This is a genomic window from Chitinophaga polysaccharea, from assembly GCF_902150045.1.
In the GTDB taxonomy this organism is placed as follows: domain Bacteria; phylum Bacteroidota; class Bacteroidia; order Chitinophagales; family Chitinophagaceae; genus Chitinophaga; species Chitinophaga polysaccharea_A.
In genome coordinates this window covers 1-57,671 of record NZ_CABFVU010000004.1, presented here as the reverse complement: position 1 = coordinate 57,671, position 57,671 = coordinate 1, and the positions used below count along the sequence as shown (strand labels likewise).

The window sequence follows — 57,671 nt, the reverse complement described above, 5'->3', positions numbered from 1 at the left end:
GATGGCACATATCTAAAACATAGGCGGTCAAATTACCTATCGGACGGCCTATATTCAACGGGTTCCCATCCTCGTTGTAGTGGTGTAAAGAAGTACATACCGTTGCTTCTGTCGGACCATAGGCATTGACGATATCTACTCCATGTTCCTTATATGTTACCATTACCTGTGGATTGGTAACATCTCCTGCCACTACCAGCGTTTCCAGTGGCAATATATATTCCCGCGTTAATAATACCGGCGGAATAGTTGCCATACTGATGCTATTCGCTTCGATATAATCTTTTAAGGCTGGTAAATCGGTTTGAAGCGCCTTCTCTAAAATATAGATGCTATGTCCGTGGGTAAGGGATGGATATAGTTCCCAAACATGAGCGTCAAATACATAGTTCGCATACCATAAACAGTTCTTTCGGGCTCCATTTCTGTTTAATCCGAATTCTTCCCCAACCTGGTGGACCAGGTTGGCTACATTCCTGTGCTCGATCATTACTCCTTTAGGTAATCCTGTGGTTCCGCTCGTGAAAATGACGTACGCTAAATTACCGGGAGTGGTCCTGGTAACAGGATTATTAACACCGGAGGTTTCAAGCATGGCTTTAAAGGCAATCTCATCTAACGAAATCACATCTGCTGTTACATTTCCCAGTTTTCCTGCTGTGCTTTCCTGCCCTAATATCAGCCTTGTCCCCGTATCATGAAGGATATGCGCTATCCGGTCTGCCGGATAGGAAGGATCCATCGGAACATAGGCGGCGCCGGCTTTTAATACCGCCAGGATGGCAACAAGCATATCTTCAGAGCGGTCCAGGCACAACGGTACCAGATCATCCGGCTGAAGAGCATAGGTGTTGATCAGATAGTTTGCCAAACGGTTGGAACGTTCATTAAGCTCCCTATACGATAAGCTTACATCCTGATATACGACAGCCGTATGATCCGGCGTTCTTTCAACCTGTAATTCAAATAAGCCGTGAATGGTATTGGCATAAGGGGTTTCAGAGGAACATAATTTTGACAGAGATTGCTGCTGTTCCTGGGAAATAAGGTTCAGCGCTGCTATTTTAAGATCTTGTTTCCATTTGGTGTCCGCTATCTGTTCAAGCATAAACAGATAGGAATTCATCATATTCTCAATCGTTTCCCTGGTGAATAACGACCGGGCATAGTTAAACATCCCGTGAAGGCTATCATTGCCATCGTCTATAATAGTGGTAATATCAAATTTAGCTACTTCATAATCTGTCTTTCCTGTAAAAGGACGCAGGATTGACTGATAATCAGAAAGATTTTCTCCAAAACCCTGAAGGCCAAACATCACCTGGAATACCGGATGGCGGGAAGCATCCTTCTCCACGCCAAGTTCCTCCACCAGTTTCTCGAACGGAAGATCTTGATGAGCCTGGGCTTCGGTTATTGAACCGGCTATCTGCAGGATAAAGTCTTTGATGCTTTGTTCCGGATCAATCGTTTCTCTTAAAGCTAAAGTATTGACAAAGAAGCCTATGATATCTTCCAGCCCCGCATGGTGACGGTTGGCAATAGGACTTCCTAACACAATATCATCCTGCCCCGAATAGGCGGAAAGCACCAGGTAATATCCTCCTAAAAGGACACTGAATAAGCTGACGCCAAGTTCTTTTGAATACGAGCGCAGCCTCCCGCTTTGTTCTTCACTGATACGGAAATAAATGCTGTCGCCCTCATAAGATATTTGTGCTGGTCTCCGGAAATCTGCGGGTAAATTCAGTGTCTGGAAATCAGAGAGCTTATCTTTCCAATAAGTCACTTGTTGATTCAGCACCTCCCCTGTAAGGTAGTTTCTTTGCCACAGGGCGAAGTCTCTATATTGAATTTTCAATTCCGGGAGCTCATGCGGCTCCCCTTTGGCAAACGACTTATAAATAGCCTGAATTTCCTTTAGGAAAACATCTATTGACCAGCCATCAAATGCAATGTGATGGACCACTACTGATAAATAATATTCCTCTTTTAGCTTGAACAGATGAACCTCTATGGGAAGTTCTTCTTCCAGACGGAAAATCTTATTTGAAACTTTGCCAACAGCTTTATTAAGTTCCTCTCTTGTTTCTATATGATGCAAGTGTATTTGCGGAACCATATCAACAACCAGCTGATAACTCTTTCCTTCATTGGTAGACCGGATTAAGCTTCGTAATACTTCGTGACGTGCGACAATAGTCTCAATAACCTTACACAGAATTGATACAGATGTGTATTCTTTGAGACGAACGGTCATCGGAATATTATAAGCATTGCTTCCTCCTTCATAATTCTCTATGAACCATAGTCTTTCCTGGGCAAAAGATAATCTTTGATCTTCAGGAGCGCTTACTTCCACAGCATTAATGATAATATCTTCTGCTATGTAATTTTCCGCTGACAGCACATTGGAAAGTGAAGCAACTGTTTTATGATTAAATATTACGGCAACTCCTACCTGCAAATTCAGTATACGTTTGATGCTGCTGATCAACTTGAGGGCCATGATACTGTTTCCTCCGAGACGGAAGAAATCATCATGAATACCAATACTGGTTGACGCTAATCCCAGCACCTCGCCATAAGCCTGACATAATTTTTCCTGCAACCTGGTACCGGGAGGGGTATATTCCTGGTACCGGCTAAATTCAACTTCAGGAAGGCGGCTCCTGTCAAGCTTGCCATTAATGGTCAACGGCAAAGATTTCAAATGAACAAAAGCATCCGGGACCATATATTCCGGCAGCGCTTCGGAAAGAAATTCAAAGAGCAGATTCGTTTTTATCGGGAAATCGGACACATAATACCCGGCAAGATATTTTATCCCCGCTTCGTTTTCTTTAGCCAGTACAGCTGCCTGACGAATACCAGGGTAATGAAGTAACCTGTTTTCAATTTCACCCAATTCAATTCTGTAACCCCTGATTTTTACCTGAAGGTCATTACGTCCAATGTATTCCAGCTCACCGTTAGCCAACCAACGTACCAGGTCGCCTGTTTTGTACAAACGGGCATTTTCTCCTCCCGGCTTTTGGTCTGTCGCCTGGAAGGGATTGGCTATAAATAGCGCTGCCGTCAACTCAGGACGGTTCAGATAGCCCCGGGCAATGCCGGCCCCTCCTATATACAACTCTCCTACTGCCCCCACAGGGACCATACGGTGGTACCTATCTAAAACATAGGCCGTCAAATTACCTATCGGACGGCCTATATTCAACGGGTTCCCATCCTCGTTGTAATGGTGTAAGGAAGTACACACCGTTGCTTCTGTCGGACCATAGGCATTGACGATATCTACTCCATGTTCCTTATAGGTTACCATGACCTGTGGATGGGTAACATCTCCCGCCACTACAAGCGTTTCCAGTGGCAATATATCTTCCCGCGTTAATAATACCGGCGGAATAGTTGCCATGCTGATGCTATTCGCTTCGATATAATCTTTTAAGGCAGGTAAATCGGTTTGGAGCTCCTTCTCTAAAATATAGATGCTATGTCCGTGGGTAATAGATGGATATAGTTCCCAGACATGAGCGTCAAATACATAGTTCGCATACCATAAACAGTTCTTTCGAACTCCATTTCTGTTTAATCCGAATTCTTCCGCCACCTGGTGGACCAGGTTGGCTACATTCCTGTGCTCAATCATTACTCCTTTAGGTAATCCTGTAGTTCCACTCGTGAAAATGACGTACGCTAAATTACCAGGGGTGGTTCTGGTAACAGGATTATTAACATCGGAGATTTCAAGCATTGCTTTAAAGGCAACCGCATCTAACGAAATCACATCTGCTGTTACATTTCCCAGTTTTCCCGCTGTGCTTTCCTGCCCTAATATCAACCTTGCTCCCGTATCATGAAGGATATGCGCTATCCGGTTTGCCGGATAGGAAGGATCCATCGGAACATAGGCGGCGCCGGCTTTTAATACCGCCAGGATGGCAACAAGCATATTTTCAGAGCGGTCCAGGCACAACGGTACCAGATCATCCGCCTGAAGATCATAGGTTTTGATCAGATAGTTTGCCAAACGGTTGGAACGCTCATTAAGCTCCCTATAGGACAAGCTTACGTCCTGATACACTACAGCCGTATGATCAGGGGTTCTTTGTACCTGATCTTCAAATAACCTGTGAAGTGTTTGTGATTCAAGACAGCTTATTTCGACAATGTTATGATCCTCTATAATTTTTTTATGGTCCTCGGTGGTCGTCCACTGAAGGCCACTGATCTTACAGGCTTCTCCTTTTTGATTTCTAAGGTTCACAATCTGCTCGAGAAGAAGAATATAAGTGTCTTTCATACGCAGAATTGTATCTCTATTGAAAAGAGACACTGCATAATTGAATATTCCACGCATGGTTTCTCCGTTATCATCAATCATGATGGTCAGATCAAACTTCGCCGTCCGGTAATCAATATCACCATCAAAAGGGAGAAATACTGCTTTATCAGCGCCGGAAGTATATATTCCACCGTCCAAGCTCTGAAGAGCAAACATCACCTGAAAAATTGGGTGACGGGACATATCCTGGCCTATTTCCAGTTCTTCCACCAATTTTTCAAATGGAAGGTCCTGATGAGACTGAGCCCCTATGACAGATTGGGAAACCTGTAAAATGAAGTCTTTAAGATCCTGTTCGGGATCAATTTTTTCCCTTAATGCCAGCGTATTAACAAAGAACCCGATGATATCTTCAAGACCTGCAAGATGACGATTGGCAACAGGGCTTCCCACAATAATATCATCCTGTCCGGAATAGGCTGATAACATCAAATAACATCCGCTTAGCATTACGCTGTATAAACTTACTCCTAAATCTTTTGAAAGTTCTCTAAGCGCTGCCACAAGAGCTGCCGGTAAATTACAATATTCCGTGGCCCCATCAAATGAAGTTGATCCTGGTCTTTTAAAGTCCAGTGGAAGATTCAACGTCTGAAACCCTTCAAGCTTATCTTTCCAGTAATTTATTTGTTGATCAAGTATTTCTCCTGTAAGATAATTCCGCTGCCATAAAGCAAAATCTCTGTATTGAACAGGTAAAGCCTTAAGTTCCGGCACTTTTCCTGCTTCAAGACTGCGATAAATACTGCTTACTTCTTTGATAAAAATGTCTGTAGACCAGCCATCAAAAGCAATATGATGAACTACAACGGACAGGTATTGCTGATCTTCCAATGTAAAAAGAACAACATTCAACGGAAGTTCTTCCTCTAAACGGAAGATTTTTTTATTGGCTATATTGATCCTCTCATCCAGTTCTTCTCTTGTCTGAACAGTTTGTACAGAAAGCTGAATACTATGCGCTGTAACTACCTGATACCCTATTCCGTCATCTGTTTCACGGATCGTACTGCGTAGCACTTCATGGCGCTGAATTAATATTTCAAAAGACTGCTGAAGAAACGCTGTCTCAACATTCTTTCCAAGCTTAAATACCATTGGAATATTGTAGGCATTGCTTCCTCCAGCATATCTTTCAATAAACCAGATCCTTTCCTGAGCAAAAGATAAACGTTGTTCTTCAACTGAAGTTACCGGTACAGGTGCTATTTTCTCCTGTCTGTCAATATTATTTTCCCCGCTTAATATCTCAGCCAGAGAAACAACTGTTTTATGGCTGAATACCGTTCTTACATCAGCATTTAACTTCAACTCAAACTGTATTCTGTTGATAAGCTTTATCACCATAATACTGTTTCCTCCCAAACGGAAAAAATCATCATAAATACTAATGGTCTCACTGTTTAACCCCAGTATTTCACCATAGATCTGGCAAAGTCTGCGCTGTAACTCATTCTGCGGAGCTGTATATGCGCTGTTGCCCGCGAATTCAGGCTCAGGAAGCTGTTTTCTGTCAATTTTTCCGTTAATCGTAACAGGAAATGCTGTCAGGTACACAAAAGTATCGGGAATCATATACTCCGGCAGTGAACGGGAAAGAAACACTGCCAGGTCTTCGGCGTCCAATTCATCATCAGCGACATAATATCCGACAAGATATTTCATTCCGGTTTTGCTCTCTTTTACCAGAACTACAGACTGTTTTACACCTGGAAACTGACTAAGTCTGTTTTCTATTTCTTCCGGCTCAACCCTATATCCTCTGATCTTTTCCTGTAAATCATTACGCCCGATATATTCTATATTTCCATCGGGAAGCCAACGCACAAGGTCTCCGGTTTTGTAAAGTCTGCCGGTTTCGCCATGAAGAGGATTTTCTATAAAACGTTCTGTAGTCAGATCGGGTCTGTTAAAATAACCTCTTGCAATACCAGCGCCACCAAGGTAGAGTTCTCCAACAGCCCCTACAGGCAAGGGCTGAAGATACTTATCCAGAATATAAGCCTTCGTATTTCCTACCGGCCGGCCGATAAGATGTACATCTCCATGGTTTACCTGCTTGTATACCGCATATATAGTAGCTTCTGTAGGTCCATAGAGGTTGTAAAGCTTAGTATACTCAGACCAGTACTTTCCTGTTTCATACTCACAAGGCTCACCGGCGTAAAGCAATCCTTTCAGAGATGGATACTCCACCCGGGGTAATACGGAAAGCATTACCGGTGGCAAATAGGCATAAGCTATTTTATTAGAAAGCAAATAGCTGCTGATGGCATCGGCGTCTTTTCTGATCTCCTCATGCAATATATGCAACTCATTACCATACAGCAACGCATTGAAAAACTCGGAGACAGATACATCAAAAACATAAGAAGCGTATGCCGTCATTTTTTCTCCTTTACTATAACCATAGGCTTCCTGTATCTGATCCACCAGATTTACCACATTTTTATGTTCCACCATTACTCCTTTGGGTAACCCCGTAGTTCCGCTGGTGTAGATTATATAAGCCAGATTATCCGGAGCAGTTGGTATATTAAGGTTATCCGGAGAGATTCCTTTAACTGTACTCCGGAAATCGGGATCATCCAGTACAAGTACATCAGGACAGGTTTCCTGTAGTTTCTCTACTGTTGAATGCTGAGCAAGGACTATTTTTGCTCCTGTATCATTAAGCATATAGCTAATCCTGTCTGCAGGATAGGAAGGCTCCATCGGAACATAAGCAGCACCTGCCTTTAATATGGCAAGAATGGCCACCAGCATATTTTCCGAACGTTCCAAACATACAGCAATCAAATCTTCAGATTGAAGATCATAAGTTTGGATAAGATATCTTGCTAAACGATTGGCTCTTTCATTCAGCTCACGGTAAGTAATCCTGATTTGGCCAAATACCAACGCAATACGATCTGGTGTTCGCGCTACCTGATCTTCAAATAACCGGTGAATTGTTCCACTTAAAAATCCTTCTCCTGTATTATTCCAACCCTCAACTACCTTCTGGTACGTTTCTTCATTTAAAAGCTTATAATCAGTTATTAAATTTTCTGTTCTTCCTTCCAGTAAATCCTGCAGGATATCAACAAATAGCCATTGATAAATTTTAGTAAAATTTAAAACCATCTCCTCTACAAGTTCCCGATTATTAAACCGGACCCTGTAATTCAACTGTTCATTTCTAACTTCCTGCTCGAACAATAGTTTTCCCGCCAGATCAACATTCAGATCACTGTTGATAATTACCTCACCGGCTCCTTCATAATGGATCATCACATCTTTAAGGCTGGTTTGTATAAATCCAAATTCTAATATATCTGAAGCAGGTACATAGTTGATCAGTTCTGTAATGGGAAAATATCGGGCTTTGCTTATTTTCAGCTGATTTGTGTATTCAATATTCTGATAAATCAAATCCTGAAGTGAAGTTTCCTTATTGAATCTATATCCTTTTAAAACTGTATTAATATGTGCGCCAAAAATAAAATCCTGGCCTTCCATGATCCCCACAGGGTAATTAATCGCAAGATTATCTACTCCGGAAATTCTATGAAGTAAAACAGCCAGTACCAATTGCCCATAAGTATAAGGTGTAAGTCTGTATTTTGATGTTAATTGTTTTACTTTAGAAAAAGTGGATTTCGGAAAGCTGAAACGAAGCTCACTTACCGGGCTTTTCAGCAGTATCGTATTTTCTTCGGGTTTCGAATCTAAGGATCTGGTCTTTAAAAATTTAAAGCCAATATTTTCTACATCTTTTAAGTTGGTTTTCCAAAAATCAGACATTTCTGATTTTCCATTTGCCAAATTATTTTCAAGCTGGATTCTTAAATTTTCATACAGCTGTGTCTGATCGGTGATACTGATCGGATTTTTGTAATCGGGATCATTATAATAGGCGCCTAACTCAGCGTAAATACCGTTAGCACTCAGTCCATCTACAAGGATATGGGAAATGATATGGATGATTCTATAACCTCCCTTGTTTAGCTTAATGGCATAAGCCCTGGCAAGCAGGTCGTTTTCCAGATCAAAAGGTTGTAATGCCAGTTGCAGGATTTCTTCCGGGCGTGGTTCCTGAGGAATAAATGTTAATATCTGATCATTTTCTGAAAGTAAAGGTCTGCGCTCCCAATAGAGATCTCCAGATTGAGCACTTATATTGCTATTAACCAATAAATGTTCATTTATAAATCTTACTACGCTTTTATTAAGTCTTTGAATGTCTATTAAACCAGACACAGATTGGTCCAATACGATATTATAGTCACTTCGAAAGGGATTAAGCACCCACTCATTAAAAAAAAATGATTGATAGGGAGTTAGCTTCATAAGAATTGCTTCCATAATAGTAGAAAATATCAAATAGATTAATTATGTTTTTTCATTTGATTACCCGGCATACGCTTGCCCTGGGAAGGTAAAAGGGAAATATTATTGATGCACAAAAATTGACCGCTGTCCGGGCCGAACTTACGTTAGATGATAAAACCTCAGATTTGATCTGAGATTTTATCATCTACTTCTGATTATATCCTTGCCTTTAACCTATTTATTGTCAGGATTTGGTTTAGGATTTGGTTTAGGCTTTAGGTTTAGGAGGATCTGGTAAAGGATCAGGATCTTTTACAATGGGTTTGTCATTCCATCCCTCGGGCTTCACATTCTTAGGTGGAGGTGGAGGAGTAACCAGTATATCAGATGCGGGGGTATCATCCTTCACCTTATCAGTAGTTTCTCTGGCTTTACCCATCACTCCTGCGGCCGGATCGACTACTGACGCAGGATCACCCATAGCTTTCTCTACGCTATTGCTGGATAGGTTCATATCAGAAGTGACTGATTGTATGAAGCTAAACACAATGCCGGCTTGTGGGGATGTTTCTCTCACAATTTTCGGATCTTGCAGCAGATTTTCAGGTAAAGGCGTAAACTGTTCGTGAGGAGGAATACTAATTAATTCATTTTTTTCTGTTGGAATGAATCCCAAAATATCTCCTTCTGATTTGCTTCCGGCAGCAGATACACTGCGGGCAAAATTGAATATATCTTTAAATGCCATATTATTGCTTTTTTATTTTAATAAACTATTTTGATTCTATAAATTATGAGGACGCACAACTGCATATATTTTGCTAGTAGGGCTGTCCGAGTCTATTACTTTTTTCCCGAAAATTACATGATTTACATCCAGCGTTGATATTGTTTCCGCTATTCCTATTGGCCTGTATGCCCCTTTTTCATGAAGTTTTAAAGTAGAAATGTGAGCAGGAATCACTTTAGCAGCTTTAATTTTGTTACGATCTTTATCAAATAAATCAGGAATTTCTCTATCACTAGACGACCCATCAAAAGGTTCTACAAAGTCATCATAACTCAATCCAATAACTCCTTCAAACACTATGGGTACTTCATAAGTAAATTGTTTTATCTGACGCCTTTGTGTTGCCAGGGTCTCAACACGGCCATCCTTAGGGAGTCTTCCTGAAACATTAGAAGTTGATTTCCATGATGTTGTCACTGTACCAGAAATCGTACCTTTTAAAGAAAGCTCTAATTCAACTTCTAACTCACCATGACCAGTAGCAGTACCTGTTCCCGTGAAACTCACACTGTTTGAATTGGTGGCAGTAAATTCAGTTGTTGTAGTAACTTCTGCCTCTTCCTCAACTTCAACGTGGTCTTCAGTACCCATCTCGTCTTTATGATTATGTACAATATGTTCTACTTCAACTTCTTTGCTATTCTTTTTCTCTATACCATTAGCCAAACTCTCTTCCAAAATCGTCTCTACGGTTTTGGATATTTCTGCTTGTAATTCCCCGGAAATTTCTCCTTCAAAAGTAGGGGTTCCTGTAGCTGCCAAAGACCAATTGATGGTGTTCTCCATCGTAAACTCAACAGTATCAGAAAACTGACTGTCTTCACCTGATCTATTTTCATAGCTTCTGGTAGATAATACATCCGCAACCGGCGGAATGATATTTGACCTTTCTTCAAACAAGGGAGTGCCAATTTCAAAAAAAGTAATCCATCCCCGCTTTGCAGCATTTGGATCAGGGAAATTACCAACTTTTTTGTCGTTTATGGACAGTCCTACCGGCCGTATTTGCTTATCACCGACCTTGTCTCCTTTTTGATTTAGTTTGTTCTTTGCGAATTCAGGTACTGTATTCAAAAGACCCAGAAGTAATTCATCGGTTATTCCCAGCTCTTCCATGTTTTTAATTGTGAGGATGCGACGTTTTGCGCGGTCCACACTGTAAATTTTCATTTTTTGATCTGCCATGTTTAAATTTTTAAGTTATAAATTAATATATTACATTTGTTTGTAATAAAAATAAAAAGACCATCCTCAAGAGTTCTTCTCTATAAATTGTTTTACCTCCAATAAACTGGACTGATTTCTCGAAGAGTTTTGACGATGTTGAGGCCCCCCAAATCTATAGCAATCAAAAGTAGAATTCCGGAGCGCAGTTACCCGAATGTCTTACGTTTGAGTAATACATCATCGGATTTTCATTTGGTTTCATAGAAAAAAGAAGTCAAGATCGATTCTTTAATCTTTAACGCTCTTTATTTTACCATTTTAAGAACACATCACTTGCCGCCTCGGCAATTTCATGATCATGTTCTGCGCTATCACACTCACTCCGGTGGCGCCGATCAAATAGTTGTCATACAGCAGAAAAATTCCGCCTCCAAAGGGCACAATCTTTCCCCAAGCGTCTCTTCCATCTGGAAGAAAAGCATTTCCCGGTTGTGTATTTCCCCATAAAACTTTTGTGGCCATTGTAGCATGACAGCTGTATAAGCTTTCTTAGAAGCTAATTCAACACTGATAGTCTCAGCGTCGCCTAACTTAAAAAAGCCATAGACAGCCTCAAAGCGCCTGTTCTACAGATCAATACCGAAATTTGGATGAATTCAACTATGTGAACAATGAAAGGTAATACTCGAATAAGCTTTCCGCTTTTAATAGGGCTAACATTTATTACATCTATTATATTTATTATGTTTTTTTATATTCATTGCAGTCATAAATTATGATGACGGTTTATTTTGTCACTAAACCCAGACACTCGCCTTGGCTTCTTTCACCAAGACAATGAACTCCTCCGGACAAATATTATGATACAACCCTCCATCATCTTCTGCTACCTCTAACATTTTATGTAATTAAAATTTTTTCCATTTAATTCTACTTACAAGTATAAATTTCAATAAACTTTTGCTTCGCGGTAATGAATAATTTTCCTCAATTTAGGTCCTATCAAATTAAATTTCATTATACTAGTTTAATTTTTCAAGACTTAAAGGCCATCAACTTCCAGGATTGTAAATCCAACAAATCATTGAGACCTTCCACTAACATAGCTACCAAGTTGAACCCCCTGTAACTGTTGAATATTGCCAGATATTGGGGCCTTAATTGTATAACGCCTTTTTTCTTCGACCAGTTGTACTGCACTAGATTCAATGGTTCTTATTTGCTCCTTGTAGTTTAAGGCTTCGCTTTCCCATACATTCCTCTGCTTCTGGGTCACCATGTTAAGACTGGAAACAGATTGATCATAGCTCAACTTTATATTCTCAAACTCACTTGCGGCAATCACTTTTTCTTGAAATAGCTGCTGACTCCTTTCCATGTCAATTTTAAACTTGCTCACTCTTGTTTTCGCCTCCGAAATCGCTTCCTTATATTGCAGCAAAGAGGCTTTGTAGTAAGGGGTTTTAGGGCTATCATCTCCTGCCAATAAAAGGGAAATATCTGCGAGATAATTTCGATATTCGCTCAGCCGATTGGTGTGAATATCCGCTTGTTTGTCAACGGATCGCTCATCAATTGTCCAAATTATACTATCCTTTCTAACAAGCATATTTTCTCTGAGGTCAATTTTTGTAAGAAACCCATTTACAGGTATGATCACGTCTTGTTTTTCAACCCGAGCCTGAATTTGCCCATTGGCACTGGCACTGACATCTACGTAAATAAATGGAAGCGAAAAGATAATTGCAATTACTGAGCATACAATAGTTATATAGATAATTTGGCTGCGGGTATTGACGACAGGCAGGTAACTTTCCACACTATTTTCCACGGCCTCCGAGGGGAACAACTGTAACATAAAGAATTATAGATTATAGGCTCCAACAGATAATTCACTTGCAGCTGTTTGGTGACAGTTGCTGCCATCACCGCCACTGCGGTGGATTTGTTTCCGGATGGGCATACCTAAACATAATAAAATGTGTTGCTTTTTTTGAATTACTCAGGACTGGCGCACCAGCAATTTATTGGTGAGCGCAAGAAGGTTTTCTTTCCGCTTGAATGGTACGTCCACCATATCCAGGCAATTGAAAGCCATTGCAGTATATTGCGAAACTTTGCCGGTTGCCCATTCGTCTACTTTGCAGTCTTTGTAAATCTCTAATACTGCTGCTACTCTCTCGCCTTCATTTTTCGACATGGCGTTCAGTAATTCTTTTTTTTGTACGGAAGTACTCCTTTCCCAGGCTTTAATCAATAATGCCGTTTTCTTATTTTCCAGGATGTCGCCACCAGGTTGCTTACCGGTTACAGACGGTTCGCCAAAAGCGTCCAGGTAATCATCCTGTATCTGAAAAGCAATACCAAGATTTTTACCAAAGTCGTAGAGATAGGCTTGTTGCTGTAGATCTGCTCCGCCAATGGTTGCTCCTATTTTGATGCTGGCAGCCAGCAAAACAGATGTTTTAAGGATGATCATTTTCAGGTAGCCCGGAAAGCTAATCTGGTCCAGGTCCATTTTTTCAAAATCAACATCCATTTGCTGTCCTTCGCAAATTTGAAGTATGGTTGCAGAGAATAGCGCATGTATTTGCTGTTTGTATTGCTCCTGCACATTACTAATGTGTTGGAAAGCATTGACCAAAAGAACATCTCCTGTCAGTATTGCCGTGGGTATATTATATTTGACATGTATTGTTGGTTTGCCACGCCGTAAGGGAGAATGGTCCATAATATCATCGTGTACCAAAGAACAATTATGAAATAATTCAATGGCGTTGCCTGCATGAAAGCTATCCTGGTGAATGTCCCCAAACAGCTCGTTTCCCAAAAGACATAATACAGGCCGGATTCTTTTTCCACCTCCTTCTAAAAAATAACGGGTGGCGCTATAGAGGTTATGAGGTTCCTCCGGAAAGTTGAGCTGGCTGCACCGTGCGTTATACTGTCCTATCAGGTCATTGAGGGAATTCATATGTTGTTATTTATCAATAGTCCGGTAATAAATGAGACGGCAAAAGCCCCTGTGTTCAGGCGTTTCCCGTCATCACATGTGCTCCGGCGGCCTGGTTTATCAGAGGGGTGCGCCGGCCCAAACCAGGCACAGAATGAGGTGCTTCGTCAGCCGTTTTTAACAGTACAACACGCACCAGGCTATCATTTCAGCTTGTCCTCCCGATTAGCCTGAAAATGCTTGATCTCTACCCTTTCCAGCGTCTCGCCTTTCCCATTTGGCGGCACAGGAAATGCCCCGGGGTCATATCTGCCCGTTCCGCTTTTATAATACCAATCATTTAAACCGCTGATCATTTGTTTTATGTGGTAAATAAAATCTTCTGTCTGTTTTTGGTAGGGGCTAAAATCCGGCAGATGGTTTGATAATGTTACAAATTCGTCTACAAACTCGTCATGGACCCTCATTGCCTCTGTACAGGCTTCATCAAAAGATATTTTATGGTGACGTTGTAATAATATGATGCTGTTAAGAAATTCTGATTCTATCGATAGCTCTTTCCCAATAGTTGCAAAATCGTTCTGAAGCGCAACAATGATTGACTGCAGTAAGACCAGACGCTGGATAATGGTATGATTATAAATATCGTCAGGTAAAGCAAAACCAATCAAAGGACATATCTGGTCAACAAATGGTATCATGCCTATGGAGTTGGCGCGGATCAGATGAAAGAGGGACATTGGGGGAGCCTCCATACTGGCCTTATACTTCGATTCTCCCATGATCCCGTCAATAACAAAGTGGTGCTTATAATTTTTGGCGATCCGTTCAATCCAGAAGTCGGGCATCCCAAACTCAATCCATTCTTTTCTGTTCGTTTGTATTTGACGAAATATTCCTTTTTCACCCGGACGGGGATCGTCTCCCATCATCACTTCAAATATCCGGTCCCCGAAAGCCGCTATCTCCTTTACCGGTAAAAGTTCTGCATAGTCGTCAGTTACTGTCATATAAATTACAAAACGCGCCACAGAGATTACTTTTTTCCGGTCGGTAACAGTAGGCACCATAAAAGCACCAACATCAACCAACCGGTGCCTGTGATAGCTTACCAGCGCCTCTGGTGACAGAAATTGATAGTCCTGATCATACCAATTTCTTTCTTCTTCATAAAGACTTCCGACAAAAGGGCTTTGAGCGGTTGACCAGGGGTATACCGGCATGGGTACATTAAATTGCTTCTTCATGTATTCAATATTTAGTGAAAATTCCTATCCGTTGTTTGTTCACCAATGGCACCTGTCCAAATTAGTTAAGCAGGCTGCAATTCACATGCAGGCAGATTTATAGTTAAGAATATTTTTCTCTGCGAAGGCTTCGCATTACGCATCATTATTTTTGACTTGTTAAATATTTTCATGGTTATGAGCCAACAAATACTTTCCATGTTTCGCTACCCGTTCCCGACGCTGAAGAACCCCTTTGCTGAGGCGCTCCAGGAGCTGACAGAGAATGAGTGGATCGACAATGAGTACCGCTGGCTATACCAGGATGATGAATCCACGAGATTAAAGTATAAGAAAACCAAAACAGCGCACATTGCTTCGCAATGGTTTCCCACTGCAAACTATGAACGGTTAAAGCCTGTTTGCCGGCTTATGCTATGGACACTCTATAACGATGACATGTACGAAGAAGCCACGCCGGAAGAGATAAGCATGGTGCACAAAAATACGGTCGCTATTTTGAAAGGAGAGATAACCGCAGAGGATTCCGGGTTGCCACTTGGCCGGTTATTATCTTCGCTGAGGGCAGAATTGTTAACGCTGCTTACCCCGGAATCATTACACCGTTTTGTGACTGCCCTCAGCGGTTATTTTACAGGCCTTGAGCAGGAAATGATCTATAAGGTAAGGAAGGCTTTTCCGAGTGTAGAAGACTGCCTGGCCATCAGGGAAAGCTCGCTCTGTCTTCGTCCTTTCCTTGAGCTGGCGGACATAGAGACCGGGCAACCACTGCCCGATGAAATACATCATCACCCGGTAATGCAACGGCTCATGTCCCTTGCTATCCGCATGATGGTATGCTTTAATGAAGTACAGTCTGTAGCAAAAGATGAAGCCACGGATGGCGTCTATTACAATTTGGTAAAGGCAATTCAGCATAATCGCAACCTTTCGCTCGAAGATGCCTGTATGGAGAATCTGCGCATACATAGCGAATACCTGCGGGAATTTATTTATCTTCAGTCGTTTCTGCCGGATTTTGGCAATTGGCAGGATGCGGTAGTTAACCGGGTACACTATATAAGCATGACCCTAAGCGGCTGGAAATCCATCTCCTTTAACCTGCCGCGATATAATAGTACAGACGGTTTCCCCGCCGTCAGCGCATTGAAGCAGCATAAATGGATCCATCAATAGCGCAATTTGTTAAGCAAAAGTATGTTTGATCCTTTTTCTTTTGAGTTCGTATGTTTGAAGAACATGGCTTCAAGAATGATGTAACTTTCATTATAGCACCCTTCCAGTAATGACAATAAAACCGTTCCCGGCGCGGGCTCCAATATGTAAGCGGCCGCCACGTCTTTGAGAACGCTAATATTCTCAAGGTCGTTTGGATTGATGTTTGAGATCAGTAGTGTTTCGTTAAGAATAATAGCCATTTCCAGCTTCACCAATACAAATGCGCTGTCCTTACTATCCAGTGCACTGATATCGACAGCTATTCCATTGTCATGCAGATAGCCGGTCCTCTCCGCCCTTTACCTGGGTAGGTAGAAACCGTATCCAACTTAAGGCAGAAGAAGCCCTCTTTATCCGTCGATGTTTGCCTCCGTTCATTCCGGGTGCTATCAGTGATGGTAACAACAGCGTTAGCAATGGGTGTTAATGTTGTCCTATTAACTTACAGAAGCGAATTTTCAGGCGTTAACGATGAGATCAGGTAGCTCGCAGCAATGCTGCCATCCCTGGTAAGCTCAATTCAGCAATGGAGAAAACAAAAATGCGGGATAGTCGGATGACTATCCCGTTTTAGCAAATAAACGAATTATTATCTATTCGAATTTAATAAAACCAGGTTAAATAACGTGGGTAAAAGAACAAGGGATAATGCTTGATACCGGCCTGATAGCTCAAAAAGGGGTGCTACCGCCTCCGCATTCTTAATCAACCGGGAAAAGTTGTGGATTTGATACCACAAATTCCAGCTATTTCCGTGTTTTGTCTGCATAACAACAGACGCGGCGATAGCTGAACTAACGGTCGGGGTAATTCTTCATCCGGTCTTTTTTAATTACTTAATTGTTAATTACAGATAAATTTTGATTCATACTGGGTAAAAAAATGATGTCGATGTATCTAATGTATGAGTAGCATAAATAGACAGATCATAGGCAACAATTTTAACTGGTTTGATCCGGAAGACATGAATTCTCTGTCCTCCCTTATTTAATCTTTTAGGACAATATAGAATAAATAGCGATTTCGCTAATGGCACAGAAAAATGAAAATAGATATGGTTTTAGCTATAAAGCACAGATGGTCTCATCAGTGCTTTGTTCATTTAAATCCACGCTCTGGTAATCACTGCCGCGGTTATTCCTCCTCCTTTATGGCCGTTCCTTTCAGAACCCGGCAGACTGGAGGTCACCAATTAATGCAATTCAATTTATATCGATGTCAGTTGAAAAAAAAGCATTAATAGGCAGGTATTAGGGCTTGTCATCATTTTATTTATATGTGTGAGTACACGCGCTCAAACATTCCGGTCATCAGCAAAATTGACCATCAGTGGCTATATTTTCGATAAAAAAAGTAGTGAGCGGTTGTTTTAGCAAATTACAGCTTTTCTAAGTATAATACTATTAAAATTATATATACGATAAATATATTATATTATAATTGCTATGGTATTATTCTCTTCATAAAGCTGCAAAACAAAATCCGCGTGAAAAAGCGGTTCCAATGAATTCACATTCCCTGCACTTTTGAAGCGGACACTCTAAATTTTGAAAGGCACTGCGAGAGCGATGCTTTTTTACTTATAGTTGAAATCACTGGAACGGGCACACGAAAGTAATATCACGCAGGATATCATAACCTGTTCTTTACAGCTACTCCTATTAAAGAAAAGCTATGGCTAAGTGTTGGATTATGGTCCCTATTATCCCTTATTCCCGAACTACTAACCTCTCTCTCTTTATAAAATTCGTTCTTCACTTCATAGCTTTCAATAAGCTTTTATCGGCAATTACCAAGTCCTGTCAAATGCTGATTTTCAGTTGAAAATAAAATGTCTTATTTTTACAAAAATATTCATTTCCAGCCAACATGGATAAAACAAGACATATAGTTATACTCGTCCCCCCGCAAACCTCATTGTTAGATGTAGCGGGCCCATTGGAAGTTTTTTCCAAAACCTCCGACTATATGACAAGGCACAGAAAGGCAAAAGATAAATGCTATACTACACACCTGGTATCGATGGATAATACGATGGCTGTTCCTACTTCATCCGGAATGCCTGTCATTTGCGAAGGAGGTATTTCAGGGATTCGCTACCCGATAGATACCGTGATCATTGCCGGCAGGGGAGAATACAGGAAGGGAGGACCGGCCCATATACTGAAATGGATTCAAAAAATCAATAAGAGCAAACCCAAAACCCGCATCGCCTCTATTTGTGCAGGAGCTTTTATCCTGGCGGAAACCGGGCTGCTGGATGGCAGGCGCGCCACCACTCACTGGCAGCTGCACGATAAACTGGCCGAGAAATTTCCGTTGGTCAGGGTAGAGAAAGACCCCATCTATATCAAACAGGGAAATATTTACACCTCTGCGGGGATATCCACTGGCATTGATCTTACACTGGCGCTGGTAGAAGAGGATCTGGGAAGGGACGTGGCCATTGAGGTATCCAGGATCCTGGTATTATACCTGAAACGGCCCGGCAACCAGTCGCAGTTCAGCAATATCCTCATGACGCAAAAAACAGATTACAGGCCAGTAAAAGATAGTTTACAGTGGATCCAGGAACACCTGGACGAAGATCTATCTGTTGAACAACTGGCAGCCAGGGCCTCCATGAGCGCCCGGAATTTTTCCCGGGTGTTTTACCGGGAGGCGGGGGTAACGCCCGCCAAGTTCGTTGAAAAAGCCAGGGTGGAAGCTGCTCGCCGCCGCCTGGAAGAAACCCGTTTAAGCCTCGAAGAAATAGCAGCAGAATGCGGAACCGGCGACGCCAACGGCTTAAGGCGGCTTTTTAACCGCCACCTTAATACCACTCCGGCTGCCTACCGGAAAAGCTTTGCCTGATTTATATATTGCCGAAGCTGATCAATAACCTTGTTAACTGGGAAACGAATGACATTTCATTATCGTACCAGGAAACGGTTTTGAGCAGTTGCTTATCCCCTATCCCCGTAATTTTGGTTTGAGTAGCGTCGAACAAGGAACCATAACTCATTCCCACTATATCCTGCGAAACGATAGGATCTTCGTTATAGCCGTACGATTCGTTGGCTGCGCCTTTCATTACCTCGTTTATTTCTTTTTCACTGGTTGTTTTACCCAATAAAGTATATAATTCCACCACTGAACCTGAATGAACGGGAACACGCTGGGAAGCGCCATCCAGTTTTCCGTTCAGCTCAGGTATTACCAGGCCTATGGCTTTGGCAGCACCCGTGGTATAAGGAACAATACTGTCGGCCGCTGCTCTCGATTTACGGAAGCCATTTTTAGGATCAGGTGTATCCATCAGGGGCTGTGAATTAGTATAGGCGTGAATGGTATTCATCTGGCCGGTAATAATGCCGAAACGGTCATTTAATACTTTAGCCATAGGCGCCAGGCAGTTGGTAGTGCATGATGCCGCGCTGATCAATACATCTTCTTTATTCAGCAGCTGGTGGTTAACATTGTATACAATCGTTTTCACATCCTTGTCGGAAGGTGCAGATATGATCACTTTCTTAGCGCCCGCTCTTAAATGCAATGCTGCTTTGTCTTTCGATTCAAAGATCCCCGTACATTCCAGTACCACATCTATCCCCAGTTCTTTCCAGGGCAGGTTCTCAGGATTTCTTTCTGCATATACCGCTACCTCTTTTCCATCAACCGTCAGTGATTTCTCTGTGCTGCTTATGGTATTGGGAAATACGCCATGCACGGAATCATATTTAAGTAAATATGCGAGCATTTCAGGGGTGCTTAAATCGTTTAAAGCTACTACTTCCACTTCGTTATTACCAAACAGTTTCCTGAATGTCATTCTGCCGATTCTTCCGAATCCGTTTATTGCAACTTTTATCATACTATTTGATTTTATACTGTATGACAAAGGTAGCTTTTGTACGGTTTGTCTGAAATGACAAATTTCATTCAATTTATGACAACAGGTAAAAAGCGGACATTGGGATCACTTAACCATTTCTGATAGCTAAGCTAAACAAAACAGCCTCGTATATTTCAATTCCAATATGGAATAAGAGGTAATATTCTTTGCAAATGGAGGAGCTCCCTATGGAGCCAAAGTATAGCTTAATTCAGCCTATCGGGACTTCTTTGAAGATTTCTTTGCAGTAACAACAGTGGTATCTGAAATCTTCTTGGAATTGTTGCGCTTCACTCCGTGGGAATTATACCAAACAGCAAAACAAAATGAAAGCCCGCCTATCACCAATAAGGTCCCTATTATTCTCAGCATTGTTTCAAAAGCAGGAATGATTACAGATTTCCGGTAGGAACTAAAGCGTTGTAATCCACCTTCTCCTCTTCTGTAAAAACGATTTCTGCTGACGTAAATGCGGAACGCCATACCAATAACGATCATCAATATCCCTACAACCAGAACAGTAATTTCACTTTTCGCCATTTGACAGGAGTAATTTAAGTGATCAGAAATAGGAAACTGTAGAACTGGATTAACTTATAGTGTTAATGAATTTAGCAAAAAAAGAGAAAAATTCATCAAAAAAAATCTACCTGGAAAACTTCAGATAAAAAACAACAAAAAAAGGTGCCTCCAAACGAAGACACCCTTTTAAAATCTACAACTCCCTCTTACTGATTCGCCAGCGTAATCATCGCCGACACCTCCGCCACAGCTGCATCATCGCCACCACTAAATCCGGTGAAACGGAACCTGATATTGCCTTTTCCATCAATCACAAACTTGGTTGGAATGCCTTTTACTTTATAGCTGTCTACCACTTTATTCACACCGGTTTCAGGATCTTTCAAATCCATCAGCACTTCAAACGGATAGTTGTTACCTGTAACAAATTTCTTAGCCTTAGCGGTTGCATCTGTTTCTTTTTCCCAGGTGTGCACAAACAGGAATTTCACATTAGGATCGCTCTTATACTTTTCCATTGCTTTCTTCATGGCAGGGAATGATGCTTTACATGGCCCGCACCAGGTGGCCCAGAAATCCAGTACAATTGTTTTCCCTTTGTAATCTGCCAGGGACACAGTGTTACCATCTACATCCTTCAAGGTGAATCCGGGAGCCGGTTCTGTAATGATCTGCTTCGCAAACTCCTCGCGCATTTTCACATCCAACCCACTTTTCAGTGAGTCTATATAACCTTCCAGGTTATTGTTGTTGCGGACTTTGGCATAAGCGGCGGCCAGCAATTCTTTGTTACTGCTGTTCAGTTTTCCCTGTGCTGCAATTTCACTCATGCGGGTGTATGCCCCATTATAATCACCTTTCGCGAGGAGCACCTTTGCATACATTTCGTTTACCTGGGGTCTTACCGGCGTTTCCGCTTGTTCAGCACGTTTAAGGTATACCAGTGCTGAATCGTATTCTTTATCGTTGAACAGCAATTGTGCATAACTGCTTAAATAGCCCGGATAGCCCATAGCGGCAAATGCTGCTCCCATTTCATTCTTACGGGTTGCTTTGAATTCCCACGCGTCATCAATGGCGGCCGCCTGGTACATACCAGGCCAATGACGGGTGTAAAGCAGATCAAATGCAGCCACATCACCTCGCTTCAGCAGACTAATCAGCTCCTGGTCACTATACGAATTGCCGCTTATCAAATTGCTTCTTTTCTTCCGCTAAATTAAAGAAAGCATGGTAGATTGAGAAAACATATGTCATAATCAACATATCTCAACCCACAAAAAAAGCCTTTACCCGGGCAGGTAAAGGCTTTCAACAATTCGTCCTTATAGCTGAGAATGTACTTAATGATTATAAGGCGTTACCACCAGCTTATACTTTCCATCCTTCAACAATTTTCTTTCAAACGTGATCTCTACCCGCTTCTTCTCCCCTTTCAACAATGTAAAATAGTTATCATTCATCACTGCAGGTAACACCCGCTCATTGTTATCCGCTTTTAGCAGTTGCACATGCACAGCAAATGCAGGAGCAGAAGCGGGATTGGTGATAGTAGCAATAATGAGGGTACTATCGCCATGCTGTTCCAATATGGAAGCTGTTTTCAGCTGTACAGGCGGTAGCTTGTCCAGCGCTGTATAATCAGTCATACGGCTGCTTCTCCAGTAGAAGTTCTCCGACTGTAATTTTCCCCGGGCGTCTTTCAGCAACAAGCGGATAAACTGCACATCCGTTAAAGACCTGCTGCGTTTGCCATACACTTCCATATCAAATAAGGAATAGCCCCATGAAGTGGCGCGCCTGCGGCCGAGCATGCGTACATACCGTGCTTTCACCGGTTTAACGGTAATAGTTTCAATGCCTCCTTTACCAGCGTCAGTGGTGTATATATCCTGCCATTGCTTTGCATCATCAGATACCTGTAAGTTATAGGCGCTGGCATATGCATCTTCCCAATGCAGCATCACGCTGCTGATATTTTGCGCAGTACCCAGATCAACGTATACCCATTCATTATCTGTGTAATTACTGCTCCATCTTGAACCGGTACTGCCATCCGCCACGGCGCCTGCACCAGCGCTTTCCGGCGAAGAAGAGGATGCCGCTGCTGGTTTCTTAAACGCCAGGTTATCTACATTGAAGTTTAAATCAAAGCAGGGTGTGGCAGTATTGGAAACAGCATCAATGGTTGCCTTCCTGCCGAATGTTGGGGCCGGTGTTCCATCCATATTGTACACAATCGCTTCTGCCTGTAAGCCCTGATACTGTTCCCGCGTGGTGTTGATCACTTTTACGGAATTATCTGCTGCGCTCCATTGAATATGCAATGGCTCGCAGGCCTTTTTAACGCCCCAGTAAGCACCGGTGAGGTCGTAGTAATAATCATAGGTTTGCCATACCAGGCTCGGGTAAGCGCTTTGGCTCATCCAGGTCATTACGCCGGAAGCATCGTTCCACATATGATGCAGCCAGCCTTCATATAGGGCCTTGTTGGTTTCTATATTTACCAGTTGCGCTTTGCGGCAATAGTCTTCAATGCCGGTAGCTTTCCCGTAACTTTTGTTGATGGCATCGTCGTACCTGTCCGGGCCTGCATTAGCGGCCGAGGGGCCAAAAAAATGAAGATCCCACATTTTATTACGCGGCCACCAGCTGCTGTCCGGCATAAATTTTTTAAAGCTTTCGAAAGATGTGAAAACGGCGGTACCTATTTCAGTACGCATACCCCAACCGGGTGTTCCACCAAAGCCATTGGGATACTTTGTGAAGTACCAGGCCGGCATAAAGTTAGCCCAGGGGCCGCTGCCCGTTAACCCATCAGAATGTGAATTAGCCTGGTAAAGGCGGTCGTTGCCGTCATACGTGGCTACATTCTCCTTTAGCCAGCCATTCAGCGGCGGTAAAGGATAGCCTTCATTATCGCCGCACCATACGGCTATGCTGGGATGGTTGCGCAGTCGTTTGATCTTTTCCACTGCGTTCTTATTAAAGGCAAAAACATCTTTAGGCAGGTTGGGATGCGAGTTCAGCCAGAAGTCGTCCCACACCAGCATACCATATTTATCACAGGCATCATAAAACTCTTCGTCCGTAGTACTGCCTATCCAGTTGCGGATCATGTTAAAGTTCATTTCCTTGTGCAGGCGCACCTTCGTGTTATATTCTTCGCCACGGCAACGCAGCATGTATTCAGACATACCCCAGTTACCGCCTTTTATAAATATGCGTTTACCATTTACGCTGATGTGCAATACACCGCCAAGGGTATCGTAACTATATTGTTTTATGCCAAAAGTTATCTTTTTACTGTCGGAAGTTTCTCCACCGGATACAAACTGTAACTGGCAGGTATACAACGGCTGACTGCCATACCCATTCGGCCACCACAATTGCGGATCTGCTATTTCCGGGTGAAACGATACCTGTTCCGATTGCCCCGCCGGCAATTTTATTTTTTTAGAAAAACGGATATTACCGGGGTGAATAACACCGGATACTTCTCCTTCCTGCACAGCGGTGGAATGATTATCCAGGTCCATGCTGATGCTTAGCTTTGCGCGCGACGAATCCTCCAAAGCTGTGCGTATCCATGGATCAGCAATGGTAACCTGCCCGGAGCTGCTAAGATATACATCGTCTGTAATCCCCATATTAAGACCAGGCACATAAGGCATCCAATCCCAGCTGGCGCTGGAAATATAAGTTGGACTGGAATAATTCACAATAGGGGTGCCCGGCCAGCGCACCAGTAACAGGAGCACATTAGGCTGATCATATCTCAACAGATCCGTTACATCAAATTTACCCCGGTCCATAAAACCATCCATCGCGCCTATACGCCGGCCATTCAGGTATACTTCCGCTTTGCGGTTCACTCCTTCGAAATTCAGCCACTGCTTTTCCGCAGTATTACGTGTAGGCGTAAACGTGGCACGATACCAGAAATCGCGGTCATATTTTTTCTTATCCACCTGGTAAATATTATCACCAAAGTTGGGATCTTTTTCCAGGCCCGCTTCAACAAACGCACCGAATACAGTGCCCGGCACTACCCCGTTTACCCAACTGTTATCGTTATACCCGGGCATATAAATACCTGGCTCCTGCCCCACTTCCGATGCGGCTTTTATTTTCCAGTGCACGGCTGTGTTACTGCTGTTTAAGCTGAATGTCTTTTCCTGTGCTTTTAATGCCAGCCCGGTTATCATCAACAAGGCCAGCAATTTTTTTCCTTTGCTATTGAACATGATTTACTATTTCCAATTGAATACCCGTACGAAATACGGCCGGTACCTGTCTGCACTACCAGGACTGTTAAAGTTGGTAGCAAAATCAGTAGGATTAATGTTATAAGAGATCACCAGTTCTCCCTGCCTGCTTAGCGCATGATGCACAAAGGCGTTGTAGGTGATCATATCTCCTGTGTATTGATCAGGTATGTGATAGATGGTGCGCTTGTTGGTCCAGGGGCCAACAGGCGTACTGGATTCAAGAATATAGATATCGAGCCCGAAAATGATCTGCTGCGACACCAGGTAATACTTTCCATCTTTATAAAATACGTTAGGCTGGCTGATATCATTGCAAACATTATACTTCACGGGGGTATTGCTCCACCCGCTGCCGTTATAATATTCCCAGGCGCCGGTAAGGTCCTGTCCTGCTACACGGGCCACATACATGGAAGAAGTAAGAAAACCATTCTCCGTGCTGTACATATATGTATAGCCGTCCGGCGCCTTCATACTTCCTGCGCTGTAGTTGCTAAGCACATCCTTATCTTTTATTATCTGGCTAAGCTGCATGGAGGGCAAATCGAAAATGGCGAGGTCTGTGCTTGTATGTGCAAAGTCCCAGGTGCCGTTACCTGTTTTCCTGACATGACTCAGCAGCATCTGGAATTTATTATTATGTACCTGCCCGGCTCCTGGCCAGTACCAGTCCTGGTCTTCCGCGGCGTTGCCATATTTGATCCAGGTTTCACTGGCGCTACCGGTGCCGGGGTTCAGCTGGATGAAGCTCTGTAGAGACGTATCCAGCTGCAGGTGTGCAGCATTGCGGCGCATCACGTTGTTGGTGCGGTTACGATCGGTGCTCACCTGCCCGAAAAAGCTGTCCTGGAATGACCATACAATGCGGCCGTCGGGCAGCAGGGCAGAATAGCATCCGTCGCCGCCGTTCCAGTTCTGGTAACGGGTAAGGTAATCGTTATAATCCAGGTCGCTGTATACAGTTACGTTCGGATCCCAACGGCCATTGTTAGGTAGCAGTTGCAACCGCGGACCGGTAGCCTCGTTTGCTTTTTTAAGGATGCGCACATACCAGTATTTCTGTATACCTGCTTCGGAAGTAACGCGGTACGTATACCGGTTACCGTTCGCCGCGAAATCCACTTTCACGCCCGGCGCAGGAAGCACGGTGGCGCTTTTGGAAACGGTTACCAGCGGACTGACCGCACTCAGGTCTACATCATCCTCCACCCATAGGGTAACGGTCGCGGAATCTGTCCCGTTTACAATTTCTGATGCACCTAACTGGCCCTGTGGCAACCGGAAGGAAATAATGGCCCGTTCCTGGCTCTTGTAACCATTGAGCGGGTTTTTCATACAGGAAGAGAAAATACCGCTGGTCATCAACAGCAATAGCAGTTTATTCATGAGGATATTATTTAAAGCCGATTTGAATACCCAGGTTGATCACCCGCTGGTTGATATATGCATCTCCTGCGGAGTTACTGGCCACTTCAGGATCCTGCTGATACTTATCGTAGTTGGTCCAGGTGAACAGGTTATATGCACTCATGTAAAGACGGGCATTGTTTATCCGTGCAGGCAGCCAGCGGCTGGGCAGCTGGTAGCCTAAGTCCACTGTTTTCAGTCGCACGTAACGTGCATCAATCAACCAGAAATCCGACATATATGTGCGTGCGCTGTTGATAGTGGTAGGGTTGCTGGTAAGCCGCGGGAACTGGGCATTCGCCGCATTTTCCGGCGTCCAGCGTTGCTGATGTATAGGTTGGAACTGGCTCTGGAAAGTTTCGATACCGGTGCCCACCACGCTGAAGCTATACCCGAACGATCCCTGGAACAGGAGGTTTACGCTAAAGCCTTTATAACTGGCGCCCAGTGTAAGTCCCAGTACCGTGCTGGCCAGGTTGGGTTTACCAATAGGCCCCTGGTCGTTGTTATCGATCACCCCATCGCCATTGATATCCTTATATTTCAGGTCACCGGCCTGGATGGGATATTCACTGAGCGGAGTAGCGGGTTTATCATGTGTATTGGCCTGGATCTTCTGGATATCTTCCGGTGTATAGTAACCGATAAAAGTGTATCCGAATGGCTGATCGATGGGAAGACCTGTTTGCCGCAGCCATGGATAGGCGGGCTGTGCTTCATCTCTAAACAATACCTTATTTTTAAAATACTGGAATACGAGGCTGGTATTAAAAAATACCTGGCGGATATTACTGCGGTAGTTAATCTGCCCGTCGAAGCCCTGGTTACTGGTTCTGGCCACGTTGGTAGGACTATACCCGATACCTATTATATTTGGTACAGAGCCTTTACGTACCAGTTGATCAAAGCGGATATCGTGAAAATAATCTACCGTGAAAGATAGTTTGTCTTTAAAGAGATTTACGTCGAGCCCTATGTCTGCTTTTTTTGCTTTCTCCCAGGTAACATCCATATTACCGAGATCGCCTTCGTAGATAGAACCATTCTGCGTATCATTTTCACCAAAAGAGTAACCGCCGCCGTTCACATACTCCTGGCGGTACAGGTAACGGTTACCTGAAGTAACATCGGAACCTACCACACCGTATGACCCGCGTATTTTCAGCAGGCTTACAAAGGAGATGTTATTTTTAAAGAAGGGCTCTTCGGAAATGCTCCAGCCTGCGCCCACAGCCGGGAAGAAACCATTCCTCTTTTTTGCCTGGAACCTGTCGGACCCGTTGTATGCGCCGTTGAAATCGAGCAGGTACTTTTGCTTATAGTTGTAACCCACCTTAAAGGAGAAGCCCCTGAAATTAGCAGGGATATCTGCCTTCGACGTATAGCTTTGCCTGTTATACAGCGCCAGCCCGTTAAAAGAATGATCACCGAAAATACGGTTATAGCTGAGGAAAGCCTGTGTATTTACATTCCGGCTGTAGAGATCCGTATTGCCTGTAACCCGGTACTTCTGCAGGCGGTAGTTGCCGCGCGGATCGAGGGTATACGACTGGTCTGCCGGGTTGTAATAGTAAGAAGGCGGCTCCGCTTCGCGGAACAGGTTCCTCGCGTATTGTTCTATACCACCATATGCAATACGGCCGGTAAGCGACAATCCCTTAGTGAGGAAGTCCAGCTGCTGCGTTATATCATACAGCACATCAAAGTCTGTTCTTTTGGTGCGGCTATAACCGCCGTTGGCCAGCCTTGCATTGAGCGTTGGCAGCGCATCCTTTGTATCTGCTGCATAGGCATAGCTGCCGTTGGGGTTCATCATCGGCGCAGAGTAGGGATGTATTTTTTCGAAATTATATACTTCCGATACCACGTTGGCCGATTTGGGCTGGTTAATATCACCGAAGCGGGTAGTGAGATTGAGCCTCATCGTTAACGTTTTGGTAGCGCGCATATCCAGGTTGGAGCGGAAATTATACCTGCGGAAAAAGTAATTGGTGTTCACCTCGTTCCTGGGATCAGAAAAATCTTTCACCAACCCGTTTTGCGTAAGGAAACCCCCGGAGATAAAATACTTCACGGCATCCGTACCACCGGAAACATCCACGTTGGTATTGGCCTGGTATGCATGCTTTTTGAATACCGCATCATACCAGTTTATATCAGGATGACCGTAAGGATCGGCGCCGCTTTTAAACAGTTCAAGATCCTGCGCGGTGAACTTAGGCGCGAGACCATCGTTCTTGTACGCTTCATTTACAAGCGTGGCCGCATCATAGGAGTTCAGGAACTTCGGCGTTTTAACGGGCGATTGCTGGCCGGACTCCACGCGCACATTCACCTGTGGGAGCCCTGCTTTACCACGACGGGTAGCCACTACCAGTACACCATTTGCACCTTTGATACCATAGATCGCTGTAGTAGACGCATCTTTCAGGATGGAAATACTTTCAATCTCGTTTACGTTGATCTGTTGTAACTGGTCGTAGGAATATTCAATATCATCTACAATGATCAGCGGCTTATTGCCATCTGTGTTCAGGGAGCTAACCCCGCGGATGAAGAAGTCGGACGCATCCTTTCCTGGCTGGCCGGAACGCTGCTGGGATACGAACCCCGGCAGTTTTCCCATGAGCGCATTCTGCACATTGGCAGTAGGCACGTTCCGGATTTCCGAACCGGTGATGGCGCTTACCGCACCGGTACTGGTAATACGCTTGGCGGTATTGAAACCTACCACTACCACTTCATCGATGCCCTGTGTGGATGATTGCAGCACTACATCAACAGCATCGCGGCCGGCCACATCCACTTCCCGGGCGGAAAACCCGATGAGCTTTACGATCAGCGTATGGGAAGTACCTTTCAGCGTGAGTTTGAACCGGCCGTTGGCATCGGCTATCACGCCGTTTGCGGGCATGCCCTTTTCCGAAATGGAAGCGCCGGGCAGTACGCCGTTCATATCTTTTACCGTACCGCTTACAATTCTTTGCTGGGCCGTTGCGAGGAACGGTGCAGTGAGCAGCAGCAGGAGAAACAGTATACTATTTTTCATCTTCAGTCAGTTAAATTTCTTGTAAGGGATATGACTTTACCAGCCTGGATTCTGACGCATGTTATCATTCTTCACCACTTCATCATACGGGATCGGGTACAGGTACATCTTTGGCGCAACAAAAACAGGTTTGAATACCTCGGTCACATTATAGTTAAAGCCCGGTCCTTCCTTGATGATGCTCATACCGTGAAGCGCTTTACTGTATACCTGCTGCGCAATTTTCCAGCGGCGGATATCCCAGAAACGGTGCTCTTCAAAAGCCAGTTCTATCCTTCTTTCGTTACGTATTACATTGCGCATCTCATCTGCCGACATATTCTCCCTGAGGCCATACATACCATTATCACCGGGGGCGATGCCAGCACGGGCGCGCAGGTCTTTCAGCACCTGGTATACGGCTGCAGTAGGCCCGCTGTATTCATTCTCTGCTTCGGCAAAATTGAGCAGCACTTCGGTATAACGCAGTATGATCCAGTCGTGGCTGGTATTGCTGTATTGTGTAGCGTTTTCAAAGTTGCCCATGAACTTGCGCAGGTAATACGATGTTTTGGTGCCTGGTTCTGCACCACCTGGCCGGTTCTGCCCTCCTTCAAATGTTTGCAGCTCCGTATTCAGCCAGCGGGCGCCGTTGTAAAGGATGGTCATTGCCAGGCGTGGATCGCGGTTGGCATAAGGATTACCGGGGTTATAACCAGACGCAGGATCTGTTACAGGCACACCGGTATTGGCAGGGAAGGCATCTACCAGTTCCTGGGTGGGATTGGTGCGCCCTCTCGCTACCGCGGCAAAACCTACCGGTCCGTTGGCGCTTTCAATTTCCGTAGTATTTCCCCCCTGGCGGAAGAAGATCACCTCACTGTTGTTTTGGGTAATAAATACGTCTTTGAAATTAGGCAGCAACGAAAAGGTTTTTTCATTGATCAGGTCGCGGGCAGCATCTGCTGCAAGTTTCCACCGTTCTTTATCATAGCTGGCATATCCTGTGAGCGCATTGCCTGCTTCTATATTCTGCCCGTTGAACAATGGGCTGGCTGCGTATAACAGCACACGCGCCTTTAATGCCAGTGCGGCGCCTCTTGTAACACGGTGGCTGTTCAGTTCCGGCGCTACTACAGGATTGGGGCGGAGACTGTCTTTAATAGCATCGCATTCGTTTACAATATAGCTTACGCATTCTGCAAAAGAACTGCGTGGTATCTGTACATCATCTCCCAATTCCCTTACCTTATCTCCCATCAACGGTATACCGCCATAGCGTTTCAGCAGTTCAAAATAAAACAACGCCCTGATGAAACGGGCTTCTGCTTTCCAGGCGTAACGGATGGAAGCGCCGTTGGGCAATTTTTCTTTCACAGGAGATACATCGATGTTGGACACAAAAAGACTGGCAGCACGGATAGCGGCGTAGCAATTGTTCCAGGGCGATTCATCTGCAATAGTAGCATACGAAGTATAAGCGCCCGTTGCCAGCTGCGATACAGAAGAAGTACCTGTGAGACCGGAGATGGCATCATCAGAGGCAGCATCCAGGAGATCGCCCCCTACGCGGTTATAGCCGCCGGGCAGTTTTGAATAAATACTGTTGAGGAATTTATTGGCATAAGTGCCCAGGGAATCATCCTGGTCAAATACATACTCGATAGTCACCTTTTCGAGCGGAATAACTTCGTAATCTTTCCTGCAGCTGATAATAGCAGTCATACAGCCGGCCAGGAAGATCAATATGCGGAAATGTTTCATGATGCTTTGTTTAGAATTTTATGTTGATACCGGTGTTCAATACCCGCTGGATAGGATATGCTCCTACGCCCACTTCGGGATCAACAAAATCATATGCTGCATGTGTAAACAGGTTCTGTGCATTTGCAAACACCTTTACGCTGCCCAGCTTCACACGGCTTGTCCACCTGTAAGGAAGATTATACGCCACGTTTATATTCTTCAACCGGAAGTAATTGCCGTTACGTATCCAAAAAGAAGATGCCACCTTGTTATAGGTATTGTTGGCATCAGCAGTTAAGCGCGGATACGTGGCCGTAGCAGCCGATTCAGGCGTCCAGCGGCCGGTGATCTGCTCGTAAGCCTGGCCGTAAGTGAAATTCATAAACTGGAACCCTGCTTCGGTAGCGCCGTTATCTATATAATTAATCCTGTTGGCCACACCCTGTAATAATGCGCTGGCTTCTATTCCTTTCCAGGAAAATCCAACGTTAACACCATAGTAGATGCGTGGTTTATATGTACCGATAGGCGCTTCATCAAACTGGTTAATGGTGCCGTCGCCATTCAGGTCTTTGTAGCGTATATCGCCGGGCAGCGGTTTGTAGCCGGCGATGGTGGCGCTGCCTGCGGCTTCTTCAGCCGACTGGAAAAATCCGTCCGCAATGTAGCCGAAGCGCATACCTACCGGTTGTCCTGTTCTTTTGTTCCATTCATAATCGCGGCGTTGTTCATCCATAAACACCACTTTGGTGCCTTCTATACTGCCGTTGGCGGTGATGAAGTAATTGAAGTCTTTCACCCTGCCCTGGTAAGTAACAGTAAGCTCTCCGCCCTGGTACAGGTTAACACCTATATTTTCCGGCGGGTAAGCGGCGCCGGAAAGCGCGATGCTTTTTCCACGTATCTGCAAAAGATCCCCGTAACGGTCGTGATAATAATCACCGGTTACCTGCAGCTTGTTACCAAACAGGGAAACATCTATTCCCACATCCATTTTGCGGGCAGTTTCCCAGGAGATATTCACATTGGCCAAACCGTTTTCCTTAAAGCCGGAAGCCGGGGAACGGGCCGTTCCCTGCGAGTATATACCACCTCCTATGCCATTATCTTCGCTAAAATCCTGGCGCCAGAGATAATAGCCGGAGTTATCGATACCATTGCCGGTATATGCATAGGTGGCTCTCAGTTTCAACTGGTTCAGCCAGCTGCTGTTTTCTTTGAGAAAGCTTTCCTGTGCAAGATCCCACCCGATGCCACCGGCGAAGAAAGTACCATACTGTTTGCCGGGCAGGTAGCGGTTGAATCCACTCCTGTTAACAGCGCCTTCTATGAAATATTTATCTGCATAGTTATATGCCACTTTACCGGAGAGATTGGTGGACTTGCCCGGGAGGTCATAGTTAAATATAGTTTGCCTGGTATCTGCCAGCACTATGGCGTTCACACCATGATGGCCAAATTGCCGCTCGTAGTTCAGTGATACCTGACCGAAAAAATACTGTGCATTAAAAACAGAGATGAAATTATTCTGCTGTGCCATGGCATCGCCGTACTTTGCATACAGCGTATCTTCCTGGTCGATGGACACCTTGTATACCAGGTCCCTTTTACTGCGGTCTATTGCATTGGCCGATTGAATAGACAGGTTGCCCTTGCCTTTTACAGAAAGCCCCGGCAGCCAGTCGCCCAGGTTATAGCGCAGGTCCACGTTGGCCATTACATCTTTACTATTGTCCTGGATATAGCCGCTGTTAAATGTTTGCGACAGGAGGTTGGTCGTGAGGTTATTGGTGCCGCCCCAGCTGCCATTGGGATTGTAAATAGGATAAGCACCATTAGGTGTGGACAGCAATCCGCCCAATACATTACCAATACCAGCACCGGGTTGTGTTCCTTCCTGGAGGCGGCCAAAGAGCTGCATGCCTACATTGAAGTTCCTGCTCACATCGATATTTACATCCGTATTGATAAGGTAACGTTTCAGTCCGGCGTTGGTGTTATAATTATTGGCAGAAGAAGTATTAAAGATACCCTGCTGGCCGGTATAGTTCAGCGATACGGAATAGCGCGCGGTATTACTGCCTCCATTGATGTTCAGGTTGTAGCGCGACATGGGCGCGTTATCGCGCAGGACAGCGTCGTACCAGTTCACATCCGGGTGGGTATATGGCTTTGAGTGATCGCGGAAAGCGATAAAATCGGCTTCTTTATATAGAGGTTCCTTTCCATCGTTTTGCAGGGCTTCGTTCAGCAGGTAAGCGTATTGCCAGGAGGGCAATGGCTTTGGCATTGCGAGCGACTGCTGGATACCTGTTTGCGCGGTGAAAGATACGCGTGGCTTACCGGCCCGGGCGCGTTTGGTGGTTACCAGTAATACACCGCGGGAACTGCGCTGCCCCAGCATGATGGTAGATAACCCATCTTTCAGTACAGAAATGGATTCTATATTTTCAGGGTCTATAGAAAAGAGGTCGCGTTGTATGCCGTCTACAATAGTAACCGGTACCTGCCCGCGCAATGATAAATTCATTTCTGTATTATCGCTTGGTTCCGATGCGCCGGGCTTTGGAATGTTCCCGATGAAGATATCCACATCGAAATTATTGGCAGTACCCGGGTTCCGGAACCCGCTTACCTGCTGCGTGTACAGGCCTGCCAAACGGCCTGGCAGCGCATAGGCATACAACGTAGCGGGAGTAGTGGAGAGTTGATTTGTATATACCGTAGCGATAGCGCCTACTGAGCTTTTCGGAGATGCTTCCCCATAAAGCACTGGTATACGTTGCGGCAGGGGGATAAACAGTTCATCCATACGCAGGGTAAGCGTAGTATCCTGCACCTTCTGTTCTATTTCCCTGTAGCCGGGATGACGGAAAACCAGTGTAGTATTCCGTGCAGCGCGTATGGTAAATGCGCCGTTGGCATTGGTGCTGGTACTGTCGCCGGTATTTTTTATGAAGATGGCAACCCCTGCGAGCGGCTGGCCATAATTATCTATCAGCCTGCCGGAGATGGCGCCGGTTTGCTGGGCCTGCGCGTTCCCGCAAAGAGCAAGTACAAAACAGGCAAAGGCTGGGATATATTTTTTGATGTAGCTGTGAGCCATTGTATCAGTTTTATGGAACGGAGGTTATTGACATTTGAATGTATACACGAAAGGAGCAGTGGTGTTGCCAAATCCTACCTTTACGGTGCCGGTGGCATCTGTAAAGAAGTATTCGATCTTCTCCAGTGTTTGTCCTTCCTGCAGGTTGAAGTATGCACGGGGCCAAAAGGTGATGGCGGATTTTTTACCGGTGTATGGTATCAGTTTTGTACCGTCTGTTTGTGTGCATACTTCAAGCACCTGCCCGTTGCTGGTATAGCCTTTTGCGCACAGGTAAATATTACCTACACCATTAAGGGCGGTTTGCACCACATCAGGGTCAAAGCTCACAGTGAGGAAATCGTTGTCCGTAGCAGAACCTGGCATTACTGCCGCTATCTGCGGGTTACAGAAATCGATGAGATCGCCCTGGCCATCTGTAATGGAGAAGCAATCTTTGAACTGGCACTTATATACGTTATTGGAACCGAATACATCGCTAAGCCCGTCGCTGCTGGTGCCCAGGAAGTAACCGGTTTTAAACTGCATATTTTCCGGGCCGGGTTTGATCACCATCGTTACATCGATATTATCTTTTACGCCCTGTGGTACGTTATAGGACTGTTCTGTCCAGAACACTACCCATTCCAGGTCGTCTGTCATGTAGTTGCCGCCCATACCGAACCGGTCTTTCAGTGCGGCAGGCCATGTTTTCCCGTTAACGGTAACCGTTGAGGGCACGGGCACCATTTTACCGTTGCCATATGAATGAGTGGTAAAAGTAATTTTTGAATTGGCGGTGGCTGCCCAGCTTTTAGGTGCGAGGAAACCAACGATCAGCCGTACGCCGGAGCGTCCGCCATCCGCTACATCGATGCGGTTATGCATGGTGATGGTCATTTCCTGGTCTGCCTTCGCAGAGGAGGGCTGGTCCACACCATCAAGGAATACGCAACCGGCCAGCAGGAGCAGGAACAGGACGATACCGTAAGTATATTTTTTCATAACGCGTTGCATTGTGTTGGATCAGGGATTTAATCTTTCAAGAGTGTAGAGGTAGGTATTGGCGGTGCAACCGGGGCTGAACGAAAAGCTCATATTCCGTTTCCCGTTTACCACCGGGTAGGAAAATGTGGTGCTTACCGGTGTGCTGTTACCTGTTTGGTTGAAGCTGATCCGGAATGGATATTTTGGATCATCCAGTGAATAGCTGCCGTTTTTGCTGACCACAAAGGGCAATGGATTTTCGATGGTGTATTGCAGATCGGTGGTGAAGCGGATCCTGAACTTGGTGAAATCGGTGAGGCTGGTGATATCCACACCGTTACGGACTGCCTTAACAATACGCCACTCGCCGGCTATATCTTTTACCGGTTCGGGCACCATTATTTCATTGCGGTGGCAGGAGTTGATGATGAGTACCAGTATCGGCATCAGTAAACATACCAGGAATCTTGATTTCATGTTTGTACTTTTTACCAGGAAGGATTTTGTTTTAGCTCGGGAGATTTGGCTGTTTCACCCTGCGGGATGGCCCACAGGTACATGGCATCGCGGAAATTATGTTTGCGTACAGGAAAGATGGTATAGGTTACGTTAGCGCCGTTGCGTCTTACTTCCATGCCTGTCATTTGTTTATTTTCCGTTTGTGCGGCTATTTTCCATCTTCTCACATCCCAGAAGCGGTGTCCTTCAAAAGCCAGCTCCACTCTTCTTTCCGCGTGAATGGCTTCCCGCATCTGTTCTTTTGTAAGTCCTGCCGGAAGTTCGTAAGGCGACAACCCTGCACGTTTACGCACCAGTGCCACTGCGTTATACACCTCGGCAACCGGGCCGGCGTATTCGTTCTGTGCTTCGGCGTAGTTCAACAATACCTCTGCGTAGCGCATCAGCGGGAAGCAGCGTTGCGAACCATGTATAAAGTTGGCAGCAATATTTTCATCAAGCATTTTGTTGGTATAATAACCGGTAGGCGTTCCCGCGTGTACGGCATCCTGGCTCACGCCCTTGCCATCAGGTCCCAGGAAAATATTCACGGGTTCTTTCAGCCCGGTGTTCTGTATCAGCGGAGTTTGATCACGGATCACGGAGTAAGCCAAACGGGGATCACGGTTGCTGTATGGATTGGCAGGATCATAACCGGAGGAAGGATCTGTAATGGTTTTACCGTTGGCCATACCGAAGGCGTCTACAAAGTCCTGGTATGGAAAGCCGCCCTGGGCACCGTTCCGTGATGGAGGTTGCCAGGCCGATTCCAGTTCACGGTTACCGCCCTGCATTTTAGCGAGGATATATTCTGTATTCACCCTCAGGGTAAATACTTTATAGAAACCATAACCGGGAGCGGTGGTATTGTCTTCGTTCAGGGAATAGGCAGCCGTGTTCATCACCGCGGCAGCGGCATCAGCAGCCAGTTTCCAGCGTTCCGGTACATTGTCGGGATAGCAGGTGGCGGCATCGGCCTTATTAATACCACCGCCGTTGAAGAGCGGGCTGGCGGCGTACAGCAGCACTCTTGCCTTCAGGGCCATAGCAGCGCCTCCACTGGCCCGGCCATAGTCTTCCCTGATCCTTACCAACGGCAATGCTGCAGCAGCGGCATCACACTCTGATACGATATAGTCTACGCATTCTTTATAGGAATTGCGCACGGCAGGGATCTTATCTTCCACTTTATATACCGAGTCGCCTATCAATGGAATACCGCCGTAGTGCTTTAACAAGTCGGCATAATACCAGGCCCTCAGGAAGCGGGCTTCCGCGCTCATCACGGTGCGGATATGCGGCGGGATGGGCGAGCCGGGCAGGTGCTTCAGCAGCTGGTTTACCCGGCGGATATTGGTATAAGGCGTATTCCAGGCATCAGCGCTGATGATGGAAGGATTAACGGTACCCGTGGCAAACTGGACAGAGGTGGTGACTGTAGCAGACTTTTGCGGTTCGGCTTCATCGCAGGAGGCGTCGAGGCCCCCGTTACCAAAACGGGTGGCGCTTTCCGCGAAACCAATGTCGATGTAAATGTTGGTAAGGAAAGCAACTGTACGGGCGCTGTCGGAAAATACCGTTTGCTCGTCCAGGTTAGTTGTTTCCGTCTGGTCCAGGAAGTTCTTTTTACCACAGGAAACCAGGGTAAATATTCCTATGCATAGGCATACAGGAGCAGTGAATGCGAATTTCATTTTCATAACGTTAATACGTGTTTGCATCCGGCTTTGGTGATAAAATTTACATACGTGGCATGCCATCCCCTGTCTGCAGAAGCAGTCTTCTGCAGCAGGGGCGACGCGGGATATTTTCTGATTGGTTACTGTAGTCCCTATGGTAATGACACCTTAGAAAAGCGGTACCGCCATCCTTCCAATAATTTTTTTATTTAATTCCCCAATTCTTCGCGGGCTGGCTACCCATTTCCAGTACCAGGGTTCCGCCGGCGGTAATATCAGCATGATCAATATAGCAGTGAGGGTATGGTTTCCCGTTTAACCAGGCTCGCTGGATATAGCGGTTAACAGGTGAATTATTACGGGTGGTGATCACAAACTGTTTACCTTTTGCGTAAGCAGGATCAAGAGAGATGGCAATGCTGTTGAACACGGGGCTGGTGATCTCATACCGGGGACTTCCGGGGCACAGGGGGTGTAATCCGCTGGCAGCCAGTACATACCAGGCGGACATCTGCCCTACATCTTCATTCCCTACCAGTCCTTCTACGGAATTATGATAAGCGCGGGCGCAGATTTCACGGGTCCATCGCTGGGTAAGCCAGGGTACGCCCAGGCGGTTGAACAGGAAAGGCACATGATGCACCGGCTCATTGGCGTGATTATAATAATCGTTCCACATCATATTTTCCGGTACTTTCTCAAAAAACAACTCCAGGTCGGACAATACTTTTTTCTTTCCGCCCATGAGGGCTACCATACCCGGTACATCCTGCGGTACAAACCAGCCTTGCTGATAGGGGCTGCTTTCAATAGTGCCATAGCCCTGTCGCATGCGGCCATCTTCCGGCCAGGGTTGCCAGCTGCCATCATCGTTGCGGGGACGGAACCAGCCTTTTGCTGTATCAAATACATTCCTGTAATTGGCGCCACGGGCCAGGTATATTTTCTCATCGTCTTTCTTACCAAGTGAGCCGGCAAGTTTGCCCAGGCACCAGTCGAAGTAAGCATATTCCAATGTGAGCGATACGCTTAACCCACCGGTGGAATATCCTTTGCTGCCATTGCCAAATTTCTCCACGGAATTTTTGGCGAAGGCATATCCTTTATTGATATCAAATCCCCGTATTCCCTTTGCCCAGGCATCGGCCATTACAGATACGGCAGGGTTGCCAATCATGCAGCCGCTGTAAGCATTCAGGAATTCCCAGCGCTCCAGGTAGTGGTTGCCTGTTTCATCTGCCAGCGTTACCAGCGAATTTAGCATGTCGTTCACCACATGCGGATTAATGATGGTTTGCAACGGCATCTGGCTTCGGAATACATCCCAGCCACTGAAGATGGTGCGTTTGCTGAAGTTTTTAACAGCATGTGCTTTCCCATCTCCCCCAATATATTTTCCATCCACATCAGAAAAATTACGCGGGTCGATCATGGTATGATACAGCGCTGTGTAAAACACTTTCTTTTCCTCTTCCGTACCACCGGTGATCGTCATTTTCCCCAGGGCTTTGTTCCATGAATCAAACGCCTGTTGCTTTACCCTGTCAAAGTTCCAGTCTTTTATTTCCGTTTCCAGGTTATTTTTTGCGCCTTCAATACTTACGAAAGAAATACCTGCTTTCATCAGTACTGCTTCCTGTTCCGTGGTGGAAAATTCTGTGTAGAAGCCAAGATGTTTACCTGCTTTTTCTTTCGTACCGGGTGTTACTGCGGCCTTTGCGATTTGTTGCTGGTAGCGGGCGCTTTCAACATCTTCGCGTTTGCGCGACCATCCGTCGGGGATATCGGCGCTCCAGGTACCATATTTTGAAAGCGGTTTGCTGAATTGTGCATAGAAGTAAACGGTGTAATTGGCTTTTCCATCGCCATTGCCCCAGCCGCCGCCTTCCGGTGTGCATTGCATATAGCCGGCAATGGTACTGTCGTTGATCACTTTTACCTCCTGCCAGGTGGAAGTACCTCCTACCCTGCGGGCCAGGTCAATTTGAATGCGCGACTGCCCATTAGCTGGAAAGGTAAAGCGCATGATGCCGCTATGTGGCGCGGCAGTCATTTCCGCGGCAATATTATGTTCCGTTAACTTAACACTGTAATACCCCGCGCTGGCTTTTTCGGTTTGTTTGGAATAGGGGGAACGGTAGCCTTCTTCCGGATGTTGCCGGCTGCCTGCAGCCGTTTGCAACGGACCGGTGGCGGGCATCACGAGGAAATTACCCAGGTCGCCAAACCAGCCTATGCCGCTCATCTGCGTAAAGGCAAACCCTTCTATGGTAGTATGCTCATAACTATATCCTGAGCCATTATCACCGCCGGTAATGGTATTGGGGCTGAGCTGCACCATACCAAAAGGCGTGGCGGCCCCGGGAAAAGTTTTCCCAAGACCGTGATAAATACCTGCTGCGCCTTCACTGGTGCTGGCACCTATAAAGGGATTCACATATGCAGCCGGGCCCTGTGCCTGGCCGCTGACAGTGGCAAATAAAAGGGCTGAAAAAAATATGGAAGCAGTTTTCATCTTTACAATTTAACGATCTCAATTTTATGGAGGGCCGGTTTATTGATGGTGTAGATCAGGTGAACGATCGTATCAATTTCCTGCTGCCATACAGCACGCAGTTCCTTATACATGGCGGTTTCGTAGATTTCTTCGTGATGCCGCAATGCCCAGTCTGATTTCGTATAGGCGCGGGCGCTATCCAGTGCAGCGGCATTATCCTGCAATAGTAAATGCTTTTTATCAAAGAAGTTGCTCTGCACCCAATAGTAGCTGCGGAACCGGCTTTCCACCTCTGCACGGCGAAGGTTGAGCTGCATCACAGACAGTGCCTGTTTATACTGCGGCGTTTCGGGAACGGTAGCCAGGTTGATGCCCTGTGTAAATGCGCCGGCGGACCATTTACCAACAGAATGACCATCTATCAGTAAAGTATAATCCCCGGAAGATAATCCATCTACCTGTAATATTTCCCTGTTAAAATCTTCTGTGAAAGGGATCCAGTTCAACGCATCGGATTGTTTCTGGTTGTTGCCCCAGATGCGGGCCACCGTATCAATTGGAAAAGGCAATGAAGCAGCCAGGTAACCGAAGCTCACTTTACCGGCAGATGCATTCAGCTGGCTGATATTGCAATTCACCGCCTGCTGTAATTTACCATTTGCTGCGTTGATATGTACTTCCGCCACCGGTTTACCGCTCAGGCCCTGGCTTTTCAGGAAAAGGGAGGCCATTACCAGGTGGCCTGCATTACCCGGATGTATGCGGTCGGAACCTATCATGGTAAAAGTGGAATCCTTTTGTTGCAGCTGTTCATTAATGGCAGTCATAGGACGGAAAAGATCTGTAAAGGCCCAGTTATTTTTCCGGGCTGCCTCTTCCTGGAATTTCACGATTTCCAGCATGGCTTTATGTTTACCGGGAAAAATATTCCTGTTGAACTTCGAAGTCTCGTCATAAGGCGACGAAGACATCAGTACTTTTTGTATGGCCGGTAATTTCAAAAGCCGTTGTTCTATCTGCCCGTAACTGCGGCGGGAAGCTGCAATCCGCTCCGCGGCGGTTTTAGCCGCATCGCTGTTGTTGAACTCAAAATAACCGGTATCATTCATCCCGAAAGTAAGCACCAGCACACTCGGCTTTTTAGCCAGTACATCATATTCAAGGCGGCGGTAAATATCTGATGCTTTATCTCCCCCGATTCCACCATTCATGATCACCATTTTTCTACCCGGGAAATGGGTCATATAGTAGAGATAGATGTAAGAAACATAGGCGCCTGCTTCGGTAATACTGTTACCTACAAACACCACGCGATCGTTTTGCTGAAAGGGTTTTACCTGCGCCTGTGCAAACACGGCAGCAACACTTAACCCAAAGGAATACAATAGCTTTTTCATATAGTAGTTTAATAATTTACAGATACATTTTTCAGGCGGATGGTGCGGATACCAAAACGTGGTATGCCCAGGCGGATAATTGTTTTACCGGATGCTTTTCTTTGTGGCAGTATTTTTCCTGCATCCCCATTCAGTTGTTCCATCACAGCGGCTGTGGCGGCGCCGTTGAAGGTGAGCAAACTTTCGCTGTTGTTCCCACCAGGGTTATACAACCTGATCAGCAGATCCTTCCCATCCATGAGCAGGGCAGATACCTGCCAGTGCTTATTCTGCACAGCAAGTAATGAAAAATCCCTACTCCCTTTTGCCGGCAATACCTGCAACGGTTCGCACCAGCCGGTTTCCTCGTTACTGATGCCGCCGGTTTCCCAGTTGCCTTTATGAGGCACAATGGCATAGCTTACTTCCGTAGGCCCCGTAATATCGTAATTACGGCCCCAGAGCGCCCGGCCGGCGTATTGCAGGGTAAGGCCCAGCGGGTAATCCTTACCGTGCACATAGCTGGAAGTATGATCGGTGAGCAAGGCCAGGCCATTGTTACCATCGGTTACATCCACCCAATGCAGGATCACATTATTCCTGATACTGTCCCAGCTGCTGAAAAAAGTGTTCTCCAGGCGGCTGTTGGTCACATCAAAAGGCGCGTCTTTGCTTAGCTGTTGTGTTGTAAGATGAAGCGGGAACAATACCTGCAGTTTACAGCTGTCGTTATAAAATGCCTTCTGATATGCTTCTGCACTGTAATTATCTGCCTGTGAATATGCACCTATACCAGGATTGCCTTTCCAGTCTATTTTTACTTTCATATCAATTCTCCGCTGGCCGTTGGTGAATATTACCTGTTGTGTAAAAGGATGCCCGGCAATAAAACCGTTGATCTCAACAGATGTACGTGCCTTATTGTGTTCCGTGGTACGCACAGTGGCAACGGTGTCCATACTGGAGCGCCATGCGTTTTCATTGTAAAAATATCCTCTCAGTTCATTGAATCCGCGGCTGTTTCTTTTGTCTACCATTTCCTTGCCGGTGGCTTTCACTACCAGGCTGGTGATAACGCCACCCCTTGCGGGATCTATTTCTGCGTGGTAGAGATCTGTTTCTATTTGAAGAAGATGATCTTCTTCGCGTACCGGCCGGCTGTTTTTCCCCGTTGCCGGCTGCAGCTTATAAACGCTGAACCCCATGGGGGGCACCGTTGCTTTAATTCGCCCCTGCTGTGTTTCCACCGGCTTGCCTTTACTGTTGGTCACTTCCCATTGCCGGCCTTCCGGCAACTGCACCCATTCACTGCGGGGTTGTGCTGTAGTGTTCAATACACGGATGTATGTTGCTTCGCGGTTGTTTTGTTGTAAGATGTTATTGCTTACGAAGAGGGTGTTATCTGTCCAATGCTGTACTTTATCGATCCATGTATCGCCTTTGCGGCCATTGTAGGGAACAATCCAGCAATCGTGGTGCTGGGCCAGCAGCAATGTTTTCCAGGCCGTATCCAGTTGTTGCCGGGGCCAGGCAGTGTTATCACAGAGCGTGGCGATGGCCGCATACTTTTCTGCGTTTACCAGTTTATTTTCTGCGGCTCTCACCTGCTGCGCAATACGTTGCAATACCTGTGCGCCCCATACCAGGCTTACCTGTATATCTTCCTGGCTTACTTTCCATACCGGTACATTACTGTGGTTAGCGATGTTGCCGATATAATTCCGCCAGGTTTCATATTTCGCGTGTTGTTTCAGCCAGGGACCGTTGCGCCAGCCGGCGTCCTGCAGGCACATGCCTACGGGGTGTGCAATACCCGCAGCGCGGGCAGAATGTATATATTCCCTGCCGTTATTCCAGGCAGTGGTTTGCCAGGTGGAATTAGGCAGCAGGGCTTCTGAACTGTAGCGGGGCACGGTGAGCAGCTGGCTCCCATCAGGGCCCTGCCATTGTACCAGTTCACCGCCAAAGGCGCGGGTGTAGCCACCCCAGCAGGTATTGGGATTTTTCAGGGAAGCGTATTTAAACCCGAATGAGCGCAGTACCTGCGGCAGGGCGCTGGTAAAGCAGGGTTCTTCACTTGAATAGGTAGTAAATACGGCGCCGGGGAAATGTTCTTTCAGTTTTTGTATTCCATAGCTGAACTGCCGTATCATGCTTTCACCGGAGCCGGTATACAAATAGCTCTGGCCATAGGCAGGATTTACATATTCAATGCGGCCGCCGGCCGATTGGTCGGCAAACAAGTGTTTGAAGCCGGCATATGCTTCCGGTTCTTCCGCCCTTACCCTGTCCCAGGTTTCAGGCTCTATTTCCAGGTTAATTTTCCAGTAAGGGTTTGCCTTCAGCTGGCTGATTACAAATTGCGTATACCCATGGGGGTAGTGCCCGTAAACGCCACCGTGATAGCCATCAATAAAGTAATGCTCCTGGGCAAAAGATGTCTGTGCCGCAGCGGTGAGTAAAGCCGCCAGGCAAATATTCTTCAGTTTCATGCTGTTGTTAAAGGGCCAAGTCCGGGTTCTTCTGAACTTCAGCTAATGGTAATGGAAATTGAAAATCTGTTTCTTCGAAACTCCGCAGGTGATTCGGGGCTTTGTACCCAACCAGGCTGGTCATGCTGCCACGCGCCACATCAAAGGCTTTGCGGGTACGCAGCATATCGTACCATGTCTGGAATTCAAAACAAAGTTCCCAGTATCTTTCCTTCAGAATATCATCTGTTGTTAATGTAGTTGGTTTAGGCTCCGCAGGAAATGCCCGGTGGTGTACCGCATAAAATGCATCGATCGCAGTAGCATCTGATGTAGTACCTCCGTCAACAACGCTTTTTGCTTCTGCACACAGCAGCAATATATCTGCATAACGTATCAGCGGGAAATTAGCGCCGGAGCGGCCGGTCTTCTCTGCTTCATCATCCCAGAACTTAAAAACATAAGGATCGGGGAAGAAAACTGTTTCTGCCGGATTACCGTAACGCGTATGTTTGGTATAGAAAAAAGCCTGCTCCTGTTTACGTTCATCGTTAGCTGCGAATGAATTATAAAATGCAGCAGTGGGCGCCATTGCTCCACCGTAGGCCGACTGTATGGAAATGGGCTGGCTTGGATATGGCAGGTATGCCCAGTGAATGTTGCTCACCGCCACAGTGGGGTGGCGCTGCAGCATGAAAATATGCTCCCTCGTATTCTGCACTACCGGGTTACGCAGATCGCTGTATTGTTCAAACAGTGAGAACTGGTGGCTGTCTACCACTTCCATCGCCTTATCGTAGGCAAGCTGGTAATAAGGTTTCCCTTTCTGCAACGGGTAGCCGGCCATGGTAATGTATACCTTTGCCAGCAATGATTTCACTGCGCCCAGGCTTACATGCCCGCTCTGGTCTATCCACGGAAGCCCTGCGTTTTCCGCTGCTTTCAGGTCTTTCACGATCTGTTCGTACACTGCTTCTTTAGGAGAACGGCGTATCCTTACATCGTTGATATCTTTGGTAGTTGTAAGTTTCAGGGGGATATCGCCAAAAAGCCGTACTGCCTGGAAATAATACCATGCCCGCAGGAAATACGCTTCGCCGAGATAACGTTGTTTTGTTATTTCATCAACTACAGAAGTGATGCTTACGTTTTCGATCACGCTGTTGCAATTCTCCACGGGATAATAGGTGGCATTCCACCATCCCTGCAATCTTGAGTTGGCGTTATCGAGCCGGTCTAACCGCAGGAACTGGTCGTCTTCAAACCCTGATGGCCTTGGCCTGCGGCTGTACCCGGTGATGTATTCCAGCGAATACACGGGGCTTACTGCTACGCCGATGTTGATCACAAAGGGCGTGGCAAGGCCGTCGTACGTACCGTTCACCGCAGCGCTCACCTGTTCAGGCGTTTTATAGTAGTGCGACTGGTTGAGAGAACCGGAGGGCTCTTCTTCCAGGAATTTGTTACAGGAAGAAACCAGTAGTATCATCCCCAACATTACCAGTTGTTTCATATTTCAACTCCTTTTCAGAATGTAACATTCAGTGTAAACGACAGCGTTTTTGCTTTCGGATACTGGTACAGATCCACTCCCTGGTTAAAGTCGCCATCGAATGAGGAGGCTTCAGGATCGTACCCTTTATATTTTGTGAACAGGAAATAGTTTTCCGCACTGGCGGTGATCACGGCAGATTTGATATGATACCGTGCGAGCCAGTCTTCCTTCAGCCGGTACGCCAGTGCAATATTGCGTATACGGAGGAAAGTGCCTTTTTCTATATAATAGCTGTCCATTTCATTATCGAGCCCGTCCTGTGGCAGCCGCAGTGCTGCGTTCATGCCTCCCTGGTGTTGCGGCGTCCATGCGTTGAGCAGGTTGCTGTAACTATTCGTAGTGGGCGCAGCGTTTTCCATGATCATCCTGGTAAAGTTTGCCAGGCTATGGCCATAGATCGTTTGCAGATCTACCAGCAGGGAAAATTTTTTATAGGTAAATGTGTTTGTCATACCTGCTTCAAAATCGGGCATGCCGTTGCCAAGCACGGTACGGTCGTTGGCATCTTTCACTTTATTATTATTCAGATCTGCATACTTCAGATCCCCGGGCTTTTTACCATAGGTGGCTGCTTCCGCCGCTTCATCTGTTCCCCAGGTACCCAGCCGGCGGTAACCATAAAATTCATTCAGCGGACGGCCTTCCATGATACGCCCTGCCCAGGGATACATGATATCGCCGTTCAGTTCCAATACGCGGGAGCGGTTCATGGAATAGATCAGCGAGGTATTCCATGAGAACTGTTTACGCCGGATGTTGTTGGTGACCAGCGATAGCTCCAGTCCCCTGTTACGAATGGAACCGATGTTATCATACACCCCTTCATAACCGGTGGTGGCGGGCATCAGCCGGTAATACAGCAGGTCTTTGGTTACACGGTTATACACATCGCCGGTGAACTGTATCCTGTTATCGAAAAGGGAAACATCCAGTCCAATATTCAGCTGGTGGGCTTTTTCCCATTTAAGGTTCCTGTTGCCCAGCGCGGACAATGTAACTGCCGGCGCCACCTGGCCATTGAATGCCACCTGGCTGCTTCTCAGCTTGTCCTGCGTTACATAATCACCAATATCTGCATTGCCCACAATGCCATAGCTGCCGCGTATCTTCAGGTCGCTAATGCTGTGCACATCGCGCAGGAACGGTTCTGAAGATAAACGCCATGCCCCCGAGAAGCTGGGGAAATAGCCGTATACGTTATTGGCGCCAAAGCGCGAGGAGCCATCTGCGCGGAAAGAAAACCCGAACAGGTAACGGCTGTCGTAGTCGTAATTGAACCGCATATAATACGAGTTCATCGCCGTATTACTTGTTCCCGACTCCGGCTGTTGCGGCACCAGCCCTGTTTGCAGGCTGTTATAGGAAAAGAAATCATCAAAGAAACCTTCGCTTCCCGCCTTAGTGCTCATATTCCCGAAATAATACCAGCTGGCCCCGGCAACAGCTGTTACCTTATGTTTACCGTACTGGTTGTTCCAGGTCAGGTAGTCTTCCGTAGTCCAGGAACCTGAGTTCCCATTTGTGCGTGTAGCCACGCCCTGTTGCGTATCCGAATACCCGCGGATATCACGGCCGGAGTAATACAGGTTGTAGGTAGCGCCGGTTTGTCCGCTCAACCCTGCGGTAATATGCAGTTTGCTGTTCAGGCGAATGGTTGTTACCAGGTTGCCCATGGTATATGTTTTCCCTGCTACTGACTTCACTTCCCTCATTAATCTCACCGGATTTTCAGATTCTTCTGCACCGGGATAATCCCCTTTGCGGGAATAGGTACCGTCGGCATATTGCACCGGGAGAAAAGGCAGGAACTCATAGATCTGCCGTACTGCATTCAGCCCGAATGTATTGATGTCTACATTATTCTGTTTTGACGCCCCGCTGTTGATCACCGCCTGTACATGCAGCCACCTGGACACATCCCAGCCGAGGTTAATAAACCCGTTCACCTGTCGTGAGTAGCTGTTGATGAGAATACCCTGCTGATCGTTGTAAGAAAGATTGACCAGTGCGGAGAAGCCATCCTTTCCGGCCGACAGCGACAGGGAATGCTCATGCGACACTGCCAGGCGGCTTGCTTCCTCCTGCCAGTCGGTATTATATTTCGGAGAGCCGTCGGCGTTAAACAATTCTTCCTTCCGTACAAACTGCCATGACGGATCCAGGTGCGGCGCTGTGCGGCCGGGCAGGTATTCGTATTCCCGCTTAAACATTTCCAGTGCCTGGCCGGCATCCATCAGTTTCACTTTGCGGGCCAGCGTACCAAAGCTCACTGTATTGCGGAATGTAACACCCGGGCTGCTTTTAGTGCCTTTCCTGGTGGTGATCACGATCACCCCGTTGGATCCTCTCGCTCCATAAATGGCGGAGGCGGCAGCATCTTTCAGCACATCCACCGATGCTACGATGTTGGGATCAATGATCAGCGGATCGGCTCCCACTATACCATCCACCACGTACAACGGGCCATTGTAGGCATTGATAGAACCGGTGCCTCTTATTTTTACGATAGGATTGCCACCGGGCTTACCGGAATTCATCATCACGCTTACCCCGGCTACTTTTCCCGCCAGTCCCTGCATCAGGTTCATGGTAGTAGGGCGTTCCTTTATGGCATCGCCACTTACCGTACCGATGGCGGTAGTAAGCTTTTCCTTGCTGGAAGTACCGTAGCCGATCACCACTACTTCCTTCAGGGAAGAATATCGCGGCGAGAGGGACACATACAACATGTTCACTCTTTCCACCGGGACTTCCTGTTCACCGAAACCCGGTAGGGCAAAACGCAGGGTATCTCCCTGTTCCGCATGGATACTGAAGGTGCCATCTGCATCCGTCATCAAACGGGGCGGCGCTCCTTTCCGCATCACGTATACACCGGACAAAGGGTTGCCGTTGGTATCAGTGACCCTGCCTGTCAGTATCGAGGCCTGGTTTGCAGGCTGCGGTTCTTTCCGTGTGATAAGTATGTTCCTGCCGCGTAATTCATATTGCAATCCTGCCGGCAGAAGTTTCAGCACCTGGTCCACGGAAATATTTCTTTTATTAACAGTTACTTTTCCACTTTTTGTGATGTCGGAGGGACTGTATACAAACCTGAATGTAGTAGCTGCTTCCACCTGTTCAAACACTTTATCGAGCGTTTCGCCGGTAACATGTACATCTACCACGGTGTGTTTCAATTCTTCGGTTACGCCGGATTGCGCAGTTATGCGCGGCGGGTACAGGCAGCACAATACCAGCACCAGGCAGGTAAACCACCCGGGCACCATGTGCAGGCACTCCGCTGTTTTCACTTTCATAACCCGAATTTATCACGCCCTAAGGCTAACCCCATCCGTTTTTATTTATTTGGTTGTCCCTTTTTTATATACCAGGTATTCGTTGCTGCCGGGCTCCTGCCGGTAGCTGCACCCATAAATTTCGCATAGCATGCCCAGCACGTTCTTAAACGGTACGTTGGCATCAAACCGTGCGGTGATCAATGAATTGGCAATCTGTTCACTGGCAAACCGGATACGTACATTATACCGGCGTTCCAGTTTATAGGCGATATCGCGGAACAGGGCTTTCTTAAAGATCAGCTGCCCCTGTGTCCAGGCGCTGGCATCTGCTGCGGCGATATCATTCTTTTCCAGTTGGTCCGTTGCAGTGTGATAAACCGCCTGCTGGTTGGCAACAAGTGTGGCAGTGTTATTCCCGTTATTGCCTACGGCTATTTTACCACTGGCCACTGTTACGGTTACTTTTGCCGACGGCGTATAGGCATCGATGTTAAAACTGGTACCAAGCACATTCACCTCCAGTTTACCGGCATGCACCAGGAAAGGATCGTTCTGGCGGGAAGTTACTTCAAAATATCCTTCTCCCTCCAGCCAGATCTCCCGGGCTTTATGTTCCTCATATTTTACTTTACTGTCTACATTCAGCCATACCAGGCTGCCATCCGGCAGGGTGATCTTTTTAATGCCGTCTCCCCCGGTTTGCGCTGTTACCATTGCCTTTGCAATTTGAGGCCGGGCGCTGCGTTCGCGGGCCAGGTAAAAACCTCCTGCAGCGATGAGTAGGGCGATCGTAGCGGCTACCAACCAGCGAACAGACCTATGGCTCACCTTCATCCGCGGTTCAGCATCCTCCACCTGGCGGCTGATGCGCAGGAAGATCAGTTGTTCCAGCGCAGTGCGTTGCTCAGGGTTGAATTGCGAAGTGAGGCCCGGATCATTTTCGAAAGACCTGTACCAGCTGTCCACCTCACTGATTTCTTTATCAGTGGCAGTACCGTCCAGGTATTTATCCAATAATTCTTTTAACCGGGTGTTATTCATATCCATAAGTCTCTCTAACATTAGACACCTGAAAAATGGCTTACCGCCATTATAGGCCAAAATAGTTTGAAATCTGCCCACACATCAGCAACAGCGACACGAGGCACCAGAGCAGTAAATAATGATATTGCTTCAGGTGCGAGCGTAATATTTTCAGGGCTTTTACCATATGCTTCTCCACTGTATTCACCGAAATATTGAGCTGCCGGGCAATATGCTGGTACGAGAGCTGCTCTCTCCTGCTCAGGTAAAATACTTCGCGGCACTTCTCAGGCATGCTGGCGCAGGATTCATCGATGTGCCGCTGCAGTTCCTTCAGCTGCAGGGTGCTGGCGGCGTCGGACTGGTAAAGACCGCTGTCGTTCAGCACATGCTGCTGGTAAGTGTTACGCACCAGTTGTGAGCGTATATTATTCAGTATCCTGTTTTTCAGCGAGGTATGCAGGTAATTACGAAGCGAGGTATTAAGGGAAATGGTATCCCTTTTCAGGTAAAGGTCTACCAAAAGATTTTGAACAAGCTCCATGGCCGCTTCCTGCACTTTTACACGCCGGTAGGCGGCGTCCAGCAACTCCTGCCAGAAGCGTTTGTAGATATCCTCAAACGCGTCTTTGTGCCCCTGCTTCACCAGCAGGAACAACTCTTCATCTGTATACGTGGAAAAATCTTTTCGCATCGGCATCAATTCGAACTACGGGCTAATTTAATCGTTTCGCCACTATTTTCTTAATGCCGTACGAAAATTACCGGCAGCCGCGTTTTCAGCGACTGCTCAGTGAAAAAGGTTTATCCTCATTGGCAGTGCCCCGGTTAACCGCCGGTTGGTTGCCCATTTCCAGGTGGAGTATACCTCCGTTCATGATATCGGCATGCCGCAGCCAGTTATGCGGCCAGGGCTTGCCATTGAGCGTGGCCGACTGGATATACACATTCTCCGGGCTGTTGTTGCGGGCTTCCACTACAAACTGTTTCCCGTTTTCAAGTGTCACCGTCATTTTCGGGAACAGTGGGCTGCCAATCACATATTGATCCGTGCCGGGGCATACACTATAGAAGCCCATGGCGCTCATGACGTACCACGACGACATCTGGCCCTGGTCTTCATCTCCCGGGTACCCGTTTTCACCCGCGCTGTATAATTTCTCCATTACTTTCCTGACATGCGCCTGTGTTTTCCAGGGCTGCCCCGCGTAATTATACAGGTAAATCATATGTTGTATAGGCTGATTGCCGTGTGCATACTGCCCCATATTGGCATTTACCATTTCCGTCATTTCATGGATCATTTGTTTGTACCAGCCCACGTTCACTTTATTGGGCGCGCTGAATACGGAATCCAGTTTTGTAATAAAAGGCACATCGCCTCCCATCAGGCGGATAAGGCCTTGTATATCGTGGAACACTGACCATTGCCAGTGCCAGGCGTTTCCTTCGGTATAAGGGCCACCCCATTCGTAAGGATCAAAATTTTCCAGCCAGCTGCCATCCAGCTTGCGACCACGCATAAACCCGGTCGCAGAATCGTACAGGTTCTTATAATTATACATGGTGCGACCGAAAACATATTGGTAGAAATCATTACCGGTGAGTTTCGCCAACTGGTAACCACAGAAGTCGTCGTAAGCATATTCCAGTGTTTGCGAGGTACTGCCATGGGATTCCGGGAAGCTTACATAGCCCAGCTGGTAGTATTCCTTCCATCCGGCGCGGCCATTGGCACCGCCCCAGGGGCCCTTATTCATGGCTTCATGAAAATAGGCGTCCAGCGCTTTTTTGGGGTCAAAGGTCCTGATACCTTTTACCCAGGCATCGGTTAAGAGTGAGATAGCGTGGTTGCCCAGCATACCGCCTGTTTCACCGGGAAACGACCAGGCCGGGAACCAGCCGCATTGTTGCTGCGCATCCAGCAGCGCCTGCATATAGCGCCCTTCCATGGTGGGATGCAGGATGGTGTTTAAAGGGAACTGCGCGCGGAAAGTGTCCCAGAAACCATTATCGGTGTACATGTAGCCGTTATGCACTTTACCGTCATAAGGACTATAATAATAAGGTTCTCCTTTGCTGTTGTATTCAAAAAAGATATGTGAGAAAAGATTTGCGCGAAACAGGCAGGAATAAAAAGTGGCTTTGTCTTTTTCTGATCCGCCTTCCGCCAACACTCTGCCAAACAGGGTATTCCATATTTTTGCAGCTGCAGCTTTTGTTTGTTCCAGCCTGGTAAAGGATTTAAGCTCCTGCTGCCAGGTAAGCTCCGCCTGTTCCGGACTAATATAGGAAGATGCAACCCTTGCCTGTACCGTAGCGCCGTTTTTAAAACGGATATATGCGCCGGCGCCTTTTCCTTCTGCCGACAGGCTATCTGCAAAAACCCGGTTGTTTACGTTCTCCCAGGTGCCACTGCCTTCGAAGGGCTGATCGAACACGATGACGAAATAATTCTTAAACCCTTTTGGTATAAAGCGCCCGTTGGTGACGTACCCGGTGATCTTTCTCTCTGCCGGGAATATCTGTACACCGCTTAATGCGTTATACCCATCCAGCACCACATAGGCCGGCTTTTTGGCGGGAAAGGAAAAACGCAGGTGAGCGCCTCTTTCAGTGGGCGATAATTCGGTGGTAATATTATTGGCCAAAGTTACCTTGTAGTAATCCGGGCGGGCTATTTCATTGGCATGACTGAACGTGGTGGCACGTTCGTTTTCCCCTACTGTAAGTTTCCCGGTAACCGGCATGAGGCTGAACACGGCGTAATCGCCTACCCATGGGCTGCACTGGTGCGTTTGCTGAAAACCCCGGATGGTATTTGCCTTGTACTGGTATTTCCAGCCATCGCCGTTTTTGCCTGTTTGTGCAGACCAGGCATGCATGCCAAAAGGCAATGCCGTAGAAGGATGAGTGTTACCATTGCTGAGCGCAAACTCAGAATTGGTTCCCTGTAAGGTATTGGCGTAAGACACCAGCTCATTTCGCTGGGCCGTTACTGCAAGCGTGGAACTGCAAAATAAAATAGTGAACAACCGGCGGGTGTTGCTGATACGTGGTAACTGCATTGTTTATACATCTGCTTTACAACTAGACACCCCCGGAGCCGGTTACCGCCACTTGCAGACAATTTTTATATCAGTTACCGTATTCTTTCTTCAATCTTTTTTCAAACACAAATGGCACAAAAGGCAACAGCGATCCCACGAAAAAGCCTGCCACGCGGAGGATGCTCCATTTGTATTTTATCCAGCAGGCAAGCAGGAGTACAACAAACAGGATAAATAGTACGCCATGCGCCCACCCGAAATATTTTACCGGTTCAGGAAAAGAGAACAGGTATTTCAATGGCATGGCTATAAATAATAAGATGAGATAAGAAATCCCTTCGATCAGCGCTGTTTTACGATATAAGTTTATCATCTTATAAAAAATCTAAAGGCCTTTAACCCCTGTTAAAATAATTGCCCGAAGATAAGTTAAGAAGCGGACTTTGATCCCCATATTTAATCCGGATTTCTTTGTACGGAATTATAACAATAACTATATTCGCGGCCTGATATGAATGCAATCATTAATACAGTTTAACCCTTTTCAATAATAAAAACCTTTATTTATGTCTGTTTATGCACGATTCGGCATCGTATGCGCTGCAAGCCTGTCATTTGCCCTGACCTCGAATGCACAATTAAAATTAAACACTAAAACACTTGGCGCCGGCGCTAAAGCAGTGAAAGCTGCCACGCTTAGCGACGACGATGTGATCAGATATACCAAAGAGTATATCCAGTGGATGGATGAACACAACCCCGTAGCCCCCTCCGATGATCCGATGGCACAGCGCCTGAAAAAACTAACCGACCCCGTAACCGGTTATGAGGGCATGAACCTTAACTTTAAGGTATACCTGGTAAGGGATATCAATGCCTTTGCCTGTGCAGATGGCAGTGTGCGCGTGTGTGCCGGCCTATTACAAACCATGACGGACGATGAAGTAATGGGTGTAATAGGACATGAAATTGGGCATGTAAAAAACAAGGACTCCAAAGATGCGTTCAAAACAGCGCTGATGACCTCCGCACTGAAAGACGGCGTTTCTTCACAAGGCGGTACTGCGGGGGCACTGAGCGATTCCCAGCTGGGCGATTTAGGAGAAGCAGTGGCCAATTCTGCTTATTCCCGTAACCAGGAAAGCCAGGCGGATAGTTATGGTTATGAATTCCTGAAAGCGGCGAAGCTCAATCCATGGGGCATGTCTATGGCTTTTGAAAAATTGTGGAAAGCATCACAGGAAAGCAGTGGTGAAAAAAAGAAAGGCTCCCAGTTATTCTCTTCTCATCCCGATACAGAGAAAAGAATGAACACCATGGCCGAGAAAGCGAAGAAAGATGGCTATGAAAAACCAGTGGTAGCTACGAAATAATTTTTTTTATGAAGATATAGCCAGGCGGGATCAATAGGTATCCCTCCTGGCTATATTATTTTTTTGAAAGAATACAATATGCCTGGTGGTACCTGGCCTGAAGCCGGCAGCACACCTGCTGTTACCCACAACATGGAAAAAAACCGGCAATTTGCTCAAACTCTTCCACAATACCCTTCCTGCTTTTCCATCGCAACAGCTATTCCTCGTACAGGTATCATTTATGCAGTAGATTCCCAAAAGCCAGGATTATGTTTATAGAAGCAGCATTAAACGGTTCAAGGTCCAAAGCAGACCATCCCAACATCCCCATCACCACAGAAGAGCTTGCAGCCGCCGCCAAAAACGCGGTATTGGCCGGCGCCGGCGCCATCCATTTCCATGTGCGCGACCACAATGGCAAAGAAACACTGGAAGCAGCCTTTGTAAATGAACAGATAAAAGCGGTAAAGGCAGCAGTGCCTGATATCCCTGTAGGCATCAGTACCGGCGCATGGATAGAACCCAACATCAGTAAGCGATTGGAGCTGATCCGCCAGTGGGAAATACTGCCCAATTTTGTATCCATCAATGGGCATGAACCCGGGTTTGAACAGGTGGTACAGGCAATACTTGAGAAACAGATCGGTGTGGAAGCAGGGCTTAACGGTGCAGAGGCCGTGGAAAACTTCATCAGCAAGGGTTTACTGAAGGAATGCTTCCGCCTGCTGATTGAACCGGAAGAACAGGAACTGAACATGGCCCTGGCAACGGTGAAAGCTATTGAAGACCAACTTACGGATAAACTACCTCATCAAACAGTGGTGTTACATGGTGTGGATAACACCTGCTGGGAAATACTGAAAGTAGCCAAATATAAGGGATACGATCTGAGGATAGGATTTGAAGATACTTTACACGATCCTTCCGGCGCCATTGCGGAAAGCAATGAAGCATTGGTGAAAGCCGCATTCCACTGGGATTTGTAAAATGATTATTCCAGGCTCAGCACATTAGCGCCCAACGGTTCTTCAAATACCCGTTCCAGCCGCTGCGGATGTACAATAATAGTTATCTCCAGCGATCCGGTGCTCACGGTGCCGCCGAGCATATGTCCGCCGAAGGCGCTAAAATCCTTACCGGTAACGGTTCCATGCGTATGCAGTGACACCTTTCCTTTCTGCCAGGCAATAGACCCGTTCATACCGGCCAGCTCCATATTATTAAAATCCTTCGGCTCATATTTCTTTGTATCCCGGTTAAAATAACCGAAAGTAACATTCACAAATCCAAACCCGGTGAAACTGGCGGAAGGGATCTTTTCCTTTTCTGCAAAGGCTTCCAGCTGTTTAAAAATATCATCTCCCTGCCTGAGCACCATCAGGTAACCGGTGCTGGTTTTAACGTAGCGGGTGGTATCCTGCGCAGTAGCTGTAGCCATGAAGAACAAGTTGATGAGTGAAATGAGTATTGTTTTCATATGAAGAAGCACTGCATTTAGCATGCCATCTGCACTCCTTCGGAGGTCATAATTACCCGTTTCATTGTGTCGTCGCCGTTATAATACAGGTAATCGATGCATACAGAACGCCTGTGACTGCCGCCGTTCTTCAACCCTCCATTGTGATAAATAAAATAAGACCTGTCTTTGAAATCAATGATTGCCGGCCGGTTTGTTTCACAATTCCCTGCCAGCTCATTTAGTATTCCCTTAAACTCCCAGGGACCTTCTATGTTACGGCTCATGGCGTAAGCTACTTTTTCCGGCATCTGGTAGCCATAGGAAAGGTAATACCAGCCATTGCGCTGGTGTATGTGAGCGCCTTCTTCAAATCCAGGCAGATCCAATGTGTTTATAGGACCATCCAACTCCACCAGGTTGCTTTTTAATTTTGCATAAAAACATTGTTTGTTGCCCCAGAAGATATATGCCGGCCCGTTATCGTCCACTATTACAGACGGATCCAGGTTAGCTTTTTCATGCACATGGGAAGGCAACATATCAAGAGTAACCAGCGCCGATCCGCGGGCATCTTTAAACGGACCTGATGGGTTATCCGCTTCGGCTACGCCAATGGCAGAACCTTTAATGGAAGCATGCGCCACGGCTACATACCAATAAAACTTACCATTATGTGCTATTACCTTTGAAGCATAGGCATTGCCGCTGGCCCAGGAGAAATCAGTGGCTTTCAGTGGTACCGGATGCTCTGTCCATTCTGCGAGGTTGGTGGATGAAAAGCAGAGCCATTCGTTCATTATGTAGGCTTCCGTTCCGGGCGGCGCTTCATCATGGCCGGTGTACAGATATACGGTATCGTTATGGACCAGCGCGGTAGGGTCGGCGGTGAATTTATGGCGGATGATGGGATTGTTGGATTGCATGTTTTTTTTGAATGGGCGGAGCGATAATTGTGCCAGGCAAAATACGAATGCCATAACTTCACCGATGTTATTCAATCTGTAATCCCCTTCTCTTTTGCTTGTCTGATCCAAACTTCGGCAACCCGTTCATTTTTTGGTATACCAATTCCATAATAATAACATCTTCCAACTTCATATATAGCTTGCTTATCACCGGTTAATGCAGCATTCAAATAACATTCAAATGCTTTTTTATAATTCTTCCTGGCTCCATTCCCGGTTTCATAACAAACAGCCAAATCAAAATAGGCACTACTATAATTGCCCTCTATAGCACTCAGGAAGTATTCCACCGCTAAAAATGGATTTTTCTTCACGAAGGTGCCATACAGGTACCATGTGCCAATAGCATAAAGTGCCTCTGCATTTCCCATATTCGCAGACTGTTGCAGAAAACCAAAAACAATCTGCAAATCAGGGGATTTCTTCTGCATTTCGCCAAAAGCTTTTCGAAGTAAAATATCTCCTTTTGCCATTTTATCCTTTTTTATTTTTGTAGTTTTTTACTCAGTTCGTTGTCGGTGGCGTTGATGTTGTTGGTGGTGTTGGTGGAGCTTCTGCTGGAGGTGTTGATGCCGGTGGCGGCCCGGGAGGAGGGCTTGACGCAGGAGGCTTAGTAGGCTTCACTGGTTTAGCAGGTTTAGGAGGCCAAGGTCCTTTATGCCCCGCAGGCCGACGTCTGGGAGGCTGATCCATACCTTTTGATCCCTGTCTATTTCGTTGATTAGTCGCAGCTCCCTTCTCATGTTTACCCTTGGTACTTCCTCTCGCTCCAGATGTATGCTCGGCACCGCCTGCTTTTCCCCAATCAGGCTTCTTGCCCTTAGTATTCACCGTTGAGGGAGGTACCACTACAGGAATAGGGGCCGGAGCTTGTAAAGGAACCGGTATAGGCTCCAAGGGAACTGGGGTTGGTTGTGCTGCAGATGGTTTGGGACTTAAAACGACTGGAATAATCTCACCTACACGGGTCATATTATCATATCGTTCAGCATCTTCCCCATCCCAACCAAACGCAGATGCAGGTGTATTATAATGTCCTCCAGTTATCGTATGATTAATACCATTAATTAATCCCGCAACACTAATCCAAAACCCTCTAACTCCTGTAGGCGGATCATCATCAGGTTCATCACCAAGAAAATCAGCATAACTGGTTGGATTGTCATAATTAGATGCATAAGGTGACCAAGCCTCCATATCCTCAATTTTAGGATCTATTTGACTCCATTTTCCAATTTGCGGATCAAGGGTCCTAAAAAAGGCGTCATATTGATTCAAGTCTAAATCTGTCGTATGCTCTATGCCGTTATACTCCTTTCTGTTTTTGGGATAATCCATCCCCTTCAACGCATTCGAACTAATCCCTGCCATTGTCAACCCAAACGGATAATAATAGCGTCTCCTCCAACACCGGTCTCAAAGAACTTCTACCACTAAAAATAACGGATTTTATTTTTTCATATGAAAGAAAAAAATCTGATCGGTCATAAAACGCGATCACCGTC

Annotated in this window: 34 protein-coding genes (1 of these 34 running past the window's edge); 4 read left to right on the top strand and 30 right to left on the bottom strand. The window is 46.2% G+C overall.

Going from position 1 to position 57,671, the window contains the following annotated elements; translation table 11 throughout:
- From FN124_RS25020 to FN124_RS24995, 6 genes are all read right to left on the bottom strand, one after another.
- Window positions 1–8,695, bottom strand: partial view of a non-ribosomal peptide synthase/polyketide synthase gene (locus tag FN124_RS25020; RefSeq protein WP_142687536.1) — the 5' end (the start) only. 26,459 nt of this gene lie to the left of the window's left edge; only the first 8,695 of its 35,154 coding nucleotides appear in the window; it begins with the start codon at window positions 8,693–8,695; its stop codon lies beyond the left edge, outside the window.
- 235 nt (window positions 8,696–8,930) lie between these two features.
- Window positions 8,931–9,410 (bottom strand): hypothetical protein, encoded by a 480-nt coding sequence (locus tag FN124_RS25015; RefSeq protein ID WP_142687535.1) that lies wholly within the window; start codon window positions 9,408–9,410, stop codon window positions 8,931–8,933.
- 36 nt (window positions 9,411–9,446) lie between these two features.
- Window positions 9,447–10,637, bottom strand: a complete 1,191-nt coding sequence (locus FN124_RS25010; RefSeq protein WP_142687534.1) for a hypothetical protein — start codon at window positions 10,635–10,637, stop codon at window positions 9,447–9,449.
- 1,063 nt (window positions 10,638–11,700) lie between these two features.
- Entirely contained in the window at window positions 11,701–12,477 is a 777-nt protein-coding gene (locus tag FN124_RS25005) for an HlyD family secretion protein (RefSeq protein WP_142687533.1), read from the bottom strand.
- A gap of 144 nt (window positions 12,478–12,621) precedes the next feature.
- Window positions 12,622–13,593, bottom strand: coding sequence for a polyprenyl synthetase family protein (locus FN124_RS25000; RefSeq protein ID WP_142687532.1), 972 nt, complete (start codon window positions 13,591–13,593; stop codon window positions 12,622–12,624).
- Between the two features lie 182 nt (window positions 13,594–13,775).
- The gene (locus tag FN124_RS24995) at window positions 13,776–14,819 is read right to left on the bottom strand and encodes a terpene synthase family protein (protein ID WP_142687531.1); all 1,044 of its coding nucleotides are present in this window, start codon (window positions 14,817–14,819) and stop codon (window positions 13,776–13,778) included.
- Between the two features lie 177 nt (window positions 14,820–14,996).
- On the opposite strand from FN124_RS24995, the gene FN124_RS24990 reads away from it, so the two are divergent.
- Window positions 14,997–15,995, top strand: coding sequence for a terpene synthase family protein (locus FN124_RS24990; RefSeq protein WP_142687530.1), 999 nt, complete (start codon window positions 14,997–14,999; stop codon window positions 15,993–15,995).
- 1,911 nt (window positions 15,996–17,906) lie between these two features.
- Window positions 17,907–18,890: a GlxA family transcriptional regulator gene (locus FN124_RS24985; protein WP_142687529.1), complete on the top strand. Its 984-nt coding sequence runs from the start codon at window positions 17,907–17,909 to the stop codon at window positions 18,888–18,890.
- A 1-nt stretch (window position 18,891) separates the two neighbouring features.
- Here FN124_RS24985 and gap read toward each other — a convergent pair whose 3' ends face one another.
- The 20 genes from gap to FN124_RS24885 all read right to left on the bottom strand — a co-directional run bounded on the left by gap (window position 18,892) and on the right by FN124_RS24885 (window position 52,760).
- Window positions 18,892–19,890, bottom strand: a complete 999-nt coding sequence (gap, locus tag FN124_RS24980; protein ID WP_142687528.1) for a type I glyceraldehyde-3-phosphate dehydrogenase — start codon at window positions 19,888–19,890, stop codon at window positions 18,892–18,894.
- A 237-nt stretch (window positions 19,891–20,127) separates the two neighbouring features.
- Window positions 20,128–20,451, bottom strand: coding sequence for a hypothetical protein (locus FN124_RS24975; RefSeq protein ID WP_142687527.1), 324 nt, complete (start codon window positions 20,449–20,451; stop codon window positions 20,128–20,130).
- A 188-nt stretch (window positions 20,452–20,639) separates the two neighbouring features.
- Window positions 20,640–21,629: a redoxin domain-containing protein gene (locus FN124_RS24970; protein ID WP_142687526.1), complete on the bottom strand. Its 990-nt coding sequence runs from the start codon at window positions 21,627–21,629 to the stop codon at window positions 20,640–20,642.
- A 147-nt stretch (window positions 21,630–21,776) separates the two neighbouring features.
- Window positions 21,777–24,680, bottom strand: a complete 2,904-nt coding sequence (locus FN124_RS24965) for a galactose-binding domain-containing protein (protein ID WP_142687525.1) — start codon at window positions 24,678–24,680, stop codon at window positions 21,777–21,779.
- 6 nt (window positions 24,681–24,686) lie between these two features.
- Complete coding sequence (locus FN124_RS24960) at window positions 24,687–26,090, bottom strand: DUF5005 domain-containing protein (protein WP_142687524.1); 1,404 nt, start codon at window positions 26,088–26,090, stop codon at window positions 24,687–24,689.
- Window positions 26,091–26,097: 7 nt separating this feature from the next.
- Window positions 26,098–29,160, bottom strand: a complete 3,063-nt coding sequence (locus tag FN124_RS24955; RefSeq protein ID WP_142687523.1) for a SusC/RagA family TonB-linked outer membrane protein — start codon at window positions 29,158–29,160, stop codon at window positions 26,098–26,100.
- Window positions 29,161–29,196: 36 nt separating this feature from the next.
- A complete protein-coding gene (locus FN124_RS24950; RefSeq protein ID WP_142687522.1) occupies window positions 29,197–30,903 on the bottom strand; it encodes a RagB/SusD family nutrient uptake outer membrane protein in 1,707 nt (568 codons plus the stop codon).
- Between the two features lie 10 nt (window positions 30,904–30,913).
- Window positions 30,914–33,991 (bottom strand): SusC/RagA family TonB-linked outer membrane protein, encoded by a 3,078-nt coding sequence (locus FN124_RS24945; protein WP_142687521.1) that lies wholly within the window; start codon window positions 33,989–33,991, stop codon window positions 30,914–30,916.
- A gap of 24 nt (window positions 33,992–34,015) precedes the next feature.
- Window positions 34,016–34,975 carry a DUF4961 domain-containing protein gene (locus FN124_RS24940; RefSeq protein ID WP_185937365.1) on the bottom strand — a complete coding sequence of 320 codons (960 nt, stop codon included), beginning with the start codon at window positions 34,973–34,975 and terminating at the stop codon, window positions 34,016–34,018.
- Window positions 34,976–34,996: 21 nt separating this feature from the next.
- Complete coding sequence (locus FN124_RS24935; protein WP_142687519.1) at window positions 34,997–35,434, bottom strand: DUF5004 domain-containing protein; 438 nt, start codon at window positions 35,432–35,434, stop codon at window positions 34,997–34,999.
- 11 nt (window positions 35,435–35,445) lie between these two features.
- On the bottom strand, window positions 35,446–37,155 hold the full coding sequence (locus FN124_RS24930; protein WP_260607580.1) for a RagB/SusD family nutrient uptake outer membrane protein: 1,710 nt from the start codon (window positions 37,153–37,155) through the stop codon (window positions 35,446–35,448).
- Between the two features lie 184 nt (window positions 37,156–37,339).
- Window positions 37,340–39,649: a GH92 family glycosyl hydrolase gene (locus FN124_RS24925; RefSeq protein WP_142687518.1), complete on the bottom strand. Its 2,310-nt coding sequence runs from the start codon at window positions 39,647–39,649 to the stop codon at window positions 37,340–37,342.
- 2 nt (window positions 39,650–39,651) lie between these two features.
- On the bottom strand, window positions 39,652–41,028 hold the full coding sequence (locus FN124_RS24920; RefSeq protein ID WP_142687517.1) for an SGNH/GDSL hydrolase family protein: 1,377 nt from the start codon (window positions 41,026–41,028) through the stop codon (window positions 39,652–39,654).
- Window positions 41,029–41,036: 8 nt separating this feature from the next.
- The gene (locus tag FN124_RS24915) at window positions 41,037–43,499 is read right to left on the bottom strand and encodes a glycoside hydrolase family 38 C-terminal domain-containing protein (RefSeq protein WP_142687516.1); all 2,463 of its coding nucleotides are present in this window, start codon (window positions 43,497–43,499) and stop codon (window positions 41,037–41,039) included.
- A gap of 7 nt (window positions 43,500–43,506) precedes the next feature.
- Window positions 43,507–44,991: a RagB/SusD family nutrient uptake outer membrane protein gene (locus FN124_RS24910; RefSeq protein ID WP_142687515.1), complete on the bottom strand. Its 1,485-nt coding sequence runs from the start codon at window positions 44,989–44,991 to the stop codon at window positions 43,507–43,509.
- A gap of 14 nt (window positions 44,992–45,005) precedes the next feature.
- Complete coding sequence (locus tag FN124_RS24905; protein WP_142687514.1) at window positions 45,006–48,332, bottom strand: TonB-dependent receptor; 3,327 nt, start codon at window positions 48,330–48,332, stop codon at window positions 45,006–45,008.
- 45 nt (window positions 48,333–48,377) lie between these two features.
- Window positions 48,378–49,376, bottom strand: a complete 999-nt coding sequence (locus FN124_RS24900) for a FecR family protein (RefSeq protein ID WP_142687513.1) — start codon at window positions 49,374–49,376, stop codon at window positions 48,378–48,380.
- A gap of 28 nt (window positions 49,377–49,404) precedes the next feature.
- Complete coding sequence (locus FN124_RS24895; protein ID WP_185937363.1) at window positions 49,405–50,031, bottom strand: RNA polymerase sigma-70 factor; 627 nt, start codon at window positions 50,029–50,031, stop codon at window positions 49,405–49,407.
- An 85-nt stretch (window positions 50,032–50,116) separates the two neighbouring features.
- Window positions 50,117–52,405 carry a GH92 family glycosyl hydrolase gene (locus tag FN124_RS24890; protein ID WP_142687511.1) on the bottom strand — a complete coding sequence of 763 codons (2,289 nt, stop codon included), beginning with the start codon at window positions 52,403–52,405 and terminating at the stop codon, window positions 50,117–50,119.
- A gap of 70 nt (window positions 52,406–52,475) precedes the next feature.
- A complete protein-coding gene (locus tag FN124_RS24885; RefSeq protein ID WP_142687510.1) occupies window positions 52,476–52,760 on the bottom strand; it encodes a DUF3817 domain-containing protein in 285 nt (94 codons plus the stop codon).
- A gap of 193 nt (window positions 52,761–52,953) precedes the next feature.
- Here FN124_RS24885 and FN124_RS24880 point away from each other — a divergent pair, with 193 nt between their 5' ends.
- On the top strand, window positions 52,954–53,760 hold the full coding sequence (locus FN124_RS24880) for a M48 family metallopeptidase (RefSeq protein WP_142687509.1): 807 nt from the start codon (window positions 52,954–52,956) through the stop codon (window positions 53,758–53,760).
- Window positions 53,761–54,011: 251 nt separating this feature from the next.
- On the top strand, window positions 54,012–54,728 hold the full coding sequence (locus FN124_RS24875; RefSeq protein WP_142687508.1) for a 3-keto-5-aminohexanoate cleavage protein: 717 nt from the start codon (window positions 54,012–54,014) through the stop codon (window positions 54,726–54,728).
- Between the two features lie 5 nt (window positions 54,729–54,733).
- Here FN124_RS24875 and FN124_RS24870 read toward each other — a convergent pair whose 3' ends face one another.
- Genes FN124_RS24870 through FN124_RS24855 form a run of 4 tightly spaced genes read right to left on the bottom strand, consistent with a single transcriptional unit; the run spans window position 54,734 to window position 57,504 of the window.
- Window positions 54,734–55,219: a PPC domain-containing DNA-binding protein gene (locus FN124_RS24870; protein WP_142687507.1), complete on the bottom strand. Its 486-nt coding sequence runs from the start codon at window positions 55,217–55,219 to the stop codon at window positions 54,734–54,736.
- Window positions 55,220–55,236: 17 nt separating this feature from the next.
- Window positions 55,237–56,178, bottom strand: a complete 942-nt coding sequence (locus FN124_RS24865) for a glycoside hydrolase family 43 protein (protein WP_142687506.1) — start codon at window positions 56,176–56,178, stop codon at window positions 55,237–55,239.
- A 17-nt stretch (window positions 56,179–56,195) separates the two neighbouring features.
- Window positions 56,196–56,639 carry a tetratricopeptide repeat protein gene (locus tag FN124_RS24860; RefSeq protein WP_142687505.1) on the bottom strand — a complete coding sequence of 148 codons (444 nt, stop codon included), beginning with the start codon at window positions 56,637–56,639 and terminating at the stop codon, window positions 56,196–56,198.
- 31 nt (window positions 56,640–56,670) lie between these two features.
- Window positions 56,671–57,504, bottom strand: coding sequence for a hypothetical protein (locus FN124_RS24855; protein WP_142687504.1), 834 nt, complete (start codon window positions 57,502–57,504; stop codon window positions 56,671–56,673).
- Window positions 57,505–57,671 lie beyond the last annotated feature (167 nt).

Bases quoted from the DNA above. Each gene is read 5' to 3' on its own strand.
- FN124_RS25015 (WP_142687535.1), bottom strand. From the start codon at position 9,410: ATGGCATTTAAAGATATATTCAATTTTGCCCGCAGTGTATCTGCTGCC.
- FN124_RS25010 (WP_142687534.1), bottom strand. From the start codon at position 10,637: ATGGCAGATCAAAAAATGAAAATTTACAGTGTGGACCGCGCAAAACGT.
- FN124_RS25005 (WP_142687533.1), bottom strand. From the start codon at position 12,477: ATGTTACAGTTGTTCCCCTCGGAGGCCGTGGAAAATAGTGTGGAAAGT.
- FN124_RS25000 (WP_142687532.1), bottom strand. From the start codon at position 13,593: ATGAATTCCCTCAATGACCTGATAGGACAGTATAACGCACGGTGCAGC.
- FN124_RS24995 (WP_142687531.1), bottom strand. From the start codon at position 14,819: ATGAAGAAGCAATTTAATGTACCCATGCCGGTATACCCCTGGTCAACC.
- FN124_RS24990 (WP_142687530.1), top strand. From the start codon at position 14,997: ATGAGCCAACAAATACTTTCCATGTTTCGCTACCCGTTCCCGACGCTG.
- FN124_RS24985 (WP_142687529.1), top strand. From the start codon at position 17,907: ATGGATAAAACAAGACATATAGTTATACTCGTCCCCCCGCAAACCTCA.
- gap (WP_142687528.1), bottom strand. From the start codon at position 19,890: ATGATAAAAGTTGCAATAAACGGATTCGGAAGAATCGGCAGAATGACA.
- FN124_RS24975 (WP_142687527.1), bottom strand. From the start codon at position 20,451: ATGGCGAAAAGTGAAATTACTGTTCTGGTTGTAGGGATATTGATGATC.
- FN124_RS24965 (WP_142687525.1), bottom strand. From the start codon at position 24,680: ATGTTCAATAGCAAAGGAAAAAAATTGCTGGCCTTGTTGATGATAACC.
- FN124_RS24960 (WP_142687524.1), bottom strand. From the start codon at position 26,090: ATGAATAAACTGCTATTGCTGTTGATGACCAGCGGTATTTTCTCTTCC.
- FN124_RS24955 (WP_142687523.1), bottom strand. From the start codon at position 29,160: ATGAAAAATAGTATACTGTTTCTCCTGCTGCTGCTCACTGCACCGTTC.
- FN124_RS24950 (WP_142687522.1), bottom strand. From the start codon at position 30,903: ATGAAACATTTCCGCATATTGATCTTCCTGGCCGGCTGTATGACTGCT.
- FN124_RS24945 (WP_142687521.1), bottom strand. From the start codon at position 33,991: ATGGCTCACAGCTACATCAAAAAATATATCCCAGCCTTTGCCTGTTTT.
- FN124_RS24940 (WP_185937365.1), bottom strand. From the start codon at position 34,975: ATGAAAAAATATACTTACGGTATCGTCCTGTTCCTGCTCCTGCTGGCC.
- FN124_RS24935 (WP_142687519.1), bottom strand. From the start codon at position 35,434: ATGAAATCAAGATTCCTGGTATGTTTACTGATGCCGATACTGGTACTC.
- FN124_RS24930 (WP_260607580.1), bottom strand. From the start codon at position 37,155: ATGAAAATGAAATTCGCATTCACTGCTCCTGTATGCCTATGCATAGGA.
- FN124_RS24925 (WP_142687518.1), bottom strand. From the start codon at position 39,649: ATGAAAACTGCTTCCATATTTTTTTCAGCCCTTTTATTTGCCACTGTC.
- FN124_RS24920 (WP_142687517.1), bottom strand. From the start codon at position 41,028: ATGAAAAAGCTATTGTATTCCTTTGGGTTAAGTGTTGCTGCCGTGTTT.
- FN124_RS24915 (WP_142687516.1), bottom strand. From the start codon at position 43,499: ATGAAACTGAAGAATATTTGCCTGGCGGCTTTACTCACCGCTGCGGCA.
- FN124_RS24910 (WP_142687515.1), bottom strand. From the start codon at position 44,991: ATGAAACAACTGGTAATGTTGGGGATGATACTACTGGTTTCTTCCTGT.
- FN124_RS24905 (WP_142687514.1), bottom strand. From the start codon at position 48,332: ATGAAAGTGAAAACAGCGGAGTGCCTGCACATGGTGCCCGGGTGGTTT.
- FN124_RS24900 (WP_142687513.1), bottom strand. From the start codon at position 49,376: ATGTTAGAGAGACTTATGGATATGAATAACACCCGGTTAAAAGAATTA.
- FN124_RS24895 (WP_185937363.1), bottom strand. From the start codon at position 50,031: ATGCGAAAAGATTTTTCCACGTATACAGATGAAGAGTTGTTCCTGCTG.
- FN124_RS24890 (WP_142687511.1), bottom strand. From the start codon at position 52,405: ATGCAGTTACCACGTATCAGCAACACCCGCCGGTTGTTCACTATTTTA.
- FN124_RS24885 (WP_142687510.1), bottom strand. From the start codon at position 52,760: ATGATAAACTTATATCGTAAAACAGCGCTGATCGAAGGGATTTCTTAT.
- FN124_RS24880 (WP_142687509.1), top strand. From the start codon at position 52,954: ATGTCTGTTTATGCACGATTCGGCATCGTATGCGCTGCAAGCCTGTCA.
- FN124_RS24875 (WP_142687508.1), top strand. From the start codon at position 54,012: ATGTTTATAGAAGCAGCATTAAACGGTTCAAGGTCCAAAGCAGACCAT.
- FN124_RS24870 (WP_142687507.1), bottom strand. From the start codon at position 55,219: ATGAAAACAATACTCATTTCACTCATCAACTTGTTCTTCATGGCTACA.
- FN124_RS24865 (WP_142687506.1), bottom strand. From the start codon at position 56,178: ATGGCATTCGTATTTTGCCTGGCACAATTATCGCTCCGCCCATTCAAA.
- FN124_RS24860 (WP_142687505.1), bottom strand. From the start codon at position 56,639: ATGGCAAAAGGAGATATTTTACTTCGAAAAGCTTTTGGCGAAATGCAG.
- FN124_RS24855 (WP_142687504.1), bottom strand. From the start codon at position 57,504: ATGGATTATCCCAAAAACAGAAAGGAGTATAACGGCATAGAGCATACG.